The organism is Achromobacter sp. K91, assembly GCF_003576205.1.
Taxonomy (GTDB): domain Bacteria; phylum Pseudomonadota; class Gammaproteobacteria; order Burkholderiales; family Burkholderiaceae_B; genus Achromobacter; species Achromobacter aegrifaciens.
The window spans coordinates 340,486-395,063 of the sequence record NZ_QWFB01000027.1 but is presented as its reverse complement, the minus strand read 5'-3'; the positions used below and the strand labels follow the sequence as shown (position 1 = coordinate 395,063).

Sequence of the window (54,578 nt, the reverse complement as noted above, 5' to 3'; positions counted from 1 at the left end):
AGGTTCAGGATCAGGATCATGGCGTACTGGATGGGGTCCATGCCGAGCTGGGCGCCGATAGGCAGCAGCGCCGGCAGCGTGATGATCATGGCCGGCAGCGGCTCCAGGATCTTGCCCACCAGGATCAGGAACACGTTCACCGTCAGCAGCACCACCCAGGGCTGGTCGGAGATGCCCAGGATGCCCTTGGCGATGGTGGCCGCGACGCGCGATTCGCTGATCAGCCAGCTGAAGGGACCGGCGGCGGCCAGCAGGAACAGCACCACGGCCATGGTGCGCCCGGCTGAGTAGAACGCCGATCCCAGCTCGCCCGGCTTCAGTTCCCGGTACACGGCCAGGCCCACGAGCAGGGCGTACACGGCCACGAACGCCGCGGCCTCCGTATCCGTCAGCAGGCCGAAGCGTATGCCGGCGATGATCAGGACGGGCATCATCAAGGCCCAGATGGACGCGCGCGTCACCCTGGCGCGCTCAGGCCAACTGGCCCGCGGACGCGATTGGTAGCCGTGGCGCCGCGCCTGCCAGGCGCATATGGCCATGTAGCCCGCCAGCAGCATGAAGCCGGGAATGATGCCCGCCAGGAACAGGCGGATGATGGACAGGTTGGCCAGCACCGCATAGACGATCATCGGGATCGACGGGGGCAGGATGGGACCCAGCATCGCCCCGCAGGCGATGACCGCCTCGGGGTAGCCGCGCCGGTAGCCCTCGCGCTTCATCGAAGGGATCATGGCGGTGCCGATGGCGCTGGCGTCGGCCACGGCGGAGCCGCTGATGCCTGCCATGACCAGGTTGGTGGTCAGCGAGACTTGCGACAGGCTGCCGCGCATATGCCCGACCATGGCCATGGACCAGGTGATGAGCCGCAGCGTGACGCCGCCGCGGTTCATCAGTTCGCCGGCCAGGATGAAGAGGGGGATCGCGACCAGGGCGGTCTCGTCTATGCCGCCCAGCATCGATAGCGGCGCCTGGGCGATATCGACCCCGCCGCCGCCCTTGAACAGCATACCTATCAGGGCGGCGGTGATCATTGCGAAGCCTATGTCCAGGCCGGCCAGGATGAGCACGACGAAAAGCACGACGGAGAAGAGGATCATGGATGCGTTCCCGGGGTGTCGGGCTCGCCGCGCGCGAAGGCGTCCTGCGGCGCGGGGGCGTCGGGGATGAGCAGGCGCAGGGCCAGGAACAGCATGAAGAACACCATGCCCACGGTCAGCGAGGCGTAGCTGACGGCGTAGGTGAAAGGCGTTCCGACGATGTCCTGGAAGTTGCCCACGGCGACCACGTCCAGGCCCTTGTAGAACAGGGTGGCGGCCAGCGCCAGCAGGCAGGTGTCGAACAGGCGGTCGCGCGCGCGCCGCACGCGTTCCGGCAGATGGCGGTCGATGATGTCTATGACCACGTTGCGGCGCTCGCGCAACGCCATGGCCGCGCCGACGAACGCGCACCACAGCATGCCGATGCGCGCGACCTGGTCCCAGGCGTCGAACTGCGTCTTCAGCAGATAGCGGTCCAGGACCTGGGCGAAGCAGAACACCAGCACCATGGCCAGGGTCAGGGCGACCGCCAGCCGGCCGATCCAGCACACGGCGCGGTCGGCGCTCAGCGCCAGGCCGCGCCAGCCGGAGGCCGCGTGGGACGAGGCGCGCACGGTCGGCGCGGGCATGGGCGCGGCCATGGCTTACTCCTGCATCTTCTGGATGCGTTCGACCATGCCGGCCGGCCAATCCTTGCCTTCGTACTGCTGGTAGACGGTGGCCAGCGCCGCCTTGAACGCGGCCTTGTCGGGCTGCGTGTAGGTAACGCCGGCTTCCTTCAGAAGCTTGACTGCGTTGTCGTCCAGCTCCTGGTCCAGGCGGGTGGCGACCTTGCCGCCCGCCTTGGCCGCCTCGGTCAGCGCCTGGCGCTGCCTGGCGTCCAGGCCTTGCCAGACGCGTTCGGAAATGAACCAGCCCGTCAGCTCGTAGGCGTGGTCGGTCGCCGCCCAGTACTTGGCTTCCTCGTGGAAGCGCAACGGGATCGAAAGATCAAAGCCGTTGTCCTGGCCGTCTATCATGCCGCGGCCCAGCGCGGTGTAGATTTCGGTCATGCCCAGCGGCACGACCTGCGCACCCAGCTTTTCGAAGGTGGACTTCAGGATGGGAATGGCCGGAATGCGCAGCTTCAGGCCCTTGACGTCTTCGGGCTTGTTGATGGGCCGCGATACGGTCTGCAGCGCACGCGGCGAGCGTATGCCGAAGGCCGCAAACACCCGCACGCCGGATTTCTTGGCCACGTCATCGAAGATCTGCGCGAACTCGTCGCTGTTGATGATGCGCTCGGCCTGTTCGCCGCTCTTGAACAGATAGGGCGCATACAGGATGTTCAGCGGTTGGGCGCCGCGCAGGAACACCACTGACCCGAGGCCGAAGTAGCCCATGTCCAGCGTGCCCAGCTGCATGGATGAGAGGATCTTGCTGATGTCGCCCAATTGCCCGTCCGTGTAGACGTGCACCTGCAGTTCGTTCTGGGATTGCCTGGCGGCCTCTTCGGCAAAGGCGCGCATGGCATGGTCCCAGGGACTGTTGGAGGCGGCGATGGTCGCGATCTTCATTTCCCGCGCCTGCGCCTGGCCTGCGGGCGCGAACGCGCCGGCGGCGGTGATCGAAAGCGCCAGCAGGGCTGCCGAGGCGCGGACCAGTTGCTGCGATATTTTCTTGTGCATGATGTCTCCTCCGGGATGCGGATCCGGCCTACCAGTTCCAGTGCACGGGCTTGAGCCCGGCGACCGGCGAATCGAACACCGCCAGGCGGGACCCATTGATGCAGCCCATGTAGGCGGTCTTGCGCTCTGGGCCCCCGAACGCCAGGCTGGTGATGTTCTGCAGCCGCTTGCTATGGTTGTCGTAAACCATGGGGCGGCTCAGGCGATTGGCCAGGTATTCGGCTTCCAGCCTGTCGATGTGCGCGGCGTCGCCGTCCTCCAGCATGAGCTGCTGCTGCCCTTGCGGGCTGACGCGTATGACCCGGTTGGAGACCACGCTGACCACCCAGATGTGGCCCTCTTCATCGACCGCCATGCCGTCGGGATAGGTACCCTTGCCGAATTCGGTGATGACGGCGCGTTCGCTCAGGTCGCCGTTGGCGCCGATGCGAAAGCGCAGCAGGCGCCGGCCGAAGGTTTCGTTGACGTACAGGTGCGTGCCGTCCGGATCGGTGCGGCATTCGTTGGTCCAATGCACGTCCTGGGCCACGACGCGGGTGCCGCGCTCGTCGCGCACGGCGATGAAGCCGTCGGCGATGTCGCGGCGGAACTGATGGTCGCCGCGGCGCACGGTGCTGACGCAGATCCACAGGCGTTCGCGCTCGTCCAGCCAGACGAAGTTGACGCCGGGCAGGGCCACGCCGTCGATCTCCATGATGTAGGGCTCCGCCGTGCCGTCGCGCTGTACGCGCCAGACGCCGCCGTCGTCGGCCAGGTTGGCGACGGCAAACGAGCCGTCGCGCAACAGGGCGAAGCCGTTGGGTATCAGTCCGGACTGGGCGCCGATCAGGCGCGCGTCGCCGTTGGGCAGGATGTGGCGTATGCCGCCGGCCTTGTCCGACACGTAGAGATCGCCCGCGGCCGTGCTCAGCACGCATTCGGGGCGGTTCAAGTTGACGCCGGTCTCGCGCACCGCCGACAGGTCCAGGACCGCGCCGCCATTCGATTTGCTGTCCATGGGGGCTCCTCAGCCGATCGCGCCGGCGGCTACGGCATAGTCATGCAGGCGCAGGCGCGGCCCTGCCTTCATCAGCTGGCCGGGCAGGCCACGGCCGACGATGCCTTCCAGCCGCTGGGCTACCTTGATCAGCGCGCCCAGGTCGATGCCGCTGTCCACGCCCATCTCGTCCAGCAGGTAGACCAGGTCTTCGGTGCAGATGTTGCCGGTGGCGCCCGGCGCGAACGGGCAGCCGCCCAACCCAGCCAGCGAGGATTCGTAGGAGGTGACGCCGGCGCGCAGGCCTTCCACCACGTTCACCAGGCCGATGCCGCGCGTGTTGTGGAAGTGCAGCGATATCTTGACGCCGGGATGGTCGGCCCGCAGAGTCTCGACCGTGTCGCGCACCAGCCGGGGCGTGGCCATGCCGGTGGTGTCTCCCAACGTCACGGCGTCGAAGCCCTGGCGCGCGAAGTGGTCGAAGATGGTCCGGATGCGGCCCAGGTCCACGTCGCCTTCGAAGGGGCAGCCGAAGGCGACGGCAATGGCGCCCTTGCGCTTGATGGGGTGGTCTTTCAGCAGCTGCGCGATGTCCTCGATGTCGCGCAGCGATTGTTCGACCGGGCGGTTCAGGTTCTTGGTGTTGTGGCTCTCGGTGGCGGACAAGAACACGACGATCTCGTCGGCCTGCGACTGCAGCGCGCGTTCGACGCCCTTGCGGTTGGGCGCCAGCGCGCCCAGCACCACGCCCGGACGTTTGCGCACGCCCTGCAGGACTTCCTGCGCGTCGCGCATCTGCGGCACGGCGCGGGGTGAAACGAAGGAGGTGGCTTCGAAGCGCCGCACGCCTGCGTCGATCAGCGCGTTCAGGATCTGGATCTTGGTGTCGGTGGGCACGAACTCGGATTCGATCTGCAGTCCGTCGCGCATGCCGACTTCCACGATTTCGACTCGGTCTGGAAGGCTCATGGCTTGTCGTCTCCTGGCGCCCGGATCCTGCGCCCGCGAGGGCTTTGCGCGGCGATGTCCGGGACATGGGTGGTCGGCCACCATCTTCTGCGATGGACCCTGGCAGGACAAATCGTCAATCTTCGGCGGGGGATCGCGAAACGAGATGGCTCGGGGGCCAGGCGTCGCGCATGGGCAGGCTCGCGCGTCCTATTGCTGCGTTGCGGCTTCAGCGATCAGATGATCCAGCAGCAGCCGGGCGGCGCCCGATAGCGATTCATTGCTGCGCACGCACAACTTGAGCTGGCGGTGCGCCCAGGCGTCAGTCAGCGGAATGATGCAGAGCGCGTCGCACACATAGGCGGACAGGGCCTTGGTGGGCACGATGCCGACGCCCAGGTCCGCGCGCACCATGGACACCAGCGCGTCGTAGGAGGTGACCTGGAAGCGCAGCCGCAGAGAACGGTTCATGGACGCGGCCTCGCGCGTGAACAGATAGTTCGCGGCGCTGCCCCGGTGCATGCCGACGTGGTCATAGTCCAGCGTATCGGCGAACGATACCTGCCGGTGTCGCGACAAGGGGTGTCCCGAGGGCGTCACCAGCGCCATGACGTCGCGGTGGTAGGGATATATGTCCAGCCCGTTTTCGTCGTCGGATTGGGTGTAGACGCCGATGTCGGCGGCGTTGTCGATCACCGCGCGGGTGACGCCGGCGCTGACGGACTCTTCCAGGTCGATCTGCACGTTGGGGTGCTGGGTCAGGAAGCGGCGCAGTTCCATCGGCAGGAACTGCGCAATGGAAGACAGGTTGGCCGCGACGCGCACGCGGCCGCGCAGGCCGGCGGAGTAGTCGCGGATTTCGGCGGCCAGATCCTGGGTTTGATGTAGCAGCGTGCGTGCGCGCCGCGCCAACGCGTGTGCGGCGCTGGTCGGTTCGACGCCGCGCGCATGGCGCTGAAACAATGGGACGTCCAGGACGCGTTCGAGTTCGGACAGGCGCTTCGATAGCGCCGATGGCGCGATATGTTCGCGCGCGGCGGCCGCGGCGATGCTGCCTTCTTCCAGCACGGCCAGGAACACCTGCAGGGTATACAGATCCAGACGAGGGGTCATGGGAAGTCGCGGATAGATACGTCCGCGAGGATAGCGGCAGTCGCGGGCCGCGGGCCTAGGGGATTACGCTTAGCCGATTTCCACCTATTCCTGCGCCGCGCCGCGCGCCAGCAGTTCGTCGACCGCGATGATGGAGATCCGGCCATCCGCCGTTCCCAGAGCCAGTTTTTCCTCATGGGCATCCAGCGCGAAGACCAATGCAGGCAGGCCTTCCAGCCGCATCCTGGCGCGCAACCGGATCTCGCCCGACGCGGCATCCAGCAACAGCAGCCCGCCGTCCAGGAACGCAGCGGCGATCAGCCCGGGGCAGGGCATGAAGACGACCGCGCTGGCGGAGGCAGTGGTGGAATGTCGCCAGAGTTCGCGGTCACGGTCCAGCGGTTTGCGGTAAATGAAGCCGGCGCAGGCGACGTTGACGGCGGGAGCGTAGTGCCGCCCGCTGATGACCAGGCCAGCGCCTTGCGCGTCGTCGACGTAGCAGCCGGCAAGTTCCATGGCGTGGCTGTCGGGCTTGCCGTTGGCCTTGAGCACCGGCCACAGCGGCTTGGTCCGGCCGTCGGGCATGACCATGCACAGGCGTTTGGCCTCGTGGGAGCTTGCAGGCGTGCCTTGGACGCAGAACGGCGACGGCGCGCCGCTGATGCGGATGTAGTGATTGAAGCAGTCGTAATGGCCCAGGTCCACGCGCCGTTCGGCGCCCGAGCCCAGGTCGCGCAGCAGGTCGCACGCGTTGCGGGTTGCGGGGTTGCGGTTCCTGCGGCCCAGCAATACGCCTTGCGAGGAGGCAGAGAACGTGTATTCGCCGTCGTACTCGCCGACGAGGTCCAGCCCGTCGTCCGTCAGCGTATACAGCCGGGAATCCTGGTGCCACTTCATGTCGGGCCGCTTCGAGGCTTCCACGACGTGTACATGGATGCCCGCCGCCCGGATGATCTCGGCGCCATGGCCGGCGCCGGCGTATGCGGCGACCAGGCCGTCTTCGACGTCTTGGATTTCCAGCAGGCAGCCGCCATGCGCTACCGCGATGCGCTTGGCGTCCAACCACGCAAGATCATGGATGGCCTTGCGGCTTCCCAGTTGCGGCAGCCCTAGCCATTGCGCGAGGCGGGACTCTGGCGCCGGCGCGGGGGGATCTGCTGCCGGCGCGATGTCGTCGCCTGACAGTTCCAGTTCGCCGGGACCGGCATCGGACCAGGTCGCGGCGTCGTAGGGCGTGCGCACGACGAACAAGGTGTTGAATGCGGCGTCGGGCGGATCGTCGGGCAGCCCTTCCCATTCTTCGTCCCAGGGCCGCACCCACGCCTCGATCCCGTCGCCCGAGGGGGTGAAGGCGCAATGCGCAACTTCAGGGATGTTGCGGAAGAACCGGCGCGAGAGCCCGCTGCGCCAATCCCAGACCAGCAGGTCGCCTTCGAACAGATAGCCGCCGTCATAACTGCCTGCGCCGATCGCGACCACGGATTGGGCGGGATGGAAAGCGATGTGGTTGACGGGATGGCGCAGTTGGTCGAAAGCCGCGAACGGGATGGGACTGCCGCGGCGGTACAGCGCCACGCGATAGCGCAACGTCTGGCCGCCATACGCCGCGCGGGCGCGAGGGTTCGCGAGCAGGGGAAACTCGGAGGCCACGGCCGCGATTTCCCCCGCAGGGTCGAAGAACACTCCGGTAATCTTGCCGCTGCCTCGCAGCGGCGGATCGGCGATCATGGCCATGCTGGTTTCCGCGAGACACGCGCCATTGATCGCGAATGCGGGCGCTGGGCCATGGGCAGGCGGGATAAGCTTATTCGAGGAGCAGGCCGGGGCGCCCGGCCGGGCTCATGTGCGAGCCCGGCTGGCGGCCGGCGTCTCCTTCTTCGCGCGTGGCTTGGGCGCGGGTTTCGGGTCTTGGGCAGGAGCGTCGAACTCCTGTTTGTTGCGTTCGCCCCGCGGGGTATTTTCCGGATGCGGCTTGGGAAAAGCCCAGGGCTTGGTTTTCTGATCCATTGCATGTACTCCTTGCACAGGCGGAACAGTAGCATTAGCCGTGGCACTGGGTAAGTGAGGGTTGACGTCAATATTCATCACATCGTGATTTTCGGTTGAAAAACGCGATGAATTCGACCCGCTTTGGCCCGTTCTGTTCCGCCTTTATGGATCAAGACCTGTCAACTCTGACAGGAAGTTCCCGTCGGTGCGAGCGCAGCCTCTAACCGGCTTCCGGCTGGTCTTCCTGCCAGATGCGGTCGAACTGTTCGCGCGCGTTGCGCGCCCAGTCATCGATGGCGCTGCGCACGTCGTCCGCGGTGGGCTTGCGGTCAGCGGGGAGGTTGCCGCCCGTGACCGTGCCCAGCGAAGTGATCAGCAGCTCGTTGGTATTGGCGTCGCGCAGGGCGGCCTCGAGCAGCAGGCGCGCCGACTGGTCGCGGTAGCCGGCCGCCTTGACGGTCTGGCCGATCACGAAGCCGATGGGGATGTATTCCATCATCCTGGGGTCGCGCTCGTTGCGGAAGGTGCCGGTGATGGCGGCGCTCAGGCGCATTGCGTGTGGCGCGGGCCGTGTCAGCAGTTGGTAGCCGGCTTGTTCGAACTCGCGCCGGATCGCTTCGTTCAGGTAGGCCAGCGCGCGCTCGCGCATGGCGCTATCGGCTTTCATGTCCAGCTCGTCCGGTCGGTCGCCCTGGATGTATTGCACCGGTTCCAGAATGAGTTTTTTCTGGTACTGGCTGCCGATGGGCGGACCGGGGCGCACCCAGACCATGCCAGCGCTCCAGTCGGGATCCTGCTTGAGCCGGCTCTGGTTTTCACCCAGGGACGTGGAATAGTTCTGCGGCTTGGGCAGGTTGGTGCAGCCGGCAAGGCCGATCACTGCACAGCAGGCGGCCAGAGCGAGACGGATCTTCATATTCTTCTCTTCCTGAAAATGGCGCCCGGCGCGGCAGATGGAAAGGCCGTGCGCGTGTCGCGGGCGGCCCAATTATTGCCCCGTTTCGCGCCGCATTTTCCGCTTTGGCAGGGGTGGAAGCCCCGTTTCGCTGCAAAGCAGAATTCCATTTTGGGAAAACTGAAACGAAAGATCGGCGGGGCGTGGAAGACTCCATTGCGGGTAAGCCGTAATAGCTGCCGCGGAAAGCCGCCGCGGGACTACGATGGACGAGTGAACATAGGGAGACAACTATGGACACCGCCAAGCAATGGTATGCCGCCGTCAAGGACTGGCAGCGGGCCCGCGACGAGCTCACCGCCGCGATCGCCGCGATCAAGTGGCCGAATCCCACCCAGGATTGCCTGGACAACTATGACCGCGCCTACGCCAACGAAACCGGGGCGCGGGATCGCATGAACCAGGCATACGAACGCGTGCGACGATAAGCGCGCGCATCTCCTTGGGAGCGGCGTTGCTACACTGCCGCGCATGACGGACCAACAACAGAAATTCATGATCAGGCCGAGCCGGCCTGAGGACGCAGTCTTGCTCGAAGACCTGCTGATGCGCACCTACGAAAGCACGTGGATGCCGGAAATGACGGCGGAAAGGGACGCCCAGTTTCGCGCAAGCGGCAAGACGGGCCAGTATGTGAGCGCCAGGGGCAGCCTTTTCATGGTGTGCGAAATCGACGGCGTGCTGGCGGGCATGGCGGATTGGGAAAACGACTTCATCTGGGCCTTGCATGTGCATCCCGCAAGGCAAGGGCAGGGTGTCGGCGGCGCATTGCTGGCCTGGATGGAAACGGCCATCCGCGCTGCGGGATTTGCTCAGGCGCGGCTGGAGACGGATTCCTTCAATATGCGCAGCCGCCAGTTCTACGGCAAGCACGGCTATGCCGAGATCGATACCTATCCTGACGAGGAATGGGACAGCGGCTTCACCACCATCCTGCTGGAAAAGCGCTTGCCAGCCTGATGCCGCTGGCTCCATGAAAAGAACCTGAGCTGGTCCTGGAAATGGAGCCACGATGGCGGTATGTTGTGGTTTTCAGCCGCTACCGCCGAACCCGCCATGTACCTGCCGTCCGCCTTTCGCGAAGACTCGCCCGAAGTCCAGCACGATTTCATCCGCGCCCATCCGCTGGGCGTGCTCACGACCAGCGGGGAGGGCGGGCTGATGGCGAACCACATTCCCTGTCTGCTGTATCCGGAAGGACCGTATGGCGTATTGCGCCTGCATGTGGCCCGCGCCAACCCGCAGCTTGCCGACCTTGCTTCGGGCCGCGAATGCCTGGTCGTATTCCACGGACCGCAGGCTTACGTCACGCCGTCGTGGTACCCGACCAAGGCCGAGACGCACAAGGTCGTGCCCACCTGGAACTTCGTTGCCGTGCACGTCTGGGGCGCGCCGGTGATTCAGGATGATCCGGCCTGGCTGCGCGCCCAGTTGGATGCGCTGACCGACAGCCAGGAGAAAGCGCGCGCGCAGCCCTGGCGCGTGGCCGACGCGCCGGCGGATTTCATCGCGGTCCAGATGCGCGCCATCGTCGGCGTGGAGATTCCCATTGCGCGCATCGAAGGCAAATGGAAGGTCAGCCAGAACCGAACGGTTGCCGATAGGCGCGGCGTGGCCGAAGGCCTGGCCGGCGAAAACGGCGATGCCGTCATGGCTGGGCTGGTTGCCCGCCGCGGCGGGCTGGAGTAACGCGCCCCAACGCGAAACAGGCGATGGCGGCGGCCTGCAGGCTGGCCGCCGCCGCCAGGAACCAGAGCAGTGGCTGCCCGGCCTGTTCGGACCATGCCCGCAGCATGCCGAACGACGCGGGCGCGAAGGCGTAGGCGCCTTGCGACATGGCGACAATCAGCGGGACCACGCGTTGCGTATCTTCGCGGGCGAACTCAGTCTGCGCGATCAATGGCGGCAGCGAGGTCGCGTTCCCTATGCCTGATCCGAACAGCAGTACGCCCAGCCAGATGGCCCAGGCGTGCTCTGCGGCCAGCATCAGAACCAATGAACCGGCGATCTGGATGGCGTAGGCCAGGCAGGCCACTTTGCGCCGGTCGGTGCCGGCAGGCATCAGCCAACCGACGAGCGTGCGCCCGCCGATGGCCGCGGCCGTAGCCAGGCCCATTGCCAGGCCTGCGGTCTGTGCGCCCAGCAGCGGCGCCAGCAGGGACAGCAGATGCGCGATCAGGCCGATCTGGGCGAACAGGCCCAGCGCCATGCCGGCGGCCAGGGTGAGAAAGGCGCGGTTGCGCCACAGGCCCGCCAGCGGCGCGGGCGAGGCGATGCCTGCCGTGGCCGCCGGCGCCTGCGCTGCAGCGCAAGCGCCATCTGGCTCCTGGCCCAGCTGTTGCGGCGTCAGGGCAAACACCTTGCGCGACAGCACGGCGATCACGGCCACCATCGCCGCGCCTACCCACAAGGCCGCCTGGGCAAATCCTGCCTGGCCGATCAGGTAAACCCATAAGGGCGAAAAGACGATGCCGCCGACGCTGGCGCCGTTGTAGGCCATGCCCAGCGCGGCGGGGCGGCGGCGGACGAACCAGGGTGAGATCAGCGCATTGACGGCGGCGGCACCCAGCGTCACCCAGCCCATGCCCGAGAGCAGCGCCGCCGCATAGAGCTGCCAGGGCTGTGCGGCCGCGGCCCAGCCGCTCACGCCGAACGCGAGCAGCACGGCGCCGCCCAGCGTGACCGCCGGCACCCCGCAACGCCGGTACAGCCGCGGCAGGTTGGCGACCACCAGGGTGCCGCAAAGAAAGTGCAGCGTGACGGCGCCGGATACCAGGGCCACGCCCCACCCGGTACGCTGCGTCACGGCATGCAGGAACACGGGCGGGCCGTAGAAGCCGACGCCCCAGCCGAAGATCGCCAGCACGAAGGTGGCGTAAAGCACTGTCCAGCCAAAGAATTTCCGGGATGCGCGCATGGGTGTCCGGGCAGGCCGGCCGCTGTCTTGTTGCGTTGAGTCGCAGTATGCTTGACTCTGCACACAACACTTTGGTCTGTGACGAATCATGGAATCCGAGTTCGCCGACATCAATCTTTCCGCCGTGGCTGGCGCCATCGCCGATCCGGCCCGGGCGCGCATGCTGTGCGTGCTGCTGGACGGCCGCGCCCGCACCGCGACCGAACTGGCGGCCGCCGCCGACATCGGCGCCTCCACCGCCAGCAGCCATTTCCTGCGACTGCGGGAACAAGGGCTGGTGGAAATGGCCGTGCAGGGCAAGCACCGCTACTACCGCCTGGCCAATGGCGAGGTTGGACATGCGCTGGAGGCCTTGCTGGTGGTGGCCGGCGCGGAGCGCGTGCCGTTCAAACCCAGCACGCCCTCGGCGCTGCGCGAGGCGCGTACCTGTTATGACCACATGGCGGGCACCCTGGCCGTACGCATCCATGACGCGATGCTGTCGCGCCAATGGCTGACGGCGGACGGGCGCGATTACCTGCTGACGCCTTTGGGCGAGGCGGCCCTGGCGCAGATAGGCGTGGACGTGATGCAGGCGCGCCAACGCCGGCGGCGTTTCGCCTGTTCCTGCCTGGACTGGAGCGAGCGTCGCTCGCATCTGGGCGGCGCCTTGGGCGCGGCGCTGCTGGAGGCGCTGACGCGCCGCGACTGGATCAGCAAGGACTTGGATTCGCGCGCGTTGAGCGTGACGAAGAAGGGCGAAAAGCAGTTTCCCGCCTTCTTCGGGCCAGCGGATGAGCAGTCCGCCGCGAGCGCTGCGCGCCGGGACCGGAATGTCGCCGCATGAGCCTGCAATAAGGTGTGCATATGCAACAGATCTAGGGAAATCCCCGTGAACCCGGGTGGGGACGGGTTGCGGCAGCGCCCCGCGTTGCGCCGCAAGCCGCGTCAACCCTGGACATGCGGCGCGCGGATGGGCCGCGCGTAGCGTTCCTGGGAAACGGGGACGCACCTATCGCGATGCAACAGTGTTTCTATTTTCTGCCATCGTTACAAAACATATCCGAACTGTCATAGTCAAGCGGGGTATGCTGGATCGCACAAAGAGGGCATCCGAAGTGCATCAGAACAACTTGATCTACAAGGGATACCGGCTGACGGCCAAAGTGTCCCGGGGCGCAGACGCCGAGGTTCAGGCGCAATCCAGCGGCCCCGTATTCATAGCGTCGGTGATGGTGGTCCAGGCAGGCGCCGTGCTCGAAGGCGGCGACGAATATCCGGTTCCGCGTTTTGCCGAGGGCGGTTTTGTCTACAGTCCGCGTGAAGCGGTGCATGCAGCGATCCTGCACGGCCGCGAAATCGTCGACGGCCTGACCAACCTGCCAGCCTGACGCCGTCCTAGCCGGAAAAGACTTCCCGCCAATCGCGCGTCTTGGCCAGCGTCTGCACGGTCGCGGACTGTTCCAGGATGGTCACGGCCTTCTTGAATTCCTCGGCCGAGGCGCCGTCCTCCAGGATGACCATGCGCGAGTTGCGCGCGTCCGCCATCTTCACGTCCGACATCTTGCCGTGGGTCTGGTAGACCTGCGTCCAGTCCATTTTCTTGCCGGCCTTCAGGGCGATCGGTTCGATGTACGTCAACGCGGTGCTGCTGGCGGCGCGTACGGCGAAGGCGAAATCGGCCGTGTGGCCGCTGCTGCCCTTGGCGCGCGCGCCCTTGACCATGCGGTTCACGCCCACGCCCGCCGCCAGCGCCCGCCCGACCTGGGCGCGAAAGCGCAACTGGCTGAACTTCGGCATCCATTTGGCGCACTGGAACGACAGTGCCATCGCCAGCTTGACCGCGTCCCACAGCGCTTCCTGCAGCTGCTCGTTGGGACCGCTGGCGACGATGGCGCCGTCGCGGTCGAAGTGCGCCAGGCTGACGCCCGGGGTTTCATTCAGGATGTCGATGCGCTTGGCCGCCAGGTCGATGCCGTAGCTGGACGCGTGCATCGCGGTCTCACAGGCGTCGGTCAGGTAGAACGTGGACTCGTCGGGATGCGCGATGAAGAAGGCCGCGTGCTGCCCGTCCAGGCCCAGTGTCATGGGCGATATGGCGCGGATGGCGTGCTCGCCCGCCGGCAGGACGGTCCAGCCGGAGGCTTCCAGGAAAGTGCTCATAGGATCAGTTCGATTTGGCGGCCTTTGAGGGGATGCGCGAATCCGCCGGTGAGCGTCAGGTTCGCCCGCGGCAGGAAGTACTGCATCAGCGCGCCGATATTCTGCAGGGCGGGCACGATGGGCTCGGCATAACCTTCGCCATCGTCCACCCAGATGTGTTCATGGCTGCGGTCCGCAAGCGGCTTGCGGTACTGAGGCCGGCCTTCGCCCACCAGGCTGGTGTGGAAGGAGTCGTCGGTGTCCACGCCGAACACGCGGTGCGGGCCTACGAAGAGGCTGGCGCAGAACGCTTCGGCCAGGAAAATCGTGGCCTGGCCGTGCACGGCCGTGCGCGCGCCGCGATAGGTGGCGCGGAAGATCACGTCTTCACGCACTTCGCCCTTGACCCGGCAGGCACAGGCGAATTCCATCCATTGGAGATTGCTGGCGGCGGGCTTGGGCACCCAGGCGATCGGTTTTACGGTTTCCTTGGGTTCGGCAAGAATCTCTTGCACCTCATCAACGGTGATTAGCGGTTCGAACTTGTTGGCCATGGAACTGATCTAGGGTCTTGGAAATGCGCGCGCCGGGCAGCGCGCCTGGCAAGCGCCGCGCGGCGGCGGGCGCACGCGCAACACTGCGAGGGGGCGTAATCTTACAAGATGAAGACTGCGCCGCCCTTTTTGCTGTATGGATGTACAGCCTAAGGGCGGCGCGTCGCGGCTATAGCGAGCTGGCGCCGAACGTGTCGCACTGCTTGATGCTGCCGCTCTCCAGGCCGCGCTTGAACCAGCGCACGCGCTGGGCCGAGGAGCCGTGGGTGAAGGAATCGGGCACCACATAGCCCTGGCTCTGCTTCTGCAGGCGGTCGTCGCCGATCGCGGTGGCGGCGGTCAGGGCCTCTTCCACGTCGCCGCTTTCCAGGATGTTGCGGGCCGCGTTGGCGCGCTGCGCCCACAAGCCGGCGAAGCAGTCGGCCTGCAGTTCCATGCGCACCGACAATGCATTGGCCTGCGCAGGATTGCGGCGGCGCAGGTTGTCCACCTGGTCGGAGATGCCCAGCAGATGCTGGACGTGGTGGCCGACTTCATGCGCGATGACATAGGCTTGGGCGAAATCGCCCGGCGCCTTGAAGCGGTTCTGCAATTCGTCGAAGAAGGCCAGGTCGATGTACACCTTGCTGTCGCCCGGGCAGTAGAACGGCCCCATGGCCGACTGTCCGGTGCCGCAGGCCGTGGGCGTGGCGCCGCGGAACAGCACCAGCTTGGGCGCCACGTATTGGCGGTTCAGGTCCTTCTGGAAAATGGCGCTCCAGGTGTCTTCGGTTTCGCCCAGGACCTTGGAGACGAACACTGCCTGTTTGTCGTTGGCGGGCGGACGCGTGGCGGGCCCCTGCTGTTGCTGCACGGGCGGGCCTTCGGCCATCTGCAGGACCACGCTGGGGTCCACGCCGAAATACATGGCGACCAGGGCCAGCACGATCGTGCCTATGCCGATGGTGCCGCGGCCGCCGATGCGTGGGCCGCTGGAACGGCGGTCTTCCACATTGTCGCTTTCGCGCGAGTCATCAAGGCGCATACTGTTTCTCCGGGCGGGTCGGCGTTCCCGCCATTTTGCATCGCCGCTCTGTACTGAGCGGCCTTCAAGAGTGTTAGGATAAACCCATGGCCTTGTATTTCGATATTCATCCCGCGAATCCGCAACCGCGCCTGCTGAAGCAGGCGGCCCAATGGCTGGCCGATGGCGGGCTGGTCGCAGTGCCTACCGATTCGAGCTATGCCGTGGTCGCGCGGCTGGACGACAAGAACGCCGCTGACGGACTGCGCCGCCTGCGTGGCCTGGATGAACGCCATCATCTCACGCTGCTGTGCCGCGACCTGGCTGAAATCGGCCACTTCGCGCGCGTCGACAACCGCCAGTACCGGTTGCTGAAGGCCGCGACGCCGGGACCCTGGACCTTCATCCTCGAAGCGACCAAGGAAGTGCCGCGGCGCGTGTCGCATCCGTCGCGCAAGACCATCGGCATCCGTGTGCCGGACCATCCCGTCATGCTGGGCCTGCTGGAGCAGGTGGGGGCGCCCTTGCTGTCCACCACGCTCATCCCCAAGGACGAGACCGAAGCGTTGAACGACGCGGAAGAAATCCGCGAACGCTACGAACACTCCCTGGCGGCCATCATCGACGCGGGCGCTTGCCCGCAATCGCCCACCACCGTGATAGACCTCACCGGCGACGAGCCTGTGGTCGTGCGTGTCGGACGCGGCGATCCTGCCACCCTCGGTCTTGCCTAGCGCGCCCGCCGCGCCGACCTGCACGCCGGCATGCGCCGGCGCGTGGCTCATCTACAATCCGGTTCGCCATGAATGACATCATCCAAACCATTGCGGTCTACGCGATACCGGTCATCTTCGCCATCACCTTGCACGAAGCCGCGCACGGCTACGTCGCGCGGATGTTCGGCGATCCCACGGCCTATCAGGCCGGACGCATCAGCCTGAACCCTGCGCGGCATATCGATCCCGTCGGCACGCTGCTGGTGCCGGTGGCGATCCTGCTGGCCTCCAAGCTTTTGGGTAGTCCGGGCATGCTGTTCGGCTGGGCCAAGCCTGTGCCGGTGGATTTCGGCCGCTTGCGCCGGCCCAAGCAGGACATGCTGTGGGTGGCGCTGGCGGGGCCTGCCGCCAACCTGTTCATGGCGGTCCTGTGGGCGTTTTCGCTGCGCATCTTCCTGGAGTCCGGCCTGCAGGAATCGTTCTGGTTCGAGATGGCCGTGGCCGGCGTGAACGTCAACCTCGTGCTCATGGCCCTGAATCTGCTGCCCATCCTGCCGCTGGACGGGGGACGCATCCTTTTCAGCCTGCTGCCCAATCGCCTGGCCTGGCAATACTCGAAAATCGAGCCTTATGGCCTGGTGATCGTCGTCATCCTGCTGGTGACGGATGTGCTCTGGCTATTGATGCGGCCGGTACTCTCTCTGGGGACGACCATCGTCCAGTGGTTTCTGTAGGATTTCAGCCAATATCCGTTAAACTCATCGGTTTCATTGATTCTGGCCCCGGGGCATCCCGCCGCGGGGTTTTGGAGCCCTACATTTATGGCATCCCCTGCAACCGCCGCAGGCGTTAATTTCCAAGGCAGCATGGTGGCTCTGGTCACTCCCATGCAGCCCGACGGCAGTCTGGACTACGCGGCCTACCGGTCGCTGATCGACTGGCATATCCAGGAAGGAACCGACGCACTGGTGGTGGTCGGCACCACCGGGGAGTCGCCCACGGTCTCCATGGAAGAACATGCGGAGCTGATCCGCGTCGCGGTCGAACACGCTGCGGGCCGCATTCCGGTCATCGCCGGCGTGGGCGCCAACTCCACCGACGAAGCCATCCACCTGACGCGCCACGCCAAGGCCGTGGGCGCGCAGGCCGGCCTGTCGGTCGTTCCCTATTACAACAAGCCCTCGCAAGAGGGTTTGTACCGTCACTTCCGCACCATCGCGGAAGCCGTCGATCTGCCCACCATCCTGTACAACGTGCCGGGCCGTACTGTTGCCGACATGAGCAACGAAACGGTCCTGCGCCTGGCGCAGGTGCCGGGCATCATCGGCATCAAGGACGCCACGGGCGACATCGCCCGCGGCGGCCTGCTGCTGCGCGAAGCGCCGGCCAGCTTCCAGGTCTTCAGCGGCGATGACCCCACCGCCGCCGCCCTGATCCTGCTGGGTGCGCGCGGCAATATTTCCGTTACGGCCAACGTGGCGCCCAAGCTCATGCGCGAGCTCTGTGCCGCCGCCCTGGCCGGCAATGTGCCCAAGGTGCGTGAACTTAACGCGCACCTGGCGCGTCTGAACAAGGCTTTGTTCGTTGAAGCCAACCCCATCCCCGTGAAGTGGGCGTTGGCCGAAATGGGCCGCAGCGCACTGGGTTACCGGCTGCCGCTGGTTGAACTGGGATCGCAGCACCACGCAACCGTGCGTGCCGCGCTCCAGGAAACGGGCCTGCTCTAAATATCGTGAGGATACGTATGAACAAACGTCATGCCGGTTTGTCGGCATTGATGTCTCTGGTGTTGTTGGCCGGCTGCAGCGAGGTCAATCAATTCCTGGGCAATGAAGAGTCCGTCAATTACAAGAGCGCAGTCACCCAGCGTGGAGAGCCCCTCAGCATCCCGCCCGACCTGACCCAGGCCAACAGCGATCCGCGCTATCGCGCGCCGGCTTCGGGCTCGACCACCTATTCGCAGTTCCAGCAGCAGGGCCAGGCGCAAGCCACCCAGCCCAAGACGAGCAACGTGTTGCCCGGCCGCCAGGACATGCGCGTCGAGCGCGACGGCGACCTGCGTTGGCTGGTGGTGGACCGTCCGCCGGAAGACGTGTTCCCGCGACTGGTGGACTTCTGGACCGAAAACGGCTTTACCGTCGCCAGCAACAATCCTGGCGCTGGCTTGATCGAAACCGACTGGGCTGAAAACCGGGCCAAGATTCCGGAAAGCTGGCTGCGTCAGGCGCTGGGCATGATTCTCGAATCGGCCTGGGACAGCGGCGAACGCGAGAAATTCCGTACCCGTGTCGAACGCGTCAATGGCCATACCGAGGTCTATGTCAGCCACCGCCAGATGCTTGAAAAGCGCGTGGGCAGCGACGGCATGCAGGTGCAGTGGCAGAACGGCAAGGAAGATCCGGGCCTGAACGCCGCCATGCTGGCCCGCATGATGGTCTACCTGGGTTCCGACGTCGACAACGCCCGCAAGCTGGTGCAGCAGGCCGAGGCCGCGCCGCAGAAGCCTGCCGTGCAGCAGGACGTCCGCGCACAGGGCGCCTCGCTGCTCGTCAGCGAATCGTTCGACCGCGCATGGCGCCGTGTTGGCGTGGCGCTGGACGGCGGCGGCTTCGCCGTGGACGACCGCGATCGCTCCGCTGGCGACTACTTCGTCCGCTATGTCGATACCGACACGGGCGAGAAGATCGACCAGCCGGGCTTCTTCAGCCGCATGTTCTCGGGCGACAAGAAGGCCGAGGCGCCGCAGTACCGTATCCACCTGGCTGCCAACGGCGACCAGACCGTGGTGACCGTGCTGGATGCCAATGGCGCGCGCGACAACAGCGCCACCGCCCAGCGCCTGCTGAGCGTGCTGAAGGACAAGATGTAAGACCAGACGGTTCTGCGCTCACGCGCAGCACCGCGCAAGAGAGGCCCCTGCGGGGGCCTCTTTTTTTGTTGGGCGCTTTGAAGATCTTGCGAGCCGGCAGGGAGGGCGAGCTTCCGGCCGCGAAGGCTTGTGGTTGCTGCGCCTTGCGCATATGCCCTCTGGACGCAAAAAAGCCCCGGCTGTAGCAGCCAGGGCTTTTTCTTGCGTCCTCAGAGCGGGGGTTCGTCGCTGAGTTTTTATTAGGACGCGGGCGTGGTCGAGCCGCCCGGGGTGGTCGAACCGCCACCCGGCGTGGTGTTGGGCGTGGGCGCCGGAGCCGGCGAAGTGGCCGGGGGCGTCGTGGTGGGGGCAGGCGTGCTTGCGCCCGGAGCGGGGTTGGTCGCGGGCGCCGGGGCATCTTCCTTCTTGTTGCAGGCGCTCAGCGCGACGGCCAGCACCGAGGCAATAATCAAGGTTTTGCTCATCATTTTTAGACTCCTGTAGATGACGACTCTTGAAACCCCATTAGGGGAAACCAGAGGTCAGGCTACAGGAACACGCGGGCGCAACGCGTATGAAAGTTAAAAAGGTCGCATCCTAACGGCAACAAACCTTTCAGCTTCGTGTTATCTCTTTCTTGATGTGTCCCGCGTATCAGACCTGATTTCCTTCTGTACAGGACTGATACGGGGCCGTGTCGGGATGCTACGCCGCGACGTAGCGGATCCAGCCGGAATCCAGCCAATCCGCCAGGCAGGAGCGGGCTTCGTCGCTCAACCGAGCGCAGGATGGGTCTGAGCAATCCAGGCTGCGCGCATCCGCCAGCGTGCGCAGGGCGGCGTCGGCGGGCACCATGGCGGTTTCGCCATTGATGAAGAGCTGCTTGCCGCGATAGAGCATGCGGCTGCGGCGGTCCAGCACCAGCCGGCCTGCGGTGGGCCAGTCTTCTTCCAGATCCACGTCCATGCCTTCGGGCGCGTCGAACACGCTGAGATTGCTGGGCTCGGTCAGCCAGCAGCCCAGGAAGCGCGAGGCCAGCGCATCGTCGAAGCGCAGCTTTTCCACGGTTTCCAGCGTGGCGGCCACCAGCGCGTCCGGCAGCGCGGCGGGGGTGTCGACCGCGGGCTGGCCGGGATCGCGATAGACGGCCGACAGCTTCGGGCCGGGCAGGGCGGGCTCGCCATAGGGGCCGCCCAAGAGGCCGACGCGCGCCATGACCTGATCCGCGGCCGCTTCGAGCAGCCCGCGCGCCAGCGTCGCCTGCGTGGGTGCGCGAAAACCGATGGAAATCGTCATGCAGCCGTCGCCCACGGCGACGCCGTCGTGGGCCGCCTGTGGGGGCAGGTAGAGCATGTCGCCGGGCGTCAGCACGGCCGTCTCTTCGGGCTCGAAACGGCTCAGGATCTTCAGCGGCAGGCCCGGTTCCAGCGACAGGTCCTTCTGGCGGCCATAGCGCCATTCACGCTCGCCCGCCGCTTGCAGCAGGAACACGTCGTAGCTGTCGAAATGCGGACCCACGCCGCCGCCATGGCTGGCGATGCTGATCATCACGTCGTCCAGGCGCGCATCGGGGATGAAGCGGAACAGCTGCATCAGTTCGGACGCGGCATCGCTGTGCAGGTCCACGCTTTGCACCAGCAAGGTCCAGTCGCCTTCATTGTCCTTGGGCAGGCGCGCGAAGGGGCCGTTCTCCATCTGCCATTCGCCGTTCTCGCGCCAGATCAGGCGCGATTCCACATCGTCGCGGCGCGCCAGCTTCTTGATGGCGGCGATCGTGACCGGCGGCTTGAAGCCGGGAATGGCCTGGCGGATCAAGAGAGGCTTGCGCTGCCAGTAGCGGCGCATGAAGTCGTTGGGGCTCTGGTTGCCCAGCAGGGCCAAGGAATGGTCGAGGTTCATTGCAGGTGCTTCTTCAGGCGGTAGAGGGCGTCCAGCGCTTCGCGCGGGGTCAGGCTGTCGGGGTCGATGGCGGCGAGTTCCTCGCGCAGGGCGTCCAGGGCCTCGAGGTCGTCGGAACGGTCGGCTTCCGCATAGGCCTGGGCGTCGGCGTCAGCGGCGGCCGCGAACAGGCCGAGCTGCGGCGTGGGGGCGCCTTGCGCCTCCAGGCGTTCCAGTTCGCGCGAGGCCTGGCGGATCACGGCGGCGGGTACGCCCGCGCGCTGCGCCACCTGGATCCCGTAGCTGCGGCTGGCGGGGCCTTCGCGCACTTCGTGCAGGAACACGATGCCGCCGGCCGATTCCGCCGCGGCCAGGTGCACGTTGGCCGAGGCCGGCTGTTCCGCGGGGAGGCGGGTCAGCTCGAAATAGTGGGTGGCGAACAGCGTCAGCGCGCGATTGTGGGCAAGCAGGCGGCAGGCGATGGCCCAGGCCAGCGCCAGGCCGTCATAGGTGGACGTACCGCGGCCGATTTCGTCCATCAGCACCAGGCTGTTGGGCGTGCTGGCCGACAGGATGGCGGCCGCCTCGGTCATTTCCATCATGAAGGTCGAGCGGCCGCCCGCCAGATCGTCGGCCGCTCCGATACGGGTGAAGATGCGGTCGATCTTGCCGATGCGGGCGCGCGAAGCGGGCACGAAACTGCCGATGCGCGCCAGCAGCACGATCAGCGCCACCTGCCGCATATAGGTCGATTTACCGCCCATGTTTGGACCGGTGATCAGCAGCATCCGACGCGCCGGCTCCAACCGGCAGCCGTTGGGCGTGAAGCGCTCGATGGCGTGTTCCACCACCGGGTGGCGGCCGGCATCGATGTCGATGTCGGCCTGCTCAGACAGTTCGGGCGCGATCCAGTCGTGGCGGCGCGCGTGATCGGCCAGCGCGGCCAGCGCGTCCAGTTCGGCCAACGCGGCGGCGCAGTCCGACAGCGGCCGCACGTGTTCGGCCAGCACATCGAGCAATTGCTCGAACAACCATTTTTCCCGAGCCAGCGAACGGTCCTGGGCGGACAGCACCTTGTCTTCCCAGGTCTTGAGTTCAGGCGTGATGTAGCGTTCGGCGTTCTTCAGCGTCTGGCGGCGGCGGTAATCCTCCGGCACCTTGGCGGTCTGGCCCTTGGTGACTTCGATGTAGAAGCCATGCACGCGGTTGAACTCCACGCGCAGGTTGCTGATGCCGGTGCGTTCGCGCTCGCGGGCTTCCAGCTGCACCAGGAAGTCGCCGCCGTCGGCCGCGAGGCCGCGCAGTTCGTCCAGTTCAGCGTCGAAGCCCGCCGCCAGCACGCCGCCGTCGCGGATGGCGACAGCGGGTTCGGCGGCAATGGCGCGCACCAGCAGGGCGGCCAGGGCCGGGTCCACCGACAGGTGCGAGACCAGTTCGCCCAGCCGCGGCGAATCCGCCATCGGCTCGACCTGGTCGCGCAGCGCCGGCAGGGCCTGCAGCGCGTCCCGCAGGCTGGCCAGTTCGCGCGGGCGCACCGAACGCAATGCCAGGCGGGCGGCGATGCGTTCGATGTCCGGGAAGGCGTTCAATGCGCTGCGCAAGGACTCCAGCAGCCCGGCCGAACCGAAGCCGGCCGCGCCGAAGGTCTGTTCCATGTCCATGCGGCCCGCCAGCAGCGCCGAGATGGCTTGCTGGCGCGCCAGCGCCTGTTCGTTCTCGCGTAGCGGATGGTGCAGCCAGCGGCGCAGCAGTCGGCTGCCCATGGGTGTGCGGCAGCCGTCCAGCAGCGAGAACAGCGTCGGCGAATCTTCGCCGGACAGCGTCTGCGTCAGCTCCAGGTTGCGGCGCGTGACCGGATCGAGCAGCACGTACTGCCCGGGGCGTTCCGCCGACAGGCTCTGCACGTGGGCCAGGGCCTGCGACTGGGTGCGTGCCGCGTAGCGCAGCAGCGCGCCCGCGGCGCAAATGCCGGCCGGCATGTCTTCGATGTCGAAGCCCGCCAGCGTATCGGTCTTGAAGTGCGCCAGCAGGTGGGCGCGGGCGCTGTCGGCTTCGAAGTGCCAGTCGGGCACGCGGGCCCGCGCGCCTTCGAAGGGGAAGTCGAACTCTGCGCTGTCGGCGCAGACGATCTCGGCCGGCGCAATGCGGTGCAGCTCGGATTCCAGCTGCGCCGGCGCGCATTCGGTCACGCGAAATTCGCCGCTGGCCAGGTTCAGCCAGGCCAGCCCGGCGCGCGGCGCGCGCGCGGTGCCGCCCACGAACACGGCGGCCAGCGCGCGGTCCGCCTTGGCCGGCAGCAGCGCGTCGTCGGTCAGCGTGCCGGGCGTGACGATGCGCACGATGCGGCGCTCGACCGGACCCTTGGAGGTCGCCGGATCGCCGATCTGCTCGCAGATGGCGATGGACTCGCCCATGGCGACCAGCCGCGCCAGGTACTGCTCCATGGCATGCACCGGCAGCCCGGCCATCGGGATCGGCGTGCCGTTGGAAGAGCCGCGCTTGGTCAGCGTCAGGTTCAGCAGACGCGCGCCGCGCTCCGCGTCTTCGTAGAACATTTCATAGAAGTCCCCCATGCGGTAGAAGAGCAGCAAGGGACCGGCCTCCGCTTTCAGGCGGAGGTACTGCTGCATCATGGGGGTATGGCCCGGGTGGGCGTCGGCGGCGGTGTTTTGCGTTGCGGAATTCATGCCCGTGATTGTATCGGGCCGGAACGGGCGAGGCGCGAGGGGGGCGCAATTTGTCTTGCGCCCGGCCTCGTCACATCTGCCCCTGGTTGTTGCAAAGCCCCCCTGCCAAGCGGCCGGCTGTGGTTGCTAACCATTGCTGGAGCGGCAGACCGGCGTGGCGAATAAATGACCTTTGCAGCTCGATCTGAGCGTAGAGCGTATGGCGCTGGTTCATGGCGAATGGCATGTCCGCGTCTCATGTACGAAATCGGCGTGGTTGCCGAGAGTTGAGGCCGTCTGCTCATCTACGGCCTCGATGAGTATTTCTCAATGGATGAGTGTTTTAACGATTCAACTAGAGAGGCTAAAGTTATGTCTGGCGTGATGATGAAAAAGAACGATCCGTTTCCGGGTGGGTATGCCGTGACGTTGAAAGGGGTGCTGCCGAGTGGCGTACATTTCACGCGTCTTTGCATGTACAGCTTTCAACCCGGGGGCACGATGCGCTCCGATTTCTGGTACTGGCAAGGCGACGCTCCGGTGTGGAGCCCAAACTCTCCTGGGGACTATGGCTCTGTTGGCCGAAAAGTTGGCTATGCCAATCAGCCATCCTATCCGTACAACTTTGATCAAGACCAATATCTGCAAGGTTCGAGGAAGTTTAGTGATGCAGGCGCTATCGCAACGACCATTTTCGGTACCTGGCAGCTCCAGGGAAGCGATGAGGTGCGTATTGATTTCGGCAGCAGCGTGGAAGTATGGAGAGTGACCTGGGCAGATGCGACATTGGTGAAGATAGAACTCCAGCAGGCTAACTATGTGGCAGGCTCGATTTACTCACTTCCAAGTGGAGCGTATGACGTTTCGGCAGTAAACGCTGGTTGGGGTTTTGGGGGGATAAATGTCGGCTTTACCTCTGGTGCTGACATCAACGGCATGAAAAAGGATCTGCCTTACGGGCGCGTCATTCGGCATAACTCGTGGCTGGGAGTGGACGAACCTGTGGGTATCGACTCGATGAGCCTGGGTAGCGTGTTTTTGGTGACGACGACCGGAGTATTGCGCTATGTGCTTTGGGACGATACCCCTGGAGCACAACACCAGGTGTTCAGCTATTTGGGGCAGCCTCTGGGAAATGCGGGGCTCACAACAGGACGCGTCTGCTACCAAATCAGCCACGACTACAACAATAATGGGCATATAGCAGACGACGTCGGACATACATATTCCGGGTTGCAGGTGATTGACCAGGTGGGAACCTTTCGCGGGTTTGTATTTGCCGATTCGTCCGTTAACGGGGCGCCTGTAGTCGCGGGCGATAACAATACGATTTCTTCGCTCTACTATCTGGATACGCAGACAACCTAGCGGCCGCCGTACGAACCGCTCCCGATACTTCGGCCACATGTCGTATTTGCCCATGGCCTTCGGCTTTTCGGGAAGGCTGAACTTCTTCAGTAAGTATTCGGCCTCCTTCAGGGGCGGATAGGGGCTGCACAGTCCCTCCTATCGGAAGGACCTGTATAGGATCAGTCCAGGCTGGTGGCTTCGTCCGGGAGCACCACAGGTAAATGACGAGCGCACGAACGAGCAGGACGCTCTGCCGCTACGCAGCAACCGGCAGAGCGTCGAATTCCGCCACGGTGAACTGTTCGTTGTAAGGCTGGATCTCCATGGTCCGACTGTACCAAGGCCCGTACAGGGGGCGGCCGCACCCCAGCTATTCCGCCAGGTCGGAAAAATCTGGGGCCAGGCCGCATCACCATGTGTATTTGACCCCGATCCTGGCCGCATATTGGCGGTAATCCTGAGCGCCCCAGGAGGCCGCAACGTTTGTCCACCCGGTCCACCCCTTGGTGAAATCCGCGTGCACACCGAGCTTCAACTCATACCGGTCACGGGGATACAGGCTGCCGACGGGCAATTGATTGAATGACACCGAGCTGTCCGTGTCCGTATGCCACCAGTTCAGCGTGACGAAAGGCTGGATCTTCGGGCCATTCTTCATTTCGTAGGTGCGGTGGGCGCGCACACCCAGACGGCCGATCGTACCGTTGGAGTCGGCCCTGCCCACGCTGGTGCCGTTGGATTCGGCAACGCTGTCCTGGTCGTAGCGTACGTAGATCAACTGCGCTTGCGGTTCCAGAACCCAATCGTTGCGCAGTTTGAAGGCGTAGCCGACCTCTCCCGACACCGCCCATCCTCGGGCGTCGTACTTTACGTCCGGCAAACTATCCCCTTCGACCTTGTTCTTGAACCAGCCGTACTGGAACCAGGTGTCGACGTAGGTTCCCAATTTGGTCTCGTTGTTTTCAAACCAGGTTCCATAAAGCCCGACGCTATAGCCTTCGACGCTGCCTCGGGCCTTGTAGGGGTTGCCGTCAGCCCGCGCGGTGCTGCGGCTGTTGCCGAAGCCGGCCATCGCGCCCAGGTGCAGGCGGTCCGTTTCCGAACCGAGCTTCCATTGGGCGAGATCGCCGCCGCCTTGCAGGAGAAACATGTCGCTGCTGACATCGAATTCTCCGTTCTTGCTATGCGTCCGGTCCCACTTTCCGGTCATGCGGAGCCACAGTGCTCGCCGCTTGTCGTCGTCGTCGGCGAACTGCTGGGTTTCGATGTACTGCGGTTCGCCCAGCCGGTCGTGCATGCTGTGCACGAACATCTGCGCGGCCAGCCGTTGGTTGGCGAGATATGCCGCCACTTCCGGACGATACAAAGGCTTTGGAGGGGCTGGCGGTTCGGGGGGAGGCCCCGGGGGTACAGGACCCGGAGGACCTGGATCCGGAGGAACCGGGTCGGGAGGAACCGGGGGTGGAGGCTCGGGATCTTTTTCAGAGCGCAGATACCAGTTATTGGCCTCTCCCGCCGTCGCGCCGCCGCGGAAGAGCCGGTACTCGTAAGGACCTGCAACGGCCCGGCCGGCAAGCGTGAATGCGGAAGGCGCCGTAGTCCCGCCACCCACCGCGTCGACCACCTTGATGCCGCTGGCCTGGGTAAGAGCCCCCGGGCCTCCCGTATTGCTGATGCGCAGGGCGCTCTGTCCGGTTGCCGCGCCTGAAATGACGATCAGGTCGGATGGCGCGCCGTCGCCTGCAAGAAAGGTATTCAGCGCGACGACGCTGCCCGCGCCGCCAACGTAGTTCGAGACTGTCAGAGTCTTGTAGACGTTGGCGGTGGGAGGCGAGTAGACGATCTGGCTTGCTGTGTTGGTCAAGTTGGTAATGTTGGAGTTGCCAGTCATCGTCCATAGCGTGTTCGACTGAAGCGCGACGTTCGATACGCTGCCCGGCGCGGTGGTTGCGGCTCCGGTCAGGGTTGAACCGACGACAGTGATGTTTGCTTGACCCGGGATTGAGGCGGCCGGAATTGGCGGCGGCGCAGCAACCGGATTGTTTAGCAGCGTGTCTGGATCGGGTATTCCGCCCAATGGCGCGTCGGGGCCCGCCAGCAAGGGAAAGTCGTCGATGGTGGCGACGCGCAGCCAGTTGCCGTTGCCGGAGACAACCGTATCGGTAAGCGTGACGTTGGCCAGACCGGCAACGCCTATTGCCGGTCCAGCTGCGCTGGTGACACTGGATCGCGCCAGTTCGATTTCCGCTGCCGGTCCAGGATCTCCCAACGCGAACAAGCCCATGCCAGCGGCGCCGCTCACGCGAATCACGGCGCCGTCGCCGACGATCCGGCCGCCATTCTGCGCAACGGCACCATGAGCCTCCGGCCCCGTCACCGTCACGGGGGTTTGCCCAATCGTGATAAGACTGCCGGCGTCACGGGCAAGGGCGCCGTGCGCCGAGGCTCCCGATGTGGCGACGCTGCTGGCGCTGGATGTGATGACACCGCCGCTGATCGCGCGCAGGCCCACGGCGCCCGCGCCCTCGGTGGCGACTGTGGTGTTGAGAAGGCTGATCGTTGCCGGCGCTTCCAGGAAGCTGCGCTGAGCCATCGCGCCGTAGGCGCGCGAGCCCAAGGTCCTGATAGCGGAGCCTTGCGCCGAAATGGCGGCGGGAAATTGGGGCCCGGCCTGCTCAACGACAGCGTAGGCGCCGAGCGCCAGTGTGCCGGCGGTGGTGACTGACGCATTTTCCAGGTTGACCGAACCGCCGTCGTCGGCGACAACCCCCATGGCTTCGTCGCCCACGGTCTGAGCCGAACTGCCTCGCACTGTGAGCTGTGCGCCCGGATTGCGCGCTGCTAGCGCGTGCGGACGCCGGTCGCCGGCAGAAACGGTTCCTTGAGTAGCGACGGATGAGTTCGTTACGGTTATGGCGCTGCCCAGGTCGGCCAGGACGCCCATTGCATTGCCGTCGCCTGTAGTAAGCACCCCGACGTTATCTACGGCTACCGTCGAGTTTGCGCCGAAGATTCCGTTGGCATTTATCCCGCGGCTGGTGACCGTCCCTTGCGACAAATTGACCGTGGCGCCAGCGCTGGCTCGTAGGGCGTGCGCCGTTGCGTTCGATGCGGATATCGTTGTGTTCGTCGCATTCAACGTGGAGCCGGTCCCGTCGATCTGCGCGCCAATCGAAGCGCCGCTACCCGCCGCGATGCTGGCTGTATCCACCGTAACCGCGCCGCCAGCCGAGACATCCAGCGCAATGGAGCGTGTGCCATTCACCTGGAACGAGCCGCCGTTGACGATCGCAGTGGAGCCCGCTCCTTGTACCGACAGGCCATGCCCGAATTGTCCCGCCGCGGTGATGACGTTGTTTCCCTGCATGCGCACGCTGCTGCCAGACATGACAAGAACACCGGCAGCCGGATTGATCGTGGTGCCGGAGCCGCGTGTGCTGATCGATACGTCGGTCAATGACACGGCCGCTCCATTTTCGATGCGGACCCCCGCGGCGCTGGTGCCGCTGGCCGTGCTGACGGCGGGATCTCCGGTGACGATGGAGACGCCGGTCGCGTCTATGCGGCTCGGCACGACCGTAGCGCCGGCTACGGCCGTGCCGCTTGCCCACAGTCCATGGCTGCCGATGGCTGAACCGCCGGAGGTGATGGTGCCGGTGGTTGTGATCGATGTGCCCGGTCCGATGGTTGCGGTGGCGCCCGCGTCGACGCGGACTCCGAATGAGCCTCGGCCGGCTGTGCTGACGGTTCCGCCCGTAAATGCAATCGAGCTTCCCGGGCCGGAGGCATAGAGCGCATGATTACCCGCGCCGCCCGCACCTTGTGTCGCGACGCTGGACGCGATCATTTGCACGGTGCCTCCAGCAGTCGCAAGGACGGCAATGTTGTCATTGACCGTGGTGGTCAGACCCAGCGTGATGCTGGAACCCGTGGCCGTGGCGATGCTGCCGCCACCCGATGCGACCAGGCCTTGCTGTCCTGTCGCCGCTTGCACCGTGACGATGGTGCCGCTGTTGAAAGTGATGCGACCGCCATTGCCTGCGATGGCGCCGACATAGTTGCGTGGCGTGGTCGACCCTGGGCCTCCCAGGTTCAGGCGCACTCCGCTGGCCGTAATCGCGCCGCCGGTGTTCTCGGCGTCCAGCCCGGGCTGGGTTGCGCTAAGCACATTGATGGTGCTGCCTGGCGTGACCGTGCATGCGCTTCCCGAGCGGGTGACGGGTCCCGCCGGACATGTCGTTTGCGCCACGGCATCCGCCGCGCCCAATGACAGCGACCCCAGCAGCAGCCAGCGAGCCGTCATCCATGTCTCAGCCGGGAGTGGCGCCGCGCCGCTATTGCATCCTTCCATCTGCCTGTTACGCATTCACGCCTCCATCGGGGCACTCGCGAAACAACCTGGGTAGGAACTAGGCAACCGACAATCGGAGATTCAAATACGAATCACCCGTGTAATGGCTTGCGACTCAACGTAGCACGGGGGGTCTCATGGAATGTGCAACTATTTGAAATAGTGTTGCTTATCGTGGACACCCGTTGCAGGCTGGCGCGGCGTGAACCTCACTTGTTCATGATGTTCCCCAACTTCTTGATCACCTCGCGCTCCGTCTCCGCGCTGGCGTGGGCGGCCTTGGTGTAGGCAGCCGTATCCATGTACTGCGGCGACACACCAGACTGGCGCAACAGGGCCAGGAAGGCTTCATCCTTGAGCGTGTCGCGGAAGGCGCCGTCGAGCTTGGCGATTACCGCCGGGTCCATGTCCTTGGGACCGGCGATGCCGAAGGGCGAGGTGTGCACCACGGGATAGCCGGCTTCCTTCAGGGTGGGGACCTCCGGCAGGTCGGGGGAGCGCTTGTCGCCCAGCGACGCGAGGATGCGGACCTTGCCCGAGGCTACGTAAGGCAGGATGGTGCTGGCGCCGACCAGCACCTGGATGTGGCCGCCCAGCATGGCGGTCAGCGCGTCGGCGTCGCCCTTGTACGGCACGTGGGTCCATTTGGCCTGGGCGGCTTCGCCCAGTTGCACCATGGCGATGTGCTGGCTGCTGTAGGCGCCCGGCGTGCCGTAGGAGATCGTGTCGGGCTTGGACTTGGCGTAGGCGACCAGGTCGTCCAGCGTCTTCCAGGGCGAGTCCGCAGCGACCGCTACGTAGTAGTTGTAGCCGGCGATCATCGAGATGTAGGTCAGGTCCTTGACCGGGTCGTAGCGCGTGCCGGTGATGTGCGGCATGCGGAAGATGCCGATGGGCACCATGGTGACGGTATAGCCGTCGGGTGCGGTGTTGAGCATCTGGGTCGCACCCAGCGTGCCGTTGGCGCCGGTCTTGTTCTCGACCACCACGGTCTGGCCCAGGCGTTTGCCGGACTGCTCGGCCAGGGCGCGGCCGACCACGTCGGTGACGCCGCCGGCGGAGTACGGGATGATCAGGCGGATCGGATGGTTGGGAAAGTCCTGCGCCAGCGCGGGGGCGCTGCCTGCGCTTGCCAGGACCATCATGCCTGCTGCCAGGATCTTCTTCATGTCATTCCTCCTTTGTGTGCCGCCGGCTTGCCGGCCGTCTCCAGGTCTAGCGGGATGCCTGGTATTGAACGTCAATCGGTGATGCGCGCGCGGCTTGCGCCGAAGCCGATGCGCTGGAAACCCTCGCGGCTGCAATGGGCCGTCAGGGTGATTTCGTCTCCGGCCTCCAGGAACAGCCGGGTTTCGCCCGAGGGCAGGGCAATGGGTTGCGTGCCGCCGTGCGTCAGTTCGAGCAGGCTGCCGTGGCCGCTATCGTCGGGCGTGGAGATGGTGCCCGAGCCCAGCAGGTCGCCCGGGCGCAGGTTGCAGCCGCCCAGAGTGTGCTGCGCGACCATCTGCGCGGGCGTCCAGTACAGGTGGCGCGCGTCGGATGCGGACAACTGCCGCGGCGCCTGCGCGCGTTCGCGCATGAGCGGCGTGGACAGCCATGCTTGCAGTGCGATCTCCAGCCCGCCCGTGGCAGCGTCCTCGGCGTTGCGCAGGTAGGGCAGCAGTTCGGGATCGGCGTCGCCGCGCGCCATTGCGGCGCGGCGGAACGGGGCCAGCGCCTCGCTGGTCACGATCCAGGGCGAAACCGTCGACGCGAAATTCTTGCCCTGGAAGGGGCCCAGCGGCTGGTATTCCCAGGCCTGGATATCGCGCGCGGACCAGTCATTCAGCAAGCCGTAGCCGGCCACGTGGCCAGCGGCGAGTTCCAGCGGCACCGGTTCTCCGAGCGCGTTGCCGGGACCGATCCAGATCGCCAGCTCCAGTTCGAAGTCCAGTTGCGCCGAGGGCCGGAAGGCCGGGGTATCGACGCCGGCGGCGGTCCTGACCTGGCCGTGCGGCCGCCGCACGGGCGTGTCGGACGGGCAGATGGAGGATGCGCGGCCATGATAGGCGATGGGCACATGCCTGTAGTTCGGCATCAGCGGGTTGTTGGGGCGGAACAGTTTGCCCACATGGCTCGCGTGATGGATGCCGGCATAGAAATCGGTGTAGTCGCCCACGTCCGCGGGCAGCAGCAGTTCGCACTGCGCCTGGGGATGCAGCAGGCGCGCGCCCTGGGCCTCGTGCCGCGCGCGGCCGGGGTTTGCGGCGTCCAGCAGGGCGAACAGCGCGTGCCGCACGGCCTTGCGGGTGTCGGCGGGCAAAGCCATCCAATCGTTGAGCCTGCGCGCCGACAGCGCCTGGCGCGTGGCCGGGTCCAGCCTTTCCAGCAGGCCCAGCTCCACGGCGGCCCGGACATCCAGCACCTGCTCGCCGATGGCGACGCCGATTCGTGGCGCGCCGCCATCGCGGCGGAACACGCCCATCGGCAGGTTCTGCACCGGAAAATCCGGATGGCCGTCTGCGCTGTCGACCCAGCTCTGGGCGGTGGGCGCGTGGGTGTGGTCCAGCATCTTGTACTCCTCGCGGGCGTTATCGGTATCGCTGCGCGCTGTGGCCCGGCCTGCGCGCATATTCAACTAAGGCCGTCGTTGCGGCTTCAGGCCGCGGTGGTGCCGCCGTCCATGGCCCAGGCCACGCCACGGACTTCGTCGGCGTCGGGCGAGCAGAAGAATTCGCACAGCCCGGCGATCTGCTCCAGGGTGACGAACTTGCCCGAAGGCTGGCGCAGGCCCAGCAGCTTGTTGGTGGCTGCGGCATTGTCCAGGCCTTCGCGCTCAGCCAGCGCGTCGATCTGCTTCTGCACCAGCGGCGTATGCACCCAGCCGGGGCAGATGGCATTGCAGGTGATGGCGGTCTGCGCGGTTTCCAGCGCTACCGATTTGGTCAGGCCGATCAGGCCATGCTTGGTGGCGTTGTAGCCGGTCTTGCCGGCGCGGCCGCGCAAGCCGCTGATGGACGCCATGTTGACGATGCGGCCCCAGTTGCGTGCGCGCATGGCAGGCAACGCGGTGCGTATGGTGTGGAAGCTGGCGGACAGGTTGACCGCGATCATGTCGTCCCACTTGTCGACCGGAAAGGCTTCGATCTGGCTGACGTGCTGGATGCCGGCGTTGTTGACCAGGATGTCCAGCGCGCCGTAGGCCTGGTTCAGCTCGGCCATCATGGCCTCGATCTGGGCTGGCTTGCGCAGGTCGCAGGGCTGGAAACGGACCGGAACGCCATAGGTATCGCGGAATTCGGCGCAGAGGGCGTCGGCCGCCGAGGCGTCGGCCAGGCCGTTGAGCACCAAGGTCGCGCCGGAGCGCGCCAGGCGCCGCGCTACCGCCAGGCCGATGCCGCTGGTCGAACCGGTTACCAGGGCCACGCGCCCCGAAAGATCAGCCATGCTTGTCTCCACGCTGTGTCGTTATGGAATGCGTGGCAGGTTAGGACGTGGAGATTGAGTCGTCCAATTTATTATCGATGCATGATTTATATTTAGTGGATATAAATAGCCAGCAGCCTTGGAACCACTCATGGAATTGCGCCACCTGCAGAGCTTCGTGGTCCTTGCCACGGAACTGAATTTCACTCGGGCCGCCTTGCGCCTGCACATCGCCCAACCGCCCTTGAGCCAGCGCATCCGCGAACTTGAAGACGAGCTGGGCGTGAAGCTGTTCGACCGCAGTACGCGCAAGGTGACGCTGACGGTGGCGGGCCGCGTGTTCCTGGATAGCATCCAGCCCATGTTCCGGCAGCTCGGTGGCGCGGTGGAGGCCTGCCGCAAGGCTGGCCGGGGCGAGACCGGCAGCCTGCGGCTGGGCTATACCGGACGCGCCAGCCATGTGCGCCTGCCGGGGCTGGTGCGCGATTGCCGGCGCCATTACAGCGATATCGCGCTGGATATCCAGGGGCCGCTGCCCACGGGTGAACTGCGCCTGAAGCTGCTGGACGGCACGCTGGACGCGGCCTTGTGTTTTCTGCCGCTGGAGGGCAAGCACATCGTGTCGCACGAGTTCATGCTCAGCGAGTTTTCCATTGCGCTGGCCGACGCGCATCCATTGGCCGCCAAGGCCAAATTGCGTGTCGCGGATCTGGCGCAGGAGCCGTTCATTGCCTATCCCTCGGGCAAGGGCTTCCACTTGCGCGGCGCCATGGATGCGATCTGCCTGGAGGCGGGCTTCCTGCCGCGCGTGGTGCGGGAAACGGAGGCTTCCCAGACTTTGCTGTGCCTGGTCGCGGCCGGCACCGGCGTGGCCATCATTCCGCGCGACATCGAATCCTTCAACATGGAGGGCGTGGTGTTCCGGCCGTTGCCCGCGGACGCCCCTAAGCTGCAGCACGGCATTGCGTGGCTGCAGACCAACCAGAATCCGGCGTTGGGGCGGCTGCTGGCATTGTGCGGCGTTGCCGCTGCGGCAGGATGAGCAGGCCGGCCTGCTTGCCCGCGCCCGTCCGCAAACGGCACAATCGCAGCGCGCGGCCCTGTTTCCGCCGCCGGAGTTCTTATCCATGCAGGTTCTATCCGTCCCGGCCACGCTGGACGCCAGCGAGCGCATCACCATCTCCAGCGGTCCGCACCAGGCCGAATTCGCGCCGGGCGGCGGCGGCCGCCTGACGCGGTTGTCCACCGGCGGCCATGACTGGATCGTGCCCCTGACCGACACACAGTGGCCCGCGGGACGCTGGCCGCGGGCAGGCTCCTATCCGCTGGCGCCTTACTCCAACCGCATCCGCGATGGCGTGTTCACCTTCAACGGCGCCAGGCACGCGCTGCAGTCGGTAGCCGGCCGGCCCCATGCGATCCATGGCGCGGGCCTGTACCAGCCATGGAGCGTGCGCAGCCACGGCCCGGACAACGTCGACCTGGTGCTGGAGCAGCCCGCCGGCGTGCTGGGCTGGCCTTGGCCTTTCGAATGCGTGCAGCGCTATCAGCTGGACGCGCGCGGCCTGAGCGTGGCGCTTGCCATCGTCAATCTCGGCGACACGCCCATGCCTTGCGGCCTGGGCCTGCACCCCTACTTCACGGCCGAGCGCGTCACGCTGCATGCGCGCCGCGAGTGGACGGCGGACGCCGACGGCCTGCCCAATGGCAGCAAGTCCGTCCATGTGCGCGAGCTGCGGCGTTCGGCCAGCGGCTGCGATACCTATCTGTCGCAGTGGGAGGGGCGAGCCACCCTGCATTGGCCCGATGGACATCAGCTATCGCTGCACGCCGACCCGGCGTTTGCGCACCTGGTGGTCTATACGGCGGGCGGGTCGGAGTTCCTGTGCGTCGAGCCGGTCACCAACGTGGCGGACGCGTTCAACCTGGCGGCGGGCGGCGAGACCCGCACCGGCATGCGGACGCTCGAGCCCGGCGCGCGCTTTACCGCGACCGCGTTGTTTGGCCTGGAGCCGCCCCGGGCCGCGCGTTCCTGACGCCCGCAAGCGGCGCTTTGAAAGCGCCGCCGCCTGCGGCGATAATCCGGGCAAACCAAGTCCAGGAGTCCTTCGATGAAAAAGCTCAGCACCGAACAATTGCAGGCCGCGGCCGAAACGCTGCGCCGTGTGCAGGCAAGGCTGGCGCGCGCCGGCAATCTGCCGCTTGAGCCCACCCTCTATGCCTGCGCGCAAGGATTCCGCCGCAACGTGCCCGACTATCTGTGGTCGTGGCTGTCAGGCCTGCTGGCTCCGCACAAAAGCCTGGGGGCGTGGATGGACGCACACCAGCCAGGCTGGCGCACGGGCAAGACGCCCGCCGCGGTGGTCTACGCGCGCAGCGAAAATGGCTGGTTGGAATGGCTGATCGCCGAACTGGAAGCCGAGATCAATGATCCCCACGCCCGCGCCAAGCGGGAAGGGCGCGCCTAGACCGGTGCATTGCCCGCGCATCCAGCGTCCAGTCCGGACCGGATGCCGGCCGGGCGCTTCAGGCCCGCTCGGCTCGCGAGCGGCGCAACAGAAGGAATAGCGTCTCCAACACGGCGGCCGCCAGCAGGGCGGCCAGCACCGAACCCAGCACTTGCGAGTCCCATAGGCGCGGCGGCCCTACGCGGAACTGCACCGTGTCGAAGACCAGTCCGGCCGTGATGCCGGCGACGATGGCGGCCTTCCATCCTTGCAAGGGAGCCAGCCGCAGCATCAGCAGGGTGAAGGCCACCATCCCCCAGAGCACGGGTTCAAGCGCCTGATTGAGAATGTGGTCGAGCAGAAGAGACTCCCGATTGGGTCGCGCATGCGTTTGCGCGCAGTCGAGTTTGTACTGCTTTCTGCTTGCAATTGCGAGATGCCCCGCCGCCGCGAGCGGCGAGGCATGGCCCACGGGTTCTAGAACCCTTCCAGCACGATCTTGCCCTGCGCCTTGCCGCTTTCGATGAAGGCGTGCGCCCGGCGCAGGTTTTCGGCATTGATCTTGCCGTAGTGCGCGCCCAGGGTGGTGCGCAGCGTGCCTTCGTCGATCAGGCGGGCGGCCTGGTTCAGCAGTTCATGCTGCGCGATCATGTCGGGCGTGCCGTGCAGCGGACGCGCGAACATGAACTCCCAATGCAGCGAGGCCGACTTGGACTTGAGCAGGCGCACGTCGATGGCTGCGGGGTCGTCGATCAGGGCGATCTTGCCTTGCGGCGCAATCGCTTCGGCCATCTGCGCGAAATGCTGGTCGGTCTGGGTCAGGCCGGCGATATGACTGACGTGTTCGAAGCCGATGCGCTTGAGTTCAGCGGCCAGCGGCTGGCTGTGATCGATCACGTGATGCGCGCCCAGCTCGCGCACCCAAGCCTGGGTTTCCGGACGCGAGGCGGTGCCGATCACCGTGAGTCCGGTCAGCTGGCGAGCCAGTTGCACCAGGATGGATCCCACGCCGCCCGCGGCGCCGATGACCAGCAGGCTGCCCTGGCTGGGCGCGGCGTTGTCCAGCACGCGCAGCCGGTCGAACAGCAGCTCCCACGCGGTGATCGTGGTCAGCGGCAGCGCCGCGGCCTGGGCGTAGTCCAGGCTGTCGGGCATGCGGCCGACGATGCGTTCGTCTACCACGTGCAGCTCGCTGTTGGCGCCGGGGCGGTTCAGCGCGCCCGCATACCAGACGCGGTCGCCCGGCTTGAACAGGCTGGTCTTTGCGCCCACGGCGCGCACCACGCCGGCGGCGTCCCAGCCTATGACTTCGGGCTGGCCGTCCTTGGGCTTGCGGTTGGCGCGGATCTTCACGTCCACCGGATTCACCGAAATGGCGCGGACTTCGACCAGCAGGTCATGGTCGCCGGGCATCGGGTCGGCGACGGTGATGTCTTGCAGCGCCTCCGGGTGATCGGCGGGCAGGTTCTTGAAATAGGCGATGGCTTTCATGGCGGCTTGTCCGGATCAGATGATGGAACGCACTACGCCGCCGTCCACGCGCAGCGCCGCGCCGTTGGTGGCGGCGGCTTGCGTGGAGCAGGTGTAGACGACCATGTTGGCCACTTCTTCCACGGTGGCCAGGCGGCGCAGCAGCGAAGTGGGGCGGTGCTGGGCGATGAAGTCGCGCTCCATCTGGTCCTGCGTGACGCCTTGTTCCTTGGCCATTTCGGCAAAGAAGTCCGACACGCCTTCCGAGCGGGTGGGACCGGGCAGCACCGCGTTGACCGTGACGCCGGTGCCGGCGGTCAGTTCGGCCAGGCCGCGCGATACGCCCAGCAAGGCAGTCTTGCTGACGCCGTAGTGGATCATTTCCGCGGGGATCTGCACCGCGGACTCGCTGGAGATGAACACGATGCGGCCCCAGCCGGCGGCCAGCATGCGCGGCAGGTAGTAGCGCGACAGGCGCACGCCGCTCATGACGTTGGTGTCCAGCATGTACTGCCAGTCGTCATCCGTGATTTCAGTGAAGGACTTGGGTGCGAAGTAGCCGGCGTTGTTGATCAGGATGTCGACGTCGGGATGGGCGGCCGAGATCGAGGCCGCGCCGTCGGCAGTGGCGAGATCAGCCTGTACGGTACTCACGCGCGCGGCGGGAAACTGCTTGGCAAGTGATGCGGCGGCCTGGGCCAGCTTGTCGGCGTTGCGGCCGTGCAGCACGACTTCGGCGCCGGCCTCGGCCAGGCCCGCCGCGATGGCCAGGCCAATGCCGCCGGACGACCCAGTAACCAGGGCTTTCTTGCCGTTCAATTCGATTTTCATGAAGGGGACTCCTTGCGTGTCGGGGAATGGAGCCATGATTACCCAGCCCAAACCAGCGAAAAAGCGGCTAACATCGCAGTCAGTTTCAATAATTTTTTGAAAATGAGGCCGGCATGGTGCGGTTCGAAGATCTGAAGATATTCATGGCGGCGGCGGACCAAGGCAGTTTTTCCGCCGCCGCGCGCGAACTGGACCTGACGCCCGCAGTCGCAAGTGCCGCGCTCAAGCGGCTGGAGCAGGCCCTGGATGCGCGCCTGTTCGTGCGTACGACGCGCAGCCTCAGGCTGACCAGCGACGGCGCACGCTATCTGGAGCATGCCCGCGCGGCGCTGTCGGCGCTGGACGCGGGCAGGAACGCCGTAGCGCGCAACAAGACGGAGATCTCCGGCACGCTGTCCTTGTCGATCCCGTCCGACCTGGGCCGCCACGTGCTGCTGCCGTGGCTGGACGAATTCCAGGAACAGCATCCGCGCGTCAATTTCCAGGTGCGCATCAGCGACCGCCTGGCCGACCTGTACCGCCAGCCGGTGGATCTGGCGGTGCGCTATGGCACGCCGAACGACTCGGGACTGGTGGCCCTGCCGCTGTCCGAGCACAACCGCCGCGTGGTGTGCGCCTCGCCCGCATACCTTGCGCGCCATGGCGTGCCGCAGGTGCCCGATGACCTGCGCCGTCACAATTGCCTGTCCTTCGTGCTGGGCGAAACCCTGCACGACCGCTGGGCCTTCCGGCGCGAGGGCGCCGCGCTCACCATACCGGTCAAGGGCGACCGCGTCGGCGACGACGGCGAACTGGTGCGCCGCTGGGCCCTGGCTGGCCATGGCCTGGCCTACAAGTCGCGCTTTGACGTGCTGGCCGACCTGCGGGCGGGCAGGCTCATCGAAGTCCTGGCCGACTACACCAGCGAGCCCTCGCCGCTATACCTGCTGTGCGTGCACCGCATGCTGCTCTCGCCGGCGGTAAAGCGGCTGCGCGAATTCCTGCACGAACGCTTCAAGGCCTTCGAGGCGGGCTAGCCGGTCTTCTGGGGCTTCAATGCGCGTGGCTGGCCCGTTGGTTTGCCGCGCGCGTGCGGGCGGCTTTCTTCGCGGCAGCGGACCGGCCTGCAGCGCCCTTGGTGGCGGCAGCCTTCTTGGCGGCGGCCGAGCGGGCAGCGGCGCTGCGCTTGGAGGCCGACGCGCTGGCCTGCCGCGACAATGCGGTGCGCGAAGCGGGCTTGGCGCTTTCCTTCTTCAGGGCGGTGGTGGTGGCCTTGGCGCGTTTGGTGGACTTGGCATGCCCATCATGAGACGCGTCGCTGTCCTGCTTCGCCTTGCGCTTGGTCGCCGCGCTGGCCTTCTTCGGCGTAGGCAGGGCCACGCCGGCGCGGCGCGCCTTGGACAGCCCGATCGCGATGGCCTGCTTGGTGGACCGCACGCCATGTTTGCCTTCGCGCACGTGGTCGATTTCCTCGCGTACGAATTCTCCGGCCTGCGTGGAAGCGGATTTTCCTTGCCGTTTGTCGCGCGCCGCTCGTTCCAGGGTTTTTCGTTCAGGCATGACGACACCTCCTTGCTTGCGTTGCGGGAACGGGCTCCGCCGCGCCGAGGCCGGTGCGACGGAACTCGTAACACCACTCTAACGCCGTGGGCGTATGCTGTGTGTTCGAATGGATTGCCGGTCGTAAGCGCCGGAACACCGCCGCCAGACCGACGATGCACGACTCACCCCCCCTAAGCGGAGACGAGCTATGTCGAATCATGTCTACAAGCAAATCGAACTGGTGGGCTCTTCCACCAAGTCCACCGACGACGCCATCACGCAGGCCATCGCGCGCGCTTCCGAGACGCTGCGCAACCTGGATTGGTTCGAAGTCACCGAAGTGCGCGGCCATATCAAGGATGGCAAGGTGGCGTACTGGCAGGTCGGCTTGAAGATAGGCATGCGGCTGGAAGGGAACGAGTGAGTCCGCTTGCTGCTTCTTTCTTGAGCACGCCTTCCAAGTGATTGTCGGATAAGGAGTTTTTCAGCTTGTTATCCGACTGTTCAGAGGCTTGTCCACATTCGGTGGGGACAAGCCTGTCTCGCTTGTGGCTGCGGCGCTCAAGGTCCGACGTGGCATCGTGAACCCGCCGGCTGTGGGCGTTTCTTGAGCGGCCCCTCCAAGTGCTTGGCCCACAAGGCTTTTTGCGTCCTGCCCTCATACTGTCCTCAGGCTTATCCACATTTGGCGGGGACAACCTTGGCGCCTTGATACAGCATTTGGGCCATTTTTGACCACCCCTTGCAGGCGCTTGATATGCAAGGGAATTTCCGACCTGCCCTCATACTGTCCTCATGCTTCTCCACAGAACGCGGGGACAAATCCACATTCAGGCGAGACCGCCGCGGAAGTCTGCCCGGGCATCCTGATTTCAGTGGATAAGTGCGTCAGAAATCATCCAAAAGGATGATTGCGCAATTTTTGACCGGCCCTTGCAAGTGCTTGGCGGGGCACGGATTTTTCATTCTGCCCCAAGGCTGTCCTCAACCTTCTCCACAGTTGGCGGGGATAAGTGTGAGCCCCCACGCCGCACTCGCTGCGCTCGCTTGCTGCCCCCCCGAGGGGGGCTGGCCCGCCTTGGGGCGGCCCGGCGGCGGGCCGGTGCGCTGGCGGCATTGGATGCGCCAGCGGCGACCGTCGTCGCTGCAAAAAAAAGCCCCCCGACGTATCGGGGGGCTGGATCGCCCGGAGGTAGACGGGCGATCTCTGCCGGCCGGGAGGAGCCCGCGCCGGCAGCGGCGGCGATCAGGGGTTGAACTTCTTGATCCAGTCCACGTAGCGGTCCACCCAGCCTTGCAGAAATTTGCGGGTGCCTTCGTTGGTGATGTTGTACTGGTCATCGACCAGGCCTTCCGTGTATTGCAGGAAGACCTCGGGCGTGGTCAGGGCGTTGGCGCCCTCGGCGGCCAGGATGTTGCGCAGGTGTTGCTGCATCAACGCGGTGCCGGCAGCGCTGGGCGAAGTGCCGACGATGCCGACGGCCTTGCCGGTCCAGGAGTTCTGGCCCCAGGGACGCGAACCCCAGTCGATGGCGTTCTTGATGGCGGCGGGCACGGAGCGGTTGTGCTCGGGCGACACGAACAGGATGCCCTGGGCGTCGGCGATCTGCTGCTTGAGCTTGGCGGCGGGGCCGGGCAGGTTGTTTTCGTTGTCCTGGTTGTAGAGCGGCACGTCGCCCAGGCTCACGTATTCGAACTTGAAGTCCGCGGGCACCAGCTTTTCCAGCGCGCGGGCCAGCCGCAGGTTGAACGAGGCAGCGCGCAGGCTTCCGACGAAAACGGCAATCTTGTAGGTGCTCATGGGGCGCAGGCTCCAAGGGGTGGACGGGAATGTCAGTGTAGACCTGTAAGCAAGCCCGCTCAATCTCGATCGCGGATATGTTTATTCATGATCATGACGCGCTGATGTCGGCTGCGCGCGGGCTGGCGCATCAGCTCATCAGGCTGACATGGGCAGCGACCACGCGCCATCCTTCAGGCGTGCGCATCCAGGTCTGGCTTTGCCGGCCGATGCGGTCGCTGCCGTCGCGCTGGAACTCCAGATTGGCCGTCGCGAAATCCTGGCCGTAGGTGGTGACGACCGTGCGCAACACGCGGCGGGCCAGGCCTTGCGGCGAACGCGCCGCGCGAAAGGCGCGGATGGCATCGTAGCCGTAGAGGTTTTCGCCCGCGCCATAGCGCAGCGTGTGAGGGCTGTTCCAGAAGAGCGCATCCAGCACTTCCACCTGGTTGTTCACCAGGGCGGTTTCGTAGCGGTCCAGGGCGGCTGTGACCTCCGCCACGACGTCGGGCAGATTGATATCCATGCTTGCTGCTCCAGTTGGCACCGTTCTGGTGCGAAATATAGGGGTAATCACCAATGTGGTGTGTCTTGCGGTGCGGCGCACCCATCTCCGCGGCCGCGGTCTTTCGGCCTCGTCGGGGGAGCGCGGCGCGACGATCCTGGCATGCCGCTTGCTAGGGTTAATACTGCATAACAAGCTACGCGCCGATCCAGGAGTTCCGCCATGTCCCGTTCCACCGTTCCCGCCCCGGTCACCATGCTGGTCACCCGGCACATCGCACCCGAACGCTATGGCGATTTCCTGTCCTGGATGCGCCAGGGGGAGATCCTCGCGGCAGGTTTCCCGGGCTTTCTCGGGTCCGGTGTGCTGCAGCCCGCCGAAGGCGGCGACCAGTACCAGATAGTCCTGCGTTTTGCCGACGCGGCCAGCCTCGCCCGCTGGGAAAACTCCTTGCCGCGCCGCATGTGGCTCGAACGCGGCGCGTCGCTGGTGCGCGCCAGCCACGAGCGCCGCGTCAGCGGCACGGATGACTGGTTCGCGCCCAGGACCAGCGCGCCGCCGCGCTGGAAGCAGGCCGTCAGCATCTGGCTGGCTTACTTTCCGGTGTTGCTGGCGTTTTCCGTGCTGGCCAGCGAACCGTTGAGCCTCTTGCCGGTGTTCTGGCGGGTGCTGATCACCAGCGTAGCGTTGACGCCCGTCATGGTGTTCATCTGCATGCCCCTGGTGGCGCGCATGCTGCAGCGCTGGCTGCGGGCGAGCTGAAGCAGGCATGCGCGGCCGGTTCAGGCCGCGCGCGCGCTGCGGGAGGAATACAACCGGTGCAGCGTGATCTTGCGCACCGCCGCCTGGCTGCCCTGGATATGCGCGTTCAGCAGCGCAACCGAGCGTGCGGCGTCGCCGGCCAGCGCCGCGTCGAGTATGGCCGCGTGCTCTTCGTAGGTCTTGCCGATGCGTTCGGGTAGCGTGAAGTCCAGGCGCCGCACGATGCGGATGCGCTCGGTGGCTGCGCGGTGCACGCGCGCGATCTCGGGGTTGCCTGCGGCGGCCACCAGATCGATGTGAAAGCGCTCGTCCAGGTCCGCCAGCCGCTCGCTGTCGGCGGATCGTTCGCTTGGGTCCACCAGCCAGATGTCGGCCAGCGGGCGCAGCGCGCGCTGGCGTTCGGCGGCGTTGGCCGTCGCGCACAGCGACTGCACCGCGGCCGCCTCCAGCACGCTGCGCAGCTCGTAGAAATGGTCCAGCGTGTTGAAGTCCAATGGCTTTACCAGCCAGCCATTGCGCTGGCGCACCTCCAGATAGCCTTCCCGCTCCAGCCGGAACAGGGCCTCGCGCACCGGCGTGCGGCTGACCTGCAGGCGGTCGGCGATCTCGGTTTCAGTGAAGCGGTCGCCCGGCGCCAGCCGGAAGTCCAGGATGTCCCGCTTCAGCGTGCCGTAGGCGGTGTCGGCCAGCGTGCGCGGTATGTCGATGACGGCGAAGGCGGTTCCCATGTGGTGGCCTCGGAGCGGTGGTTAAAGAGAGCGGAGGCGGGCAATGCCGGCCTGCTGCAGCGCATGTGCGGCGCGCAGGCAATCGGCTTCGCGCCACGGCGCGCCGATCAGTTGCACGCCCAACGGCAGGTGATCGTCCTGTCCGGCTTCGGGCCAGACCGGCGCGGCGCAGACCGGCAGCCCGATGCACGACACCGGCTGCGTCAGGATGCCCATGCTGGCGCGCGCCGGCAGCCGCTGGCCGGCCAGTGTCAGCCAGTCTGCGCCGATGGGCGTGGCCGGCACCGGCGTGGCGGGGGCGATCAGTACGTCGTAGTGCTCGAACAGCGTCAGCGCTTCGCGATAGACGCGATGGCGGATGCGCTGCGCCTGCTGCGCCCAGGTTGCGGGCACAAGGCTGCCTGCGACCAGCCGGTCGCGCGACAGCGGTTCGTAGTAGTCATAGTGCGTAACGAGCTTGCGGCGGTGCAAGGCGCCGCCTTCCGCCGCGCTGATGACGAAGGCCGCGGCGCGGGCTTGGGCCGCGCCCTGGAGTTCGACGACAGACGTGGCGTCCAGCGCGTGCGCCGCGATCTCGACGGCACGGCGGGCCTGCGGTCCGGCCCATTCGGCGAAGTAGCCGCCCAGCACCGCCACCCGCAGTCCGCGCATGCCGCCGGCCAGCGCCGCCAGCGTGGGTTCGGCCGGGCGTTGGGCGCAGGCCACGTCGTCGGCGTCCATGCCCTGCAGCGCGTCGTAGGCGGCGGCAAGGTCGCTGGCGCTGGCCGCGAACGGCCCCAGGTGGTCGAGGCTGCCGACGAACGGAAACGAGCCTGCGCGCGACAAGCGGCCGAAGGTGGGCTTCAGGCCGAACACGCCGCACAGCGAGGCGGGCACGCGGATCGAGCCGTTGGTGTCCGAGCCCAGCGTCAGCGGCACCAGGCCGCCCGCGACCGCGGCGGCGCTGCCGCCGGACGAGCCGCCGGCGATGCGGGTGGTGTCGTGAGGGTTGCGGCAGGGGCCGTAGTGGCTGTTTTCCGTGGTGAAGCCATAAGCGTGCTCGTCCATGTTCAGCGCGCCGACCAGCACCGCGCCGGCCTCGCGCATGCGTTCGACCAGTCTGGCGTCGCGCCGCGCGGGCGGGTTGGAGGCGTTGACCCGCGCGCCGGCCAGGGTGACCTGGTCGGCGATGTCGAACAGGTTCTTGACCGCATAGGGCACGCCGGCCAGCGGCGGCAGCGGCTCGCCGCGGGCGCGGCGCGCGTCGATGGCCGCCGCTTCCTGCCGCGCCCGGCTTTCGGTGATGGCGGTGAAGCAGTTGTAGCGCGGATCGCGCTCGCGCACGCGCGCCAGCGTGGCGTCCAGCACCGCCATTGCGCTGCGTTCGCCGGCGCGGACCTGGCGCGCGATATCCTGCGCGGGGCCGCTCACGGGCGGAACACCGCGGCAGATTCCAGCTCCACGGCCAGCGGCTCATCGACGAAGCCGGCCGCGATGTCCTGGATGCGCGCGAACTGCTGCGCCACGTCGGCCACGGCCTGCTCGCGCAAGGCATAGCCGGCCAGCGCCAGGGCGCTGCGCACGTATTGGTCGATGGTTTCCTGGGTCATGGCGGACTCTCCGGTACGGGTGATTTACTTGCGCACTTCGCGCTGGAAGATTTCCAGGCTGAGTTTCTTCATTTCGATGAAGCTGGGTTCTGACAGCGTCGCCACCGTGCGGGGGCGCGCGTCGCGGTAATCCAGGATCTCCGCGACCCGGGTGGGCCGCTTGGTCAGCAGCAGCACCTGGTCGGCCAGGTACACGGCTTCCTCCAGGTCGTGCGACACCAGCAGCATGGTGGTGCCGGTCTGCATGAAGACCTCCTGCAGCTTTTCGCGGATGAACAGCGTCATCTCGAAGTCCAGCGCGGAGAAGGGCTCGTCCAGGAACAGCACCTCCGGTCCGGGCGCCAGCGCGCGCATGATCGAGGCGGTCTGCTGCTGTCCGCCGGACAGTTCATAGGGATAGCGGTTCAGGTCGAACTTGACGTCGAACGAGGCCACCAGCTCGGCGACCCGCGCATCCACCTCGGCCTTGCTGCGGCCTTCCAGGCGCAGCGGATAGGCGATGTTGTCGATGGTGCGCAGCCACGGGAACATGGCCTCGCGGTAGTTCTGGAAGACGTAGCCGATCTTGGTCTGAGCCAGCGACTTGCCGTCGAACAGGATCTCGCCCGAGTCGATCGGAATCAGGCCGGCGATCATGTTGATCAACGTCGACTTGCCGCAGCCGTTGGGGCCGAACACCGAGACGATCTTGCCCTTGGGGATGTCGAGGTTGAAGTCCTCGTACAGCGGCCAGCCGGCGAAGTACTTGGTCAGCCCGCGTATGGTGATGTGGGTGCCCAGCGGGCCGGGCTCGAACGGCGCGGCGGCAGGGCCGGGGGCGATGACGGGATTGAGGACGGTGGACATCAGCGGCCGCTCCAGTGGACCACGCGCTTTTCCAGCACGAGAAAAAGAATGTTCAGCACATAGCCGAGCGCGCCGGCGGCGAGGATGGCCGCATACATGTCGCGCACGTTCAGCACCTGCTGCGCATTGATGATGCGATTGCCCAGGCCGCTGTCGGAGCCGATGAACATTTCGGCCACGATCACGATGACCAGCGCCATCGACACGCCGCTGCGCAGGCCCACGAACGTGGGCTGCAGGCTTTCCCAGATCAGCACGTCCTTGAAGATGCGCCAGCGCGACGCGCCCATCACGCGCGCCGCCATGACACGCTGCTTGCGGGCGTTGATGACGCCGTAAGCGCTGTTGAACAGGATCACCAGCACCGCCGCGAAGGCCGCGATGGCAATCTTGTTCATGTCGGTGACGCCGAAGATCATCAGGAACAGCGGAATCAGCGCGGAAGAGGGCGTGGAGCGGAAGAAATCAATCAGAAACTCCACGCTGCGATAAGCCTTTTCGTTGCTGCCCAGCAGCACGCCCAGCGGCACGCCGATCACGCCCGCGATGAGGAAGGCCTGCAGTGTGCGGTTCAGCGACGCCAGGAAGTCCGCCAGCAGCGGGCCGCCCGCCATGCCCTTGACCAGCGCCGCAAGCGCCGCGCTGGGCGTGGGCAGCAGCACAGGGCTGACCAGTTGCAGGCGCACCACCAGGTCCCACACCACGAAGAGCGCCAGCGGGCCGATCAGCGGCAGCAGGCGGCTCGTGTCGAATTTGCGCAGGGGCCGCGCTGTCGCGGCCGGGCCGGCCGCGGTTGTTGCAGTGGTTGCGGTCATGGCTTAGCCCTTGTAGAGCATGGTCGAGACGTCGACCTTCTGGGCGAAGACGCCCTTGTCGGCGAACAGGTCGAAGAATTTCTGGAAGTGCTGGATGTCGCCGGGCGTGAACTCGTTGTAGAGGGTGTAGGCGGCCAGCGGCACTTCCTCGGTCATCGGACCTTCGATGGCGGTGTAGCCCTTCAGGTAGGGGCGGGCCTCTTCCGGCTTGCTGCGGATCAGTTCGATGCCGCGTGCATAGGCGGCGATGAATTTCCTGCTTTCCTCGGGATGCTTCTTCAGGAAGGCGGTGGTCAGCGATGCCGACCCGCCGAACCACGGCGCCATCGGATCGCCCAGCACGTACTTGGCGATGACGCCCGATTCCAGCACGCGGGTAGTGCCGTTCAGCCTGCCCACCGTGCCCGTGGGCTCCAGCGTGTAGCAGGCGTCCAACTGGCCGGCGGCGACCGCGGCGACGTGCTGGCTTATCGCCAGCTCGACCACGGTCGCCCCGGTTGCGCCGGCGCGCTCCAGCACTGCTTTGGCCAGCGTGGCGTTCTGGATGCCGGGTCCAGATCCGACCTTTTTCCCCTTGAGGTCTGCGATGGATTTGATGGGACTGTCTTTCGCGACGATGAACTCGTCCAGCACGTGCTTGGCGTTGCTGGGATTGGACGCAAAGATCTTGAACAGGCCGGGCGAGGCGATCTCGCCGATGGCCAGGTTGGCCGAGCCGGTGCCGTTGGCGCTGCCGTCCGCGCGGCCGGCCAGCATCGCTTCCATGACCTGCTGCGCGCCCGCGAATTTCAGCGGCTCGACGTTCAACCCGGCCTCCTTGAAATAGCCCTTTTCCAGCGCCGCGTAGAACGGCAGGCCGGCCGCCACGGGCCAGAAGCCGATGCGGATGACGGGTCCCGACTGCGCGCGCGTCAGCGCCGGCGCGGCCAACGTCGCGGCGCCCAGCGCGGCGCCCTGGATCAGCCGGCGGCGGGTGGCGTTGAAGGCATGGGGCGCGTTGCGGTAGATCATGAGGGAGCTCCTGGTGTGCAAGGAAAGTGGCGCTTGTAGACAAGCTGGCATACCAGGCATCAAGCAAGAGCCGTGCCAACTTCGTCCGGGGCGGCAGGCGCCCAGGGAGCGTGGCGGGCCGGCCTCGCGCTGGTGCCTCGCCTGAACCACATTGGTGCACGGCGCACCATTGAAGGGGACATAACCGGCCCTGTGTCGCGCTGCGCGCGATGGCGTAGCATGTGGGCGGATCGGAGCGTGCTGCTCCGGGTTCGTGAACCCTTGCGCGACGCCCTGGCTGCGTCATACCGAGATGAATACGCGTTTTGTCGAAGCCTTTCTGTGGTCGGCGCGCCTGGGCAGTTTCCGGGCGGCGAGCGACCGTCTGCACATTACCCAGGCCGCCGTGGCCAATCGCATCGCGTCGCTCGAAGAGGACATAGGCGCGCGCCTGTTCGAGCGCGACGCCAAGGAGCTCAGGCTGACGGCCACCGGCACCCGGCTGCTGGACTATGGCGAACGACTGCTGGAGATCCGCCAGCAGATCCTGTCGCTGGGCAAGGGCGGCGACGAGGTCTTCGGCCTGGTGCGTATCGGCGCCATCGAGACCGTGGTGCACACCTGGCTGATCGGCTTCCTGACCAATCTGCGCTCCACCTACCCGGGCATCGAGGTCCAGCTCACCTCCGAAACCACGCGCGCGCTGCACCGGGGCTTGCGCGAGGGCACGCTCGATATCGCGCTGCAGACGGACCTGCTGAACGACAGCGGCATCATCAGCACCGCCTGCCTGCCAATGGAGATGGGCTGGGTCGGACCGGCCGGCGACGAGGACGCTCTGAGCGCGCAGCAGCTGCTGAGCGAGCCGGTGCTGACCATGAGCCCGGGATCGCAGCCGCACGAGGCGCTCAAGGCCCTGTACCGCGAAGTCGGCATGCCGCAGGGCAAAGTGCACTGCGTCAGCTCGATCTCCGCGCTGGCGCGGCTGGTGCGCAGCGGCTTCGGCCGGGCGCTGGTGCCGCTGCCGCCCATCTATGAATATGTGGCGCGAGGCGAGGTGCAGATCATCCGCTGCGACATCCCGGTGCCGCCCCAGCTGCTGGTGGTGAGTTATCTGGAAAGCGCCGGGTCGGACGCGATCCGCCTGGTGGCTGAACTCGCCAGCCGCGCTTCGGACCAGTTCACGTCGTCGGTCACTGCGCCGCGATTGGGTTCGGCGCAATAGTGTTATCCCTAGGGCGTCTTTCAGTAATTTTGTTGCCGCGCAGAAGAATTACTCGTTTGTCCCGGGGCAGCCGGCCGGCTGAAGATGGAGCCTTCCGTAATCGAAGGAATTTCCTGTCTTCCGCCCATGAGCACGCGCACCGAATCCACTCTCCCGCCGCACGGCCTGCTGTTCGTCGCCACTGACGCCGACCCCGCCCACGAAGCCGATTTCAACCGCTGGTACGACCGCGAACACGTGGAAGAACGTGTGCGCATCCCCGGCTTTCTGTCGGGCGCGCGCTACCTGTCGCGCGCAGGCGGCCGCAAGTATCTGGGCCTGTATCGCACCGAATCGCTGGCCGCCTTCACCACGGCGGACTATCGCAAGGCGTTCGAGCGCCAGACCGAGTGGTCGGTGACCAACCTGGACCGCATGCGCGACCCGATGCGCCGCGTGTGCGCCGTGCGGGCCGTGACGGGCTTTGGCTCCGGCAGCGAGATCGCGGTCCTGCCTCTGCCGGCGACGAATGACAGCGAAGCGCTGGTGGCGCGGGCGCAGGCGCTGGGCGCCGAACTGGCGCAGGCGGACGGCTTCGTGCAGTCCTACCTGCTGGTGCCGGACGTGGCGCTCAGCACGCCGCTGCCGCGCGAGTCCGCCGAAAACCGCGTGCTGGCGCCGCTGTTCGTGGCGGAAGCGAGTTCCGCCGCTGCCGCGCGCGCGCTGCGCGACGATGCTTGCCGCGCCTTCGATGCCGATCCGGCCAGCGCCTGGCTGCTGCAACTGGGCTGGAAGCTGACGGCCGCCGACCTGCGCTGAGCCCATTGCGGCCAGTCACCAAACATCCGATTCAAGGGGAATCCCATGGCTGAACAAACGCTATACGGCGCCGCGGCGGTCAAGACCGCGGCAGCGCCCAACAAGATGCGCAGGCTGGCCCTGGCCAGCTCGGTCGGCACCACGCTGGAGTGGTACGACTTCACCATCTACAACCTGATGGCTGCGCTGGTATTCAACGCCATCTTCTTTCCGTCCTTCGACCCGCTGACGGGCACGATCCTGGCGTTTTCCACCTATGCCGTGGGCTACGTGTCGCGGCCCCTGGGCGGCTTCGTCTTTGGCCACCTGGGTGATCGGCTGGGACGCAAGTTCGTCCTGGTCGCCACCCTGGTCATCATGGGCGTGTCCACCGGCCTGATGGGGTTGTTGCCGACCTACGCGTCCTGGGGCGTGTGGGCGCCGGTGGCGCTGGTGGCCTTGCGCTTTGTACAGGGCGTGGCGCTGGGCGGCGAATGGGCTGGCGCGGTGCTGCTGTCGATGGAGCATGGCAAGCCGGACCAGCGCGGGCGCAACGCCTCGTTCACGCAGATCGGTCCGTCCTGCGGCACGCTGATAGGCACGGGCTTCATCGCCGCGGTCTCGGCCTTCCTGAGTCCCGAGGACTTCCAGGCCTGGGGTTGGCGCGTGCCCTTCGTCTCCAGCGTGGCGCTGGTGCTGTTCGGCCTGTGGCTGCGCCGCGGGGTGGAGGAAACGCCCGTGTTCCTGGAAATGGAGCAGAAGCGCGAAACCGCCGCCACGCCCATCAAGGAAGTGCTGGGCCAGTACTGGCGGCAGCTGCTGATCGCGGGTGGCTCGCGCATCGGCTCCGACGTGCTTTATGCGTTGGTGGTGGTGTTCACGCTGACCTACGTCACCACGGTGCTGCACCTGTCGCGGCCCATGGCGCTCACCGCGACCATGCTGGGCGCCGCGCTCAACGCGATTGCGGTGCCGCTGTGCGGGCATCTGTCAGACAAGATCGGCCGCCGTCCGGTGTATCTGGCGGGCGCGGTACTGGGCATGATCTGGGCCTTCGTCTTCTTCGTGCTGATGGACACCGCGCATCCCATCGCCATCTGCGCTGCCGTCGTGGTGGGCCTGCTGATCCACGCGCTGATGTACGGCCCGCAGGCCGCCTTCATCACCGAGCAGTTTCCGGGCCGTGTGCGCTATGCGGGTTCGTCCCTGGCCTACACCCTGGCCGGCATCGTCGGCGGCGGGTTCGCGCCGCTGATCATCGCCAGCCTGTTCAAGTCCTGGAACTCGACCTTTGCCATATCGCTGTACGTGGCGGCGGCGCTGATCGTGACGGCGGTGGCGGTGCTGGCTGCCAGGGAAACGGCGAAATCTCCGTTGCAACGCTGAGGCGCATCTAGGCCGGCCAGGCGCCGCCCGGACTGGAGTCCGGGCGGCGCCTGGTGGTTCAAAGAAATGTCAGGTATCTGACTTTATTCTGAACACCAAACGAAAATTGTTTACACTCTCATCCTCAAAATTCGAGGTTGAGCGGGCCGCCGTGGGGGCGGGATCCGTTCCTGTTACGGGAGAGAGTCGATGCGCAAGTTGTTGTTGGGAGCGGTGTTGGCCGCTGCGGTGTTCGGGGGGACGGCCCAGGCTGCGGCCGAGCCCAAGGCCGTGGTCGCCACGTATTCGGATCTGGCGCTGGCCGGCTACGAAGACTCGCTGACTTCCGCCAAAGCCCTGCGCACCGCCATCGACGCCCTGATCGCCAAGCCCAGCGCCGAAACGCTGAAGGCCGCGCGCGAGGCCTGGCTTGCGGCGCGCGTGCCGTACCAGCAGACCGAGGCGTACCGCTTCGGCAACCCCATCGTCGACGATTGGGAAGGCCGTGTGAACGCATGGCCGCTGGACGAAGGCCTGATCGACTACGTCGACGCCTCCTACGGCACGGAAAACGACGAGAACGCCTACTACGCCGTCAACGTCATCGCCAATTCCAAGATCTCGGTGGGCGGCAAGACCGTCGACGTCAGCAAGATCACGCCCCAGCTGCTGTCCGAGGTGCTGCATGAAGCCGACGGCAACGAAGCCAACGTGGCCACGGGCTACCACGCCATCGAATTCCTGCTGTGGGGCCAGGACCTGAACGGCACCGGCCCCGCGCCGGCAGACCGCAAGGGCACGCCGCAGGAACGCCATGCCGGCAACCGTCCGCACACCGATTTCGATCCGAAGCAGTGCACGGGCGGCCACTGCGAACGCCGCGTGCAGTTCCTGAAGGCCGTGACCGATCTGTTGGTGACGGACCTGGAAGAGATGGTCGGCAACTGGAAGAAGGACGGCGCCGCGCGCAAGGCCGTCGAAGAAGATCCGAAGGCCGGCCTGATCGCCATGCTGACCGGGCTGGGCAGCCTGTCCTACGGCGAGCTGGCCGGCGAACGCATGAAGCTGGGCCTGATGCTGCATGACCCCGAAGAAGAGCATGACTGCTTCTCGGACAATACGCACAACTCGCACTATTACGACCAGATCGGCATCCGCAACGTCTACCTGGGCAGCTACACCCGCATCGACGGCAAGACCGTCTCGGGCGCCAGCCTGTCGGAACTGGTGAAGGCCCGCGATCCCAAGCTGGACGCCGAGGTTCGCGCCAAGCTGGACGCCACCGTGGCCGCCATGCAGGCGATGAAGACGCGCGCCGAAACGGTCGAAACCTACGACCAGATGATTTCGGACGGCAACAAGGAAGGCAATGCCGTGGTCCAGGCCGCCATCGACCGCCTGGTCGACCAGACCCGCAGCCTGGAGCGCGTGATCGCCCTGCTGGACCTGGGCAAGGTGGCCATCGAAGGTTCCGACAGCCTGGACAAACCTGACGCCGTATTCAAGTGAAACTCGTTTTAGCCGCCGTACTGGCGGCGTCGGCCCATGCCGGCGCCGCCGCCGCTCCAACCGGGCGTGACGACCTCACGCCCGAAGATCTGAAACGCGTGACCGCCATCACGGCGCCCACGCGCGATTTCTCCAAGGTCGAGACCTTCGAGACCATGCAGGCTGGGGCTGCCACCACCAACAAACTCATCAACGCCGACATCTTTTCGCAGCCGTCGGCCAACATGAGCTTCGAAGGGCGCCAGGAATTCCAGGTCGGCAACGGCCTGTTCCGCAAGGACTGGGTCTCGGCGCCGGCTTCCACGCAGGCGTCCGATGGCCTGGGCCCGCTCTTCAATGCGCGTTCCTGCCAGGCCTGTCACACCAAGGACGGACGCGGCACGGTGCCGGGCTTCGATCCTTTGGAACGTACCGATGCGGTAGCGCTGTTGCTGCGCCTGGCGGTGCCGCAGGGCGCCGACCGCGGCCACCCCAAGCTCGCGCCGGGCGAGATCGCGGCCTTGCCCGAACCCGTTTACGGCGTGCAACTGCAGAACTTCGCGGTCGCGGGCCTGCCCGCCGAAGGCCGCATGGAGATCGAATACCAGCCGGTCCCGGTCGCGCTCAACGGCGGTGAAACCGTCACGCTGATGAAGCCGGCCTACCGCATCGAGAACCTGGGCTATGGCCCGATGCGCGCGGACACGCAGATCTCGCCGCGCCTGGCGCCGCCCATGATAGGCCTGGGCCTGCTGGAATCCATCCACGAAGCCGACATCCTGGCCAACGTGGGCGCGGACAAGCGCGACGGCATTGTCGGCAAGGCCAACTGGGTCACCGACGCGCGCACTGGCGCGCGCGTGCTGGGCCGCTTCAACCTGAAGGCCGGCCAACCCACGGTCGAGCAGCAGAGCGCAGCCGCCTTCTCCAACGACATGGGGCTGTCCACGCCTCTGTTCCCTCAGCATTCCGGCGACTGCACGCCTTCGCAGAAGCAGTGCCTGGACATGCCGCACGGCGCGCAGCCACGCTTCGGCCCCGAGGAAGTGCCGGCCAAGCTGATGGACTTCGTCACCATCTATTCCACCAACCTTGCCGTGCCGCAGCGCCGTGACGCCGACGATGCGCGGGTGCTGGCCGGCAAGAAGCTGTTTTACGAAGCCAACTGCGTCGCCTGCCACGTGCCCAAGTACGTCACCAGCCGCAACGCCAAGCAGCCCGAGCATCGCTTCCAGCTGATCTGGCCCTACACCGACATGCTGGTGCACGACATGGGCGACGATCTGGCCGACGGCGTATCGGACGGGCTGGCCAATGGCCGCGAATGGCGCACGCCGCCGCTGTGGGGCATCGGCCTGACCAAGACCGTGAACCCCAATGCCACCTGGCTGCATGACGGACGCGCGCGCACCTTGCTGGAAGCCGTGCTGTGGCATGGCGGCGAGGCCAAGCCGGCGCGCGATCGCGTGGTGGCGATGACGCCGGAAGAACGCGCCGATCTCATTCGTTTCCTGGAGTCGCTGTGATGGCCGGATTTGCAACGCTGATGTTCAAGCGCGCCGCGGCCGCGACGCTGGTCCTGGCCGCACCCGCGGCCGCGCTGGCCGCGCCGCCCTCCGACCTGGGCGAGCGCCTGGCGCGCGATTACGCCCGTCCCGCCGTGGCCAGGATGGTTGACGCGGCGTCGGCGCTGGACGGCGCGCTGGGCGGCTGGTGCGCGCAGCCCGGCGCAGCCGACGCGAAGCGCGTCAAAGAGGCTTTCGAAAATCTGGCCCTGGCGTGGTCCGGCATCGAGTTCCTGCGCTTCGGCCCGCTGGTGCAGGCCAACCGCTACGAGCGCCTGGCGTTCTGGCCCGATACGCGCGGCGTCATGCCCAAGCAGGTGCAGGCGCTGATCGCCGCCCAGGACGGCGCCTTGCTCGTGCCCGGTGCACTAGCGGGACGCAGCGTGGCCGTGCAGGGCCTGCCCGCGTTGGAATATGTGTTGTACGGCGAGCCGGCCTTGCTGCGGCAGGATGGCGGGCAGGTCGGCACCTACGCCTGCGATTACGCCCGGGCGGTGGTCGCCAACGTCAGGCAGATCTCGCGCGATGTAGCCCAGGCCTGGAGCGCCGAAGGCGATTTCGGCCGGCAGTTTGCGCAACCCAAGGCCGGCAACGACCTGTACCGCGACCAGCAGGAAATCGCGGCCGAGGCCATGAAGTCGCTTTCCACGGGATTGCAGTTCGCACGCGACGTGAAGATCCTGCCGGTGCTGGGCGACACGCCGGAAGCGGCGCGGCCCAAGCGCGCCGCATTCTGGCGCAGCCAGCTGTCCACGCGCCTGCTGGCGGCCAACCTGGAAGGGCTGCAGGCCTTCTACCAGGCGGGCGCCTATGCGCTGCCCAAGGGCGATGCCTGGATGGCCGAGTCCGTGCGCGGTGAACTGGCCAGCGCGGCGCGCACGCTGTTGGATGTGCCAACGCCGTTGGAGCAGGCCCTGGCTCAGGAGGACGGGCGCAGGCAACTGACGCTGGCGGCGCTGACCCTGAAGAACGCCAAGGCCATCGTCGACGAGAATCTGGCGCCGGCCCTGGGCGTCACGATCGGATTCAATGCGCTCGATGGCGATTGACCGGCGCCGCTTCCTGTCGCTTGCGGCCGCGCTGGGCCTGGGTCCGGCGGCGGCGTTGGCGGCTGCGCCCAAAGACGGCGAAGTCCTGTACCTGAGCGCGCGCAAACGCGGCGGGCGCGACGAAACCGCGCTGCTGGACGCGGCCGGGCATGACCGGCTGGTGGTGCCGATGCCCGCGCGCGGACACAGCTTCGCCATCGATGCCGCGGGGGAACGCGCGGTCGTCTTCGGCCGCCAGCCGGGCTTCTTCGCGCTGGCCTTCTCGCTGCGCGGCGGCGAGCCCCAGGCCTTGCCCATGCACGAGGAACGCCACTTCTTCGGCCATGGCGCCTACGTGGACGGCGGCCGGCTG

The 54,578-nt window shown here is 66.2% G+C and carries 56 protein-coding genes (2 of these 56 only partly in view); 23 read left to right on the top strand and 33 right to left on the bottom strand.

The window, feature by feature from the left end; all coding sequences use genetic code 11:
* From DXK93_RS11305 to DXK93_RS11270, 9 genes are all read right to left on the bottom strand, one after another.
* Window positions 1-1,097, bottom strand: partial view of a TRAP transporter large permease gene (locus tag DXK93_RS11305; RefSeq protein WP_119450079.1) — the 5' portion only. 184 nt of this gene lie to the left of the window's left edge; 1,097 of the gene's 1,281 nt are visible here — the first part of the coding sequence; its start codon is at window positions 1,095-1,097; its stop codon lies off the left edge, out of view.
* A complete protein-coding gene (locus tag DXK93_RS11300; RefSeq protein ID WP_119450078.1) occupies window positions 1,094-1,678 on the bottom strand; it encodes a TRAP transporter small permease in 585 nt (194 codons plus the stop codon). Before DXK93_RS11300 ends, DXK93_RS11305 begins: the two co-directional genes overlap by 4 nt.
* A 3-nt stretch (window positions 1,679-1,681) precedes the next feature.
* The gene (locus DXK93_RS11295) at window positions 1,682-2,704 is read right to left on the bottom strand and encodes a TRAP transporter substrate-binding protein (protein ID WP_054453290.1); all 1,023 of its coding nucleotides are present in this window, start codon (window positions 2,702-2,704) and stop codon (window positions 1,682-1,684) included.
* Between the two features lie 28 nt (window positions 2,705-2,732).
* The gene (locus tag DXK93_RS11290; protein WP_054453288.1) at window positions 2,733-3,701 is read right to left on the bottom strand and encodes an SMP-30/gluconolactonase/LRE family protein; all 969 of its coding nucleotides are present in this window, start codon (window positions 3,699-3,701) and stop codon (window positions 2,733-2,735) included.
* Window positions 3,702-3,710: 9 nt separating this feature from the next.
* Complete coding sequence (locus DXK93_RS11285; protein ID WP_054453286.1) at window positions 3,711-4,649, bottom strand: hydroxymethylglutaryl-CoA lyase; 939 nt, start codon at window positions 4,647-4,649, stop codon at window positions 3,711-3,713.
* 189 nt (window positions 4,650-4,838) lie between these two features.
* Complete coding sequence (locus DXK93_RS11280) at window positions 4,839-5,741, bottom strand: LysR family transcriptional regulator (protein WP_054453284.1); 903 nt, start codon at window positions 5,739-5,741, stop codon at window positions 4,839-4,841.
* Between the two features lie 84 nt (window positions 5,742-5,825).
* Window positions 5,826-7,454, bottom strand: a complete 1,629-nt coding sequence (locus DXK93_RS11275) for a hypothetical protein (protein ID WP_119450077.1) — start codon at window positions 7,452-7,454, stop codon at window positions 5,826-5,828.
* A 105-nt stretch (window positions 7,455-7,559) separates the two neighbouring features.
* Window positions 7,560-7,727, bottom strand: coding sequence for a hypothetical protein (locus tag DXK93_RS32125; protein WP_165867876.1), 168 nt, complete (start codon window positions 7,725-7,727; stop codon window positions 7,560-7,562).
* 202 nt (window positions 7,728-7,929) lie between these two features.
* Window positions 7,930-8,625, bottom strand: a complete 696-nt coding sequence (locus DXK93_RS11270) for a DUF3313 domain-containing protein (protein WP_054453280.1) — start codon at window positions 8,623-8,625, stop codon at window positions 7,930-7,932.
* A gap of 272 nt (window positions 8,626-8,897) precedes the next feature.
* Between DXK93_RS11270 and DXK93_RS11265 the strand changes: the two genes are divergently transcribed.
* The 3 genes from DXK93_RS11265 to DXK93_RS11255 all read left to right on the top strand — a co-directional run bounded on the left by DXK93_RS11265 (window position 8,898) and on the right by DXK93_RS11255 (window position 10,353).
* A complete protein-coding gene (locus DXK93_RS11265) occupies window positions 8,898-9,092 on the top strand; it encodes a hypothetical protein (RefSeq protein WP_054453278.1) in 195 nt (64 codons plus the stop codon).
* Window positions 9,093-9,135: 43 nt separating this feature from the next.
* Window positions 9,136-9,624 (top strand): GNAT family N-acetyltransferase, encoded by a 489-nt coding sequence (locus DXK93_RS11260; protein ID WP_054453276.1) that lies wholly within the window; start codon window positions 9,136-9,138, stop codon window positions 9,622-9,624.
* Window positions 9,625-9,720: 96 nt separating this feature from the next.
* On the top strand, window positions 9,721-10,353 hold the full coding sequence (locus tag DXK93_RS11255) for an FMN-binding negative transcriptional regulator (RefSeq protein WP_119450106.1): 633 nt from the start codon (window positions 9,721-9,723) through the stop codon (window positions 10,351-10,353).
* Here the strand turns inward: DXK93_RS11255 and DXK93_RS11250 are convergent.
* On the bottom strand, window positions 10,313-11,581 hold the full coding sequence (locus DXK93_RS11250; protein ID WP_119450076.1) for an MFS transporter: 1,269 nt from the start codon (window positions 11,579-11,581) through the stop codon (window positions 10,313-10,315). The two genes, DXK93_RS11255 and DXK93_RS11250, sit on opposite strands and share 41 nt — an antisense overlap.
* A gap of 88 nt (window positions 11,582-11,669) precedes the next feature.
* On the opposite strand from DXK93_RS11250, the gene DXK93_RS11245 reads away from it, so the two are divergent.
* Window positions 11,670-12,407, top strand: a complete 738-nt coding sequence (locus tag DXK93_RS11245; RefSeq protein ID WP_119450075.1) for a helix-turn-helix transcriptional regulator — start codon at window positions 11,670-11,672, stop codon at window positions 12,405-12,407.
* A 271-nt stretch (window positions 12,408-12,678) separates the two neighbouring features.
* On the top strand, window positions 12,679-12,951 hold the full coding sequence (locus tag DXK93_RS11240; RefSeq protein WP_054453716.1) for a hypothetical protein: 273 nt from the start codon (window positions 12,679-12,681) through the stop codon (window positions 12,949-12,951).
* A gap of 7 nt (window positions 12,952-12,958) precedes the next feature.
* Here DXK93_RS11240 and DXK93_RS11235 read toward each other — a convergent pair whose 3' ends face one another.
* The 3 genes from DXK93_RS11235 to DXK93_RS11225 all read right to left on the bottom strand — a co-directional run bounded on the left by DXK93_RS11235 (window position 12,959) and on the right by DXK93_RS11225 (window position 15,280).
* Window positions 12,959-13,723, bottom strand: coding sequence for a DUF1828 domain-containing protein (locus tag DXK93_RS11235; RefSeq protein WP_054453270.1), 765 nt, complete (start codon window positions 13,721-13,723; stop codon window positions 12,959-12,961).
* Window positions 13,720-14,256, bottom strand: coding sequence for a hypothetical protein (locus tag DXK93_RS11230; RefSeq protein WP_054453268.1), 537 nt, complete (start codon window positions 14,254-14,256; stop codon window positions 13,720-13,722). The genes DXK93_RS11235 and DXK93_RS11230 overlap by 4 nt, the downstream gene beginning before the upstream one ends.
* A gap of 169 nt (window positions 14,257-14,425) precedes the next feature.
* Entirely contained in the window at window positions 14,426-15,280 is an 855-nt protein-coding gene (locus tag DXK93_RS11225) for a neutral zinc metallopeptidase (RefSeq protein ID WP_054453266.1), read from the bottom strand.
* Between the two features lie 86 nt (window positions 15,281-15,366).
* Between DXK93_RS11225 and DXK93_RS11220 the strand changes: the two genes are divergently transcribed.
* The 4 genes from DXK93_RS11220 to bamC all read left to right on the top strand — a co-directional run bounded on the left by DXK93_RS11220 (window position 15,367) and on the right by bamC (window position 18,844).
* Window positions 15,367-15,993, top strand: coding sequence for an L-threonylcarbamoyladenylate synthase (locus DXK93_RS11220; protein ID WP_054453264.1), 627 nt, complete (start codon window positions 15,367-15,369; stop codon window positions 15,991-15,993).
* A gap of 68 nt (window positions 15,994-16,061) precedes the next feature.
* Entirely contained in the window at window positions 16,062-16,709 is a 648-nt protein-coding gene (locus DXK93_RS11215) for a site-2 protease family protein (RefSeq protein WP_054453262.1), read from the top strand.
* Window positions 16,710-16,796: 87 nt separating this feature from the next.
* Window positions 16,797-17,702 carry a 4-hydroxy-tetrahydrodipicolinate synthase gene (gene dapA / locus DXK93_RS11210; RefSeq protein WP_054453260.1) on the top strand — a complete coding sequence of 302 codons (906 nt, stop codon included), beginning with the start codon at window positions 16,797-16,799 and terminating at the stop codon, window positions 17,700-17,702.
* 17 nt (window positions 17,703-17,719) lie between these two features.
* Complete coding sequence (bamC, locus tag DXK93_RS11205; RefSeq protein ID WP_054453258.1) at window positions 17,720-18,844, top strand: outer membrane protein assembly factor BamC; 1,125 nt, start codon at window positions 17,720-17,722, stop codon at window positions 18,842-18,844.
* 239 nt (window positions 18,845-19,083) lie between these two features.
* Here the strand turns inward: bamC and DXK93_RS11200 are convergent, their stop codons facing one another.
* From DXK93_RS11200 to DXK93_RS31990, 4 genes are all read right to left on the bottom strand, one after another.
* Entirely contained in the window at window positions 19,084-19,311 is a 228-nt protein-coding gene (locus tag DXK93_RS11200) for a hypothetical protein (protein ID WP_013395215.1), read from the bottom strand.
* A 217-nt stretch (window positions 19,312-19,528) separates the two neighbouring features.
* Window positions 19,529-20,722, bottom strand: a complete 1,194-nt coding sequence (locus tag DXK93_RS11195) for a cupin domain-containing protein (RefSeq protein ID WP_119450074.1) — start codon at window positions 20,720-20,722, stop codon at window positions 19,529-19,531.
* Window positions 20,719-23,388, bottom strand: a complete 2,670-nt coding sequence (mutS, locus tag DXK93_RS11190) for a DNA mismatch repair protein MutS (protein WP_225590524.1) — start codon at window positions 23,386-23,388, stop codon at window positions 20,719-20,721. Before mutS ends, DXK93_RS11195 begins: the two co-directional genes overlap by 4 nt.
* Window positions 23,389-23,458: 70 nt before the next feature.
* Entirely contained in the window at window positions 23,459-23,614 is a 156-nt protein-coding gene (locus tag DXK93_RS31990; protein ID WP_158598553.1) for a hypothetical protein, read from the bottom strand.
* 125 nt (window positions 23,615-23,739) lie between these two features.
* Here DXK93_RS31990 and DXK93_RS11185 point away from each other — a divergent pair, with 125 nt between their 5' ends.
* The gene (locus DXK93_RS11185) at window positions 23,740-24,735 is read left to right on the top strand and encodes a hypothetical protein (RefSeq protein ID WP_119450073.1); all 996 of its coding nucleotides are present in this window, start codon (window positions 23,740-23,742) and stop codon (window positions 24,733-24,735) included.
* Window positions 24,736-25,126: 391 nt separating this feature from the next.
* On the opposite strand, the gene DXK93_RS11180 is transcribed toward DXK93_RS11185, so the two are convergent.
* The 4 genes from DXK93_RS11180 to DXK93_RS11165 all read right to left on the bottom strand — a co-directional run bounded on the left by DXK93_RS11180 (window position 25,127) and on the right by DXK93_RS11165 (window position 32,494).
* Window positions 25,127-29,020, bottom strand: coding sequence for an autotransporter outer membrane beta-barrel domain-containing protein (locus tag DXK93_RS11180; protein WP_158598552.1), 3,894 nt, complete (start codon window positions 29,018-29,020; stop codon window positions 25,127-25,129).
* Between the two features lie 257 nt (window positions 29,021-29,277).
* Complete coding sequence (locus DXK93_RS11175; protein WP_054453252.1) at window positions 29,278-30,237, bottom strand: tripartite tricarboxylate transporter substrate binding protein; 960 nt, start codon at window positions 30,235-30,237, stop codon at window positions 29,278-29,280.
* A 71-nt stretch (window positions 30,238-30,308) separates the two neighbouring features.
* Window positions 30,309-31,619, bottom strand: coding sequence for a fumarylacetoacetase (gene fahA, locus DXK93_RS11170; protein ID WP_119450104.1), 1,311 nt, complete (start codon window positions 31,617-31,619; stop codon window positions 30,309-30,311).
* Between the two features lie 86 nt (window positions 31,620-31,705).
* Window positions 31,706-32,494: a 3-hydroxybutyrate dehydrogenase gene (locus tag DXK93_RS11165; RefSeq protein WP_054453250.1), complete on the bottom strand. Its 789-nt coding sequence runs from the start codon at window positions 32,492-32,494 to the stop codon at window positions 31,706-31,708.
* A gap of 130 nt (window positions 32,495-32,624) precedes the next feature.
* Here DXK93_RS11165 and DXK93_RS11160 point away from each other — a divergent pair, with 130 nt between their 5' ends.
* The 3 genes from DXK93_RS11160 to DXK93_RS11150 all read left to right on the top strand — a co-directional run bounded on the left by DXK93_RS11160 (window position 32,625) and on the right by DXK93_RS11150 (window position 34,941).
* Window positions 32,625-33,515, top strand: a complete 891-nt coding sequence (locus DXK93_RS11160) for a LysR substrate-binding domain-containing protein (RefSeq protein WP_119450071.1) — start codon at window positions 32,625-32,627, stop codon at window positions 33,513-33,515.
* 85 nt (window positions 33,516-33,600) lie between these two features.
* On the top strand, window positions 33,601-34,509 hold the full coding sequence (locus tag DXK93_RS11155; protein WP_119450103.1) for an aldose 1-epimerase: 909 nt from the start codon (window positions 33,601-33,603) through the stop codon (window positions 34,507-34,509).
* Between the two features lie 75 nt (window positions 34,510-34,584).
* The gene (locus tag DXK93_RS11150; RefSeq protein ID WP_054453246.1) at window positions 34,585-34,941 is read left to right on the top strand and encodes a hypothetical protein; all 357 of its coding nucleotides are present in this window, start codon (window positions 34,585-34,587) and stop codon (window positions 34,939-34,941) included.
* Between the two features lie 58 nt (window positions 34,942-34,999).
* Here the strand turns inward: DXK93_RS11150 and DXK93_RS11145 are convergent, their stop codons facing one another.
* The 3 genes from DXK93_RS11145 to DXK93_RS11135 all read right to left on the bottom strand — a co-directional run bounded on the left by DXK93_RS11145 (window position 35,000) and on the right by DXK93_RS11135 (window position 37,221).
* Complete coding sequence (locus DXK93_RS11145) at window positions 35,000-35,233, bottom strand: hypothetical protein (RefSeq protein WP_054453243.1); 234 nt, start codon at window positions 35,231-35,233, stop codon at window positions 35,000-35,002.
* A gap of 164 nt (window positions 35,234-35,397) precedes the next feature.
* Window positions 35,398-36,411, bottom strand: a complete 1,014-nt coding sequence (locus DXK93_RS11140; protein ID WP_119450070.1) for a zinc-binding alcohol dehydrogenase family protein — start codon at window positions 36,409-36,411, stop codon at window positions 35,398-35,400.
* A gap of 15 nt (window positions 36,412-36,426) precedes the next feature.
* Entirely contained in the window at window positions 36,427-37,221 is a 795-nt protein-coding gene (locus tag DXK93_RS11135) for an SDR family NAD(P)-dependent oxidoreductase (protein WP_119450069.1), read from the bottom strand.
* A gap of 113 nt (window positions 37,222-37,334) precedes the next feature.
* On the opposite strand from DXK93_RS11135, the gene DXK93_RS11130 reads away from it, so the two are divergent.
* On the top strand, window positions 37,335-38,237 hold the full coding sequence (locus DXK93_RS11130) for a LysR family transcriptional regulator (RefSeq protein WP_119450068.1): 903 nt from the start codon (window positions 37,335-37,337) through the stop codon (window positions 38,235-38,237).
* Window positions 38,238-38,253: 16 nt separating this feature from the next.
* On the opposite strand, the gene DXK93_RS11125 is transcribed toward DXK93_RS11130, so the two are convergent.
* Window positions 38,254-38,760, bottom strand: a complete 507-nt coding sequence (locus DXK93_RS11125; RefSeq protein ID WP_054453235.1) for a DUF6496 domain-containing protein — start codon at window positions 38,758-38,760, stop codon at window positions 38,254-38,256.
* A gap of 190 nt (window positions 38,761-38,950) precedes the next feature.
* Between DXK93_RS11125 and DXK93_RS11120 the strand changes: the two genes are divergently transcribed.
* A complete protein-coding gene (locus DXK93_RS11120; protein WP_054453233.1) occupies window positions 38,951-39,166 on the top strand; it encodes a dodecin in 216 nt (71 codons plus the stop codon).
* 822 nt (window positions 39,167-39,988) lie between these two features.
* Here the strand turns inward: DXK93_RS11120 and DXK93_RS11115 are convergent.
* Both DXK93_RS11115 and hpxZ read right to left on the bottom strand, forming a co-directional pair.
* Entirely contained in the window at window positions 39,989-40,543 is a 555-nt protein-coding gene (locus DXK93_RS11115; protein WP_054453230.1) for an NADPH-dependent FMN reductase, read from the bottom strand.
* A 130-nt stretch (window positions 40,544-40,673) separates the two neighbouring features.
* A complete protein-coding gene (hpxZ, locus tag DXK93_RS11110) occupies window positions 40,674-41,048 on the bottom strand; it encodes an oxalurate catabolism protein HpxZ (protein ID WP_054453228.1) in 375 nt (124 codons plus the stop codon).
* 201 nt (window positions 41,049-41,249) lie between these two features.
* Between hpxZ and DXK93_RS11105 the strand changes: the two genes are divergently transcribed.
* Window positions 41,250-41,789: an antibiotic biosynthesis monooxygenase gene (locus tag DXK93_RS11105; RefSeq protein ID WP_054453226.1), complete on the top strand. Its 540-nt coding sequence runs from the start codon at window positions 41,250-41,252 to the stop codon at window positions 41,787-41,789.
* 20 nt (window positions 41,790-41,809) lie between these two features.
* On the opposite strand, the gene DXK93_RS11100 is transcribed toward DXK93_RS11105, so the two are convergent.
* From DXK93_RS11100 to DXK93_RS11075, 6 genes are read right to left on the bottom strand one after another with little or no spacing between them, the layout of a single operon-like run.
* Window positions 41,810-42,517, bottom strand: a complete 708-nt coding sequence (locus DXK93_RS11100; RefSeq protein ID WP_054453224.1) for a GntR family transcriptional regulator — start codon at window positions 42,515-42,517, stop codon at window positions 41,810-41,812.
* A 21-nt stretch (window positions 42,518-42,538) separates the two neighbouring features.
* Window positions 42,539-43,927 carry an AtzE family amidohydrolase gene (locus DXK93_RS11095; RefSeq protein WP_082400888.1) on the bottom strand — a complete coding sequence of 463 codons (1,389 nt, stop codon included), beginning with the start codon at window positions 43,925-43,927 and terminating at the stop codon, window positions 42,539-42,541.
* Entirely contained in the window at window positions 43,924-44,106 is a 183-nt protein-coding gene (locus DXK93_RS11090; RefSeq protein ID WP_054453222.1) for a DUF4089 domain-containing protein, read from the bottom strand. Before DXK93_RS11090 ends, DXK93_RS11095 begins: the two co-directional genes overlap by 4 nt.
* Before the next feature lie 24 nt (window positions 44,107-44,130).
* Entirely contained in the window at window positions 44,131-44,952 is an 822-nt protein-coding gene (locus DXK93_RS11085) for an ABC transporter ATP-binding protein (RefSeq protein ID WP_054453221.1), read from the bottom strand.
* Window positions 44,952-45,767 carry an ABC transporter permease gene (locus DXK93_RS11080; protein WP_054453219.1) on the bottom strand — a complete coding sequence of 272 codons (816 nt, stop codon included), beginning with the start codon at window positions 45,765-45,767 and terminating at the stop codon, window positions 44,952-44,954. The genes DXK93_RS11085 and DXK93_RS11080 overlap by 1 nt, the downstream gene beginning before the upstream one ends.
* Window positions 45,768-45,770: 3 nt before the next feature.
* Window positions 45,771-46,778 carry an ABC transporter substrate-binding protein gene (locus DXK93_RS11075; protein ID WP_054453217.1) on the bottom strand — a complete coding sequence of 336 codons (1,008 nt, stop codon included), beginning with the start codon at window positions 46,776-46,778 and terminating at the stop codon, window positions 45,771-45,773.
* Between the two features lie 292 nt (window positions 46,779-47,070).
* Between DXK93_RS11075 and DXK93_RS11070 the strand changes: the two genes are divergently transcribed.
* From DXK93_RS11070 to DXK93_RS11040, 7 genes are all read left to right on the top strand, one after another.
* Window positions 47,071-47,982: a LysR family transcriptional regulator gene (locus tag DXK93_RS11070; RefSeq protein WP_054453214.1), complete on the top strand. Its 912-nt coding sequence runs from the start codon at window positions 47,071-47,073 to the stop codon at window positions 47,980-47,982.
* A gap of 126 nt (window positions 47,983-48,108) precedes the next feature.
* Window positions 48,109-48,780, top strand: a complete 672-nt coding sequence (locus DXK93_RS11065) for a DUF4286 family protein (protein ID WP_054453213.1) — start codon at window positions 48,109-48,111, stop codon at window positions 48,778-48,780.
* A gap of 45 nt (window positions 48,781-48,825) precedes the next feature.
* The gene (locus tag DXK93_RS11060) at window positions 48,826-50,145 is read left to right on the top strand and encodes an MFS transporter (RefSeq protein WP_054453211.1); all 1,320 of its coding nucleotides are present in this window, start codon (window positions 48,826-48,828) and stop codon (window positions 50,143-50,145) included.
* Window positions 50,146-50,334: 189 nt separating this feature from the next.
* Window positions 50,335-51,633, top strand: a complete 1,299-nt coding sequence (locus DXK93_RS11055) for an imelysin family protein (protein ID WP_054453210.1) — start codon at window positions 50,335-50,337, stop codon at window positions 51,631-51,633.
* On the top strand, window positions 51,630-53,138 hold the full coding sequence (locus DXK93_RS11050; protein ID WP_119450067.1) for a di-heme oxidoredictase family protein: 1,509 nt from the start codon (window positions 51,630-51,632) through the stop codon (window positions 53,136-53,138). The genes DXK93_RS11055 and DXK93_RS11050 overlap by 4 nt, the downstream gene beginning before the upstream one ends.
* Window positions 53,138-54,226: an imelysin family protein gene (locus DXK93_RS11045; RefSeq protein WP_119450066.1), complete on the top strand. Its 1,089-nt coding sequence runs from the start codon at window positions 53,138-53,140 to the stop codon at window positions 54,224-54,226. The genes DXK93_RS11050 and DXK93_RS11045 overlap by 1 nt, the downstream gene beginning before the upstream one ends.
* A protein-coding gene (locus DXK93_RS11040) for a DUF1513 domain-containing protein (RefSeq protein ID WP_119450065.1) crosses the window boundary here: on the top strand, window positions 54,216-54,578 show its 5' end (the start). 753 nt of this gene lie beyond the right edge of the window; the window shows 363 of its 1,116 coding nt (coding positions 1-363); it begins with the start codon at window positions 54,216-54,218; the stop codon falls past the right edge of the window. The genes DXK93_RS11045 and DXK93_RS11040 overlap by 11 nt, the downstream gene beginning before the upstream one ends.

Coding starts and splice junctions, on each gene's coding strand:
- DXK93_RS11300 (WP_119450078.1), bottom strand. CDS start 1,678: ATGGCCGCGCCCATGCCCGCGCCGACCGTGCGCGCCTCGTCCCACGCG.
- DXK93_RS11295 (WP_054453290.1), bottom strand. CDS start 2,704: ATGCACAAGAAAATATCGCAGCAACTGGTCCGCGCCTCGGCAGCCCTG.
- DXK93_RS11290 (WP_054453288.1), bottom strand. CDS start 3,701: ATGGACAGCAAATCGAATGGCGGCGCGGTCCTGGACCTGTCGGCGGTG.
- DXK93_RS11285 (WP_054453286.1), bottom strand. CDS start 4,649: ATGAGCCTTCCAGACCGAGTCGAAATCGTGGAAGTCGGCATGCGCGAC.
- DXK93_RS11280 (WP_054453284.1), bottom strand. CDS start 5,741: ATGACCCCTCGTCTGGATCTGTATACCCTGCAGGTGTTCCTGGCCGTG.
- DXK93_RS11275 (WP_119450077.1), bottom strand. CDS start 7,454: ATGGCCATGATCGCCGATCCGCCGCTGCGAGGCAGCGGCAAGATTACC.
- DXK93_RS32125 (WP_165867876.1), bottom strand. CDS start 7,727: ATGGATCAGAAAACCAAGCCCTGGGCTTTTCCCAAGCCGCATCCGGAA.
- DXK93_RS11270 (WP_054453280.1), bottom strand. CDS start 8,625: ATGAAGATCCGTCTCGCTCTGGCCGCCTGCTGTGCAGTGATCGGCCTT.
- DXK93_RS11265 (WP_054453278.1), top strand. CDS start 8,898: ATGGACACCGCCAAGCAATGGTATGCCGCCGTCAAGGACTGGCAGCGG.
- DXK93_RS11260 (WP_054453276.1), top strand. CDS start 9,136: ATGACGGACCAACAACAGAAATTCATGATCAGGCCGAGCCGGCCTGAG.
- DXK93_RS11255 (WP_119450106.1), top strand. CDS start 9,721: ATGTACCTGCCGTCCGCCTTTCGCGAAGACTCGCCCGAAGTCCAGCAC.
- DXK93_RS11250 (WP_119450076.1), bottom strand. CDS start 11,581: ATGCGCGCATCCCGGAAATTCTTTGGCTGGACAGTGCTTTACGCCACC.
- DXK93_RS11245 (WP_119450075.1), top strand. CDS start 11,670: ATGGAATCCGAGTTCGCCGACATCAATCTTTCCGCCGTGGCTGGCGCC.
- DXK93_RS11235 (WP_054453270.1), bottom strand. CDS start 13,723: ATGAGCACTTTCCTGGAAGCCTCCGGCTGGACCGTCCTGCCGGCGGGC.
- DXK93_RS11230 (WP_054453268.1), bottom strand. CDS start 14,256: ATGGCCAACAAGTTCGAACCGCTAATCACCGTTGATGAGGTGCAAGAG.
- DXK93_RS11225 (WP_054453266.1), bottom strand. CDS start 15,280: ATGCGCCTTGATGACTCGCGCGAAAGCGACAATGTGGAAGACCGCCGT.
- DXK93_RS11220 (WP_054453264.1), top strand. CDS start 15,367: ATGGCCTTGTATTTCGATATTCATCCCGCGAATCCGCAACCGCGCCTG.
- DXK93_RS11215 (WP_054453262.1), top strand. CDS start 16,062: ATGAATGACATCATCCAAACCATTGCGGTCTACGCGATACCGGTCATC.
- dapA (WP_054453260.1), top strand. CDS start 16,797: ATGGCATCCCCTGCAACCGCCGCAGGCGTTAATTTCCAAGGCAGCATG.
- bamC (WP_054453258.1), top strand. CDS start 17,720: ATGAACAAACGTCATGCCGGTTTGTCGGCATTGATGTCTCTGGTGTTG.
- DXK93_RS11200 (WP_013395215.1), bottom strand. CDS start 19,311: ATGATGAGCAAAACCTTGATTATTGCCTCGGTGCTGGCCGTCGCGCTG.
- DXK93_RS11195 (WP_119450074.1), bottom strand. CDS start 20,722: ATGAACCTCGACCATTCCTTGGCCCTGCTGGGCAACCAGAGCCCCAAC.
- mutS (WP_225590524.1), bottom strand. CDS start 23,388: ATGAATTCCGCAACGCAAAACACCGCCGCCGACGCCCACCCGGGCCAT.
- DXK93_RS31990 (WP_158598553.1), bottom strand. CDS start 23,614: ATGCCATTCGCCATGAACCAGCGCCATACGCTCTACGCTCAGATCGAG.
- DXK93_RS11185 (WP_119450073.1), top strand. CDS start 23,740: ATGTCTGGCGTGATGATGAAAAAGAACGATCCGTTTCCGGGTGGGTAT.
- DXK93_RS11180 (WP_158598552.1), bottom strand. CDS start 29,020: ATGACGGCTCGCTGGCTGCTGCTGGGGTCGCTGTCATTGGGCGCGGCG.
- DXK93_RS11175 (WP_054453252.1), bottom strand. CDS start 30,237: ATGAAGAAGATCCTGGCAGCAGGCATGATGGTCCTGGCAAGCGCAGGC.
- fahA (WP_119450104.1), bottom strand. CDS start 31,619: ATGCTGGACCACACCCACGCGCCCACCGCCCAGAGCTGGGTCGACAGC.
- DXK93_RS11165 (WP_054453250.1), bottom strand. CDS start 32,494: ATGGCTGATCTTTCGGGGCGCGTGGCCCTGGTAACCGGTTCGACCAGC.
- DXK93_RS11160 (WP_119450071.1), top strand. CDS start 32,625: ATGGAATTGCGCCACCTGCAGAGCTTCGTGGTCCTTGCCACGGAACTG.
- DXK93_RS11155 (WP_119450103.1), top strand. CDS start 33,601: ATGCAGGTTCTATCCGTCCCGGCCACGCTGGACGCCAGCGAGCGCATC.
- DXK93_RS11150 (WP_054453246.1), top strand. CDS start 34,585: ATGAAAAAGCTCAGCACCGAACAATTGCAGGCCGCGGCCGAAACGCTG.
- DXK93_RS11145 (WP_054453243.1), bottom strand. CDS start 35,233: ATGGTGGCCTTCACCCTGCTGATGCTGCGGCTGGCTCCCTTGCAAGGA.
- DXK93_RS11140 (WP_119450070.1), bottom strand. CDS start 36,411: ATGAAAGCCATCGCCTATTTCAAGAACCTGCCCGCCGATCACCCGGAG.
- DXK93_RS11135 (WP_119450069.1), bottom strand. CDS start 37,221: ATGAAAATCGAATTGAACGGCAAGAAAGCCCTGGTTACTGGGTCGTCC.
- DXK93_RS11130 (WP_119450068.1), top strand. CDS start 37,335: ATGGTGCGGTTCGAAGATCTGAAGATATTCATGGCGGCGGCGGACCAA.
- DXK93_RS11125 (WP_054453235.1), bottom strand. CDS start 38,760: ATGCCTGAACGAAAAACCCTGGAACGAGCGGCGCGCGACAAACGGCAA.
- DXK93_RS11120 (WP_054453233.1), top strand. CDS start 38,951: ATGTCGAATCATGTCTACAAGCAAATCGAACTGGTGGGCTCTTCCACC.
- DXK93_RS11115 (WP_054453230.1), bottom strand. CDS start 40,543: ATGAGCACCTACAAGATTGCCGTTTTCGTCGGAAGCCTGCGCGCTGCC.
- hpxZ (WP_054453228.1), bottom strand. CDS start 41,048: ATGGATATCAATCTGCCCGACGTCGTGGCGGAGGTCACAGCCGCCCTG.
- DXK93_RS11105 (WP_054453226.1), top strand. CDS start 41,250: ATGTCCCGTTCCACCGTTCCCGCCCCGGTCACCATGCTGGTCACCCGG.
- DXK93_RS11100 (WP_054453224.1), bottom strand. CDS start 42,517: ATGGGAACCGCCTTCGCCGTCATCGACATACCGCGCACGCTGGCCGAC.
- DXK93_RS11090 (WP_054453222.1), bottom strand. CDS start 44,106: ATGACCCAGGAAACCATCGACCAATACGTGCGCAGCGCCCTGGCGCTG.
- DXK93_RS11085 (WP_054453221.1), bottom strand. CDS start 44,952: ATGTCCACCGTCCTCAATCCCGTCATCGCCCCCGGCCCTGCCGCCGCG.
- DXK93_RS11080 (WP_054453219.1), bottom strand. CDS start 45,767: ATGACCGCAACCACTGCAACAACCGCGGCCGGCCCGGCCGCGACAGCG.
- DXK93_RS11075 (WP_054453217.1), bottom strand. CDS start 46,778: ATGATCTACCGCAACGCGCCCCATGCCTTCAACGCCACCCGCCGCCGG.
- DXK93_RS11070 (WP_054453214.1), top strand. CDS start 47,071: ATGAATACGCGTTTTGTCGAAGCCTTTCTGTGGTCGGCGCGCCTGGGC.
- DXK93_RS11065 (WP_054453213.1), top strand. CDS start 48,109: ATGAGCACGCGCACCGAATCCACTCTCCCGCCGCACGGCCTGCTGTTC.
- DXK93_RS11060 (WP_054453211.1), top strand. CDS start 48,826: ATGGCTGAACAAACGCTATACGGCGCCGCGGCGGTCAAGACCGCGGCA.
- DXK93_RS11055 (WP_054453210.1), top strand. CDS start 50,335: ATGCGCAAGTTGTTGTTGGGAGCGGTGTTGGCCGCTGCGGTGTTCGGG.
- DXK93_RS11045 (WP_119450066.1), top strand. CDS start 53,138: ATGGCCGGATTTGCAACGCTGATGTTCAAGCGCGCCGCGGCCGCGACG.